Source organism: Rothia aerolata (genome assembly GCF_014635585.1).
Lineage (GTDB): Bacteria > Actinomycetota > Actinomycetes > Actinomycetales > Micrococcaceae > Rothia > Rothia aerolata.
In genome coordinates this window covers 764,825-822,495 of the sequence record NZ_BMDC01000001.1, presented here as the reverse complement: position 1 = coordinate 822,495, position 57,671 = coordinate 764,825, and the positions used below count along the sequence as shown (strand labels likewise).

The 57,671-nt window shown below is 59.5% G+C and carries 47 protein-coding genes and 2 tRNA genes (2 of these 49 running past the window's edge); 34 read left to right on the top strand and 15 right to left on the bottom strand.

Going from position 1 to position 57,671, the window contains the following annotated elements; all coding sequences use genetic code 11:
- Window positions 1-770 carry the 5' portion of a phosphotransferase gene (locus IEV00_RS03670; protein ID WP_188358943.1) on the bottom strand. The gene continues 262 nt to the left of window position 1, outside the view, so the window shows 770 of its 1,032 coding nt (coding positions 1-770); it begins with the start codon at window positions 768-770; its stop codon lies off the left edge, out of view.
- Window positions 771-818: 48 nt separating this feature from the next.
- Between IEV00_RS03670 and nudC the strand changes: the two genes are divergently transcribed.
- The 3 genes from nudC (at window position 819) to IEV00_RS03655 (ending at window position 4,484) form a co-directional block, all read left to right on the top strand.
- Window positions 819-2,033, top strand: coding sequence for an NAD(+) diphosphatase (nudC, locus tag IEV00_RS03665; RefSeq protein WP_188358942.1), 1,215 nt, complete (start codon window positions 819-821; stop codon window positions 2,031-2,033).
- A gap of 67 nt (window positions 2,034-2,100) precedes the next feature.
- Window positions 2,101-3,921: an ATP-dependent helicase gene (locus tag IEV00_RS03660; protein ID WP_229723047.1), complete on the top strand. Its 1,821-nt coding sequence runs from the start codon at window positions 2,101-2,103 to the stop codon at window positions 3,919-3,921.
- The gene (locus IEV00_RS03655; RefSeq protein ID WP_188358941.1) at window positions 3,918-4,484 is read left to right on the top strand and encodes a YgjP-like metallopeptidase domain-containing protein; all 567 of its coding nucleotides are present in this window, start codon (window positions 3,918-3,920) and stop codon (window positions 4,482-4,484) included. The genes IEV00_RS03660 and IEV00_RS03655 overlap by 4 nt, the downstream gene beginning before the upstream one ends.
- 3 nt (window positions 4,485-4,487) lie before the next feature.
- On the opposite strand, the gene IEV00_RS03650 is transcribed toward IEV00_RS03655, so the two are convergent.
- A complete protein-coding gene (locus IEV00_RS03650) occupies window positions 4,488-5,933 on the bottom strand; it encodes a zinc-dependent metalloprotease (protein ID WP_188358940.1) in 1,446 nt (481 codons plus the stop codon).
- Between the two features lie 164 nt (window positions 5,934-6,097).
- Here IEV00_RS03650 and IEV00_RS03645 point away from each other — a divergent pair, with 164 nt between their 5' ends.
- The 3 genes from IEV00_RS03645 to IEV00_RS03635 all read left to right on the top strand — a co-directional run bounded on the left by IEV00_RS03645 (window position 6,098) and on the right by IEV00_RS03635 (window position 10,679).
- Window positions 6,098-7,225, top strand: a complete 1,128-nt coding sequence (locus IEV00_RS03645; protein WP_188358939.1) for a YlbL family protein — start codon at window positions 6,098-6,100, stop codon at window positions 7,223-7,225.
- Between the two features lie 172 nt (window positions 7,226-7,397).
- The gene (locus IEV00_RS03640; protein WP_373868216.1) at window positions 7,398-10,418 is read left to right on the top strand and encodes a UPF0182 family membrane protein; all 3,021 of its coding nucleotides are present in this window, start codon (window positions 7,398-7,400) and stop codon (window positions 10,416-10,418) included.
- A 184-nt stretch (window positions 10,419-10,602) separates the two neighbouring features.
- Window positions 10,603-10,679 (top strand) — tRNA-Met (locus IEV00_RS03635).
- 150 nt (window positions 10,680-10,829) lie between these two features.
- Here the strand turns inward: IEV00_RS03635 and fmdA are convergent.
- From fmdA to IEV00_RS03620, 3 genes are all read right to left on the bottom strand, one after another.
- Window positions 10,830-12,086, bottom strand: coding sequence for a formamidase (fmdA, locus tag IEV00_RS03630; protein WP_188358938.1), 1,257 nt, complete (start codon window positions 12,084-12,086; stop codon window positions 10,830-10,832).
- 37 nt (window positions 12,087-12,123) lie between these two features.
- Entirely contained in the window at window positions 12,124-12,402 is a 279-nt protein-coding gene (locus IEV00_RS03625; protein ID WP_188358937.1) for an FmdB family zinc ribbon protein, read from the bottom strand.
- Between the two features lie 214 nt (window positions 12,403-12,616).
- A complete protein-coding gene (locus IEV00_RS03620) occupies window positions 12,617-13,864 on the bottom strand; it encodes an NRAMP family divalent metal transporter (protein WP_229723046.1) in 1,248 nt (415 codons plus the stop codon).
- A 272-nt stretch (window positions 13,865-14,136) separates the two neighbouring features.
- Here IEV00_RS03620 and IEV00_RS03615 point away from each other — a divergent pair, with 272 nt between their 5' ends.
- The 4 genes from IEV00_RS03615 (at window position 14,137) to IEV00_RS03600 (ending at window position 19,028) form a co-directional block, all read left to right on the top strand.
- Window positions 14,137-14,904 carry a LamB/YcsF family protein gene (locus IEV00_RS03615; RefSeq protein ID WP_229723045.1) on the top strand — a complete coding sequence of 256 codons (768 nt, stop codon included), beginning with the start codon at window positions 14,137-14,139 and terminating at the stop codon, window positions 14,902-14,904.
- 3 nt (window positions 14,905-14,907) lie between these two features.
- The gene (locus tag IEV00_RS03610; protein WP_188358935.1) at window positions 14,908-16,563 is read left to right on the top strand and encodes a 5-oxoprolinase subunit B/C family protein; all 1,656 of its coding nucleotides are present in this window, start codon (window positions 14,908-14,910) and stop codon (window positions 16,561-16,563) included.
- Window positions 16,556-18,313: an acetyl/propionyl/methylcrotonyl-CoA carboxylase subunit alpha gene (locus IEV00_RS03605; protein ID WP_188358934.1), complete on the top strand. Its 1,758-nt coding sequence runs from the start codon at window positions 16,556-16,558 to the stop codon at window positions 18,311-18,313. The genes IEV00_RS03610 and IEV00_RS03605 overlap by 8 nt, the downstream gene beginning before the upstream one ends.
- Before the next feature lie 82 nt (window positions 18,314-18,395).
- Window positions 18,396-19,028 (top strand): GntR family transcriptional regulator, encoded by a 633-nt coding sequence (locus tag IEV00_RS03600; RefSeq protein ID WP_188358933.1) that lies wholly within the window; start codon window positions 18,396-18,398, stop codon window positions 19,026-19,028.
- A gap of 11 nt (window positions 19,029-19,039) precedes the next feature.
- Here IEV00_RS03600 and IEV00_RS03595 read toward each other — a convergent pair whose 3' ends face one another.
- The 4 genes from IEV00_RS03595 to IEV00_RS03580 are packed head-to-tail and all read right to left on the bottom strand — an operon-like array spanning window position 19,040 to window position 23,311.
- Window positions 19,040-20,179 carry a bifunctional 2-methylcitrate synthase/citrate synthase gene (locus IEV00_RS03595; RefSeq protein WP_188358932.1) on the bottom strand — a complete coding sequence of 380 codons (1,140 nt, stop codon included), beginning with the start codon at window positions 20,177-20,179 and terminating at the stop codon, window positions 19,040-19,042.
- A gap of 27 nt (window positions 20,180-20,206) precedes the next feature.
- Entirely contained in the window at window positions 20,207-21,118 is a 912-nt protein-coding gene (prpB, locus tag IEV00_RS03590; RefSeq protein WP_188358931.1) for a methylisocitrate lyase, read from the bottom strand.
- The gene (locus IEV00_RS03585) at window positions 21,118-22,635 is read right to left on the bottom strand and encodes an MmgE/PrpD family protein (RefSeq protein ID WP_188358930.1); all 1,518 of its coding nucleotides are present in this window, start codon (window positions 22,633-22,635) and stop codon (window positions 21,118-21,120) included. Before IEV00_RS03585 ends, prpB begins: the two co-directional genes overlap by 1 nt.
- 4 nt (window positions 22,636-22,639) lie before the next feature.
- Window positions 22,640-23,311, bottom strand: coding sequence for a GntR family transcriptional regulator (locus IEV00_RS03580; protein ID WP_188358929.1), 672 nt, complete (start codon window positions 23,309-23,311; stop codon window positions 22,640-22,642).
- Window positions 23,312-23,502: 191 nt separating this feature from the next.
- On the opposite strand from IEV00_RS03580, the gene IEV00_RS03575 reads away from it, so the two are divergent.
- The 12 genes from IEV00_RS03575 to IEV00_RS03520 all read left to right on the top strand — a co-directional run bounded on the left by IEV00_RS03575 (window position 23,503) and on the right by IEV00_RS03520 (window position 35,059).
- Entirely contained in the window at window positions 23,503-25,449 is a 1,947-nt protein-coding gene (locus tag IEV00_RS03575; protein ID WP_188358928.1) for a propionyl-CoA synthetase, read from the top strand.
- Between the two features lie 150 nt (window positions 25,450-25,599).
- Entirely contained in the window at window positions 25,600-26,463 is an 864-nt protein-coding gene (locus IEV00_RS03570) for a ParA family protein (protein WP_188358927.1), read from the top strand.
- A gap of 80 nt (window positions 26,464-26,543) precedes the next feature.
- Window positions 26,544-26,807 carry a type II toxin-antitoxin system Phd/YefM family antitoxin gene (locus IEV00_RS03565; RefSeq protein WP_188358926.1) on the top strand — a complete coding sequence of 88 codons (264 nt, stop codon included), beginning with the start codon at window positions 26,544-26,546 and terminating at the stop codon, window positions 26,805-26,807.
- The gene (locus IEV00_RS03560; protein ID WP_188358925.1) at window positions 26,804-27,061 is read left to right on the top strand and encodes a type II toxin-antitoxin system RelE family toxin; all 258 of its coding nucleotides are present in this window, start codon (window positions 26,804-26,806) and stop codon (window positions 27,059-27,061) included. The genes IEV00_RS03565 and IEV00_RS03560 overlap by 4 nt, the downstream gene beginning before the upstream one ends.
- A gap of 157 nt (window positions 27,062-27,218) precedes the next feature.
- Window positions 27,219-28,100 (top strand): segregation and condensation protein A, encoded by an 882-nt coding sequence (locus tag IEV00_RS03555; protein WP_188358924.1) that lies wholly within the window; start codon window positions 27,219-27,221, stop codon window positions 28,098-28,100.
- A complete protein-coding gene (gene scpB, locus IEV00_RS03550) occupies window positions 28,093-28,896 on the top strand; it encodes an SMC-Scp complex subunit ScpB (RefSeq protein ID WP_188358923.1) in 804 nt (267 codons plus the stop codon). Before IEV00_RS03555 ends, scpB begins: the two co-directional genes overlap by 8 nt.
- 39 nt (window positions 28,897-28,935) lie before the next feature.
- Window positions 28,936-29,943, top strand: a complete 1,008-nt coding sequence (locus tag IEV00_RS03545; RefSeq protein ID WP_188358922.1) for a pseudouridine synthase — start codon at window positions 28,936-28,938, stop codon at window positions 29,941-29,943.
- Between the two features lie 9 nt (window positions 29,944-29,952).
- Entirely contained in the window at window positions 29,953-31,122 is a 1,170-nt protein-coding gene (locus tag IEV00_RS03540) for a prephenate dehydrogenase (RefSeq protein ID WP_229723043.1), read from the top strand.
- A 151-nt stretch (window positions 31,123-31,273) separates the two neighbouring features.
- A complete protein-coding gene (cmk, locus tag IEV00_RS03535; RefSeq protein WP_188358921.1) occupies window positions 31,274-31,945 on the top strand; it encodes a (d)CMP kinase in 672 nt (223 codons plus the stop codon).
- Between the two features lie 36 nt (window positions 31,946-31,981).
- Window positions 31,982-33,562, top strand: a complete 1,581-nt coding sequence (der, locus tag IEV00_RS03530; RefSeq protein ID WP_188358920.1) for a ribosome biogenesis GTPase Der — start codon at window positions 31,982-31,984, stop codon at window positions 33,560-33,562.
- An 82-nt stretch (window positions 33,563-33,644) separates the two neighbouring features.
- Complete coding sequence (locus IEV00_RS03525) at window positions 33,645-34,880, top strand: CynX/NimT family MFS transporter (protein ID WP_308936397.1); 1,236 nt, start codon at window positions 33,645-33,647, stop codon at window positions 34,878-34,880.
- A 105-nt stretch (window positions 34,881-34,985) separates the two neighbouring features.
- Window positions 34,986-35,059: transfer RNA gene (locus IEV00_RS03520), tRNA-Pro, on the top strand.
- Window positions 35,060-35,235: 176 nt separating this feature from the next.
- Here the strand turns inward: IEV00_RS03520 and IEV00_RS03515 are convergent.
- From IEV00_RS03515 to IEV00_RS03505, 3 genes are all read right to left on the bottom strand, one after another.
- Window positions 35,236-36,216: an MsnO8 family LLM class oxidoreductase gene (locus IEV00_RS03515; RefSeq protein ID WP_188358918.1), complete on the bottom strand. Its 981-nt coding sequence runs from the start codon at window positions 36,214-36,216 to the stop codon at window positions 35,236-35,238.
- Between the two features lie 147 nt (window positions 36,217-36,363).
- On the bottom strand, window positions 36,364-38,142 hold the full coding sequence (locus tag IEV00_RS03510; RefSeq protein ID WP_188358917.1) for an AMP-binding protein: 1,779 nt from the start codon (window positions 38,140-38,142) through the stop codon (window positions 36,364-36,366).
- A 45-nt stretch (window positions 38,143-38,187) separates the two neighbouring features.
- The gene (locus tag IEV00_RS03505) at window positions 38,188-39,516 is read right to left on the bottom strand and encodes an MFS transporter (protein WP_188358916.1); all 1,329 of its coding nucleotides are present in this window, start codon (window positions 39,514-39,516) and stop codon (window positions 38,188-38,190) included.
- A 157-nt stretch (window positions 39,517-39,673) separates the two neighbouring features.
- Between IEV00_RS03505 and udk the strand changes: the two genes are divergently transcribed.
- Entirely contained in the window at window positions 39,674-40,288 is a 615-nt protein-coding gene (udk, locus tag IEV00_RS03500) for a uridine kinase (protein WP_188358915.1), read from the top strand.
- A gap of 89 nt (window positions 40,289-40,377) precedes the next feature.
- On the opposite strand, the gene IEV00_RS03495 is transcribed toward udk, so the two are convergent.
- On the bottom strand, window positions 40,378-41,097 hold the full coding sequence (locus tag IEV00_RS03495; protein ID WP_188358914.1) for a PspA/IM30 family protein: 720 nt from the start codon (window positions 41,095-41,097) through the stop codon (window positions 40,378-40,380).
- A 66-nt stretch (window positions 41,098-41,163) separates the two neighbouring features.
- Entirely contained in the window at window positions 41,164-43,152 is a 1,989-nt protein-coding gene (locus tag IEV00_RS03490) for a TPM domain-containing protein (protein WP_188358913.1), read from the bottom strand.
- 270 nt (window positions 43,153-43,422) lie between these two features.
- Here IEV00_RS03490 and IEV00_RS03485 point away from each other — a divergent pair, with 270 nt between their 5' ends.
- Entirely contained in the window at window positions 43,423-44,793 is a 1,371-nt protein-coding gene (locus IEV00_RS03485) for a S1C family serine protease (RefSeq protein ID WP_188358912.1), read from the top strand.
- Here IEV00_RS03485 and IEV00_RS03480 read toward each other — a convergent pair.
- Window positions 44,790-45,257, bottom strand: a complete 468-nt coding sequence (locus tag IEV00_RS03480; protein ID WP_188358911.1) for a tRNA (cytidine(34)-2'-O)-methyltransferase — start codon at window positions 45,255-45,257, stop codon at window positions 44,790-44,792. The two genes, IEV00_RS03485 and IEV00_RS03480, sit on opposite strands and share 4 nt — an antisense overlap.
- A gap of 146 nt (window positions 45,258-45,403) precedes the next feature.
- Between IEV00_RS03480 and IEV00_RS03475 the strand changes: the two genes are divergently transcribed.
- The 10 genes from IEV00_RS03475 to secA form a co-directional block, all read left to right on the top strand.
- On the top strand, window positions 45,404-46,645 hold the full coding sequence (locus tag IEV00_RS03475) for a cysteine desulfurase family protein (protein WP_188358910.1): 1,242 nt from the start codon (window positions 45,404-45,406) through the stop codon (window positions 46,643-46,645).
- A 21-nt stretch (window positions 46,646-46,666) separates the two neighbouring features.
- The gene (gene mnmA / locus IEV00_RS03470) at window positions 46,667-47,857 is read left to right on the top strand and encodes a tRNA 2-thiouridine(34) synthase MnmA (RefSeq protein ID WP_188358909.1); all 1,191 of its coding nucleotides are present in this window, start codon (window positions 46,667-46,669) and stop codon (window positions 47,855-47,857) included.
- A gap of 317 nt (window positions 47,858-48,174) precedes the next feature.
- Window positions 48,175-48,546 carry a chorismate mutase gene (locus IEV00_RS03465; RefSeq protein WP_188358908.1) on the top strand — a complete coding sequence of 124 codons (372 nt, stop codon included), beginning with the start codon at window positions 48,175-48,177 and terminating at the stop codon, window positions 48,544-48,546.
- Between the two features lie 3 nt (window positions 48,547-48,549).
- A complete protein-coding gene (locus tag IEV00_RS03460) occupies window positions 48,550-49,704 on the top strand; it encodes a uroporphyrinogen decarboxylase/cobalamine-independent methonine synthase family protein (RefSeq protein WP_188358907.1) in 1,155 nt (384 codons plus the stop codon).
- Window positions 49,705-49,788: 84 nt separating this feature from the next.
- Window positions 49,789-50,478, top strand: coding sequence for an MtrAB system response regulator MtrA (mtrA, locus tag IEV00_RS03455; RefSeq protein WP_188358906.1), 690 nt, complete (start codon window positions 49,789-49,791; stop codon window positions 50,476-50,478).
- Between the two features lie 10 nt (window positions 50,479-50,488).
- On the top strand, window positions 50,489-52,288 hold the full coding sequence (gene mtrB / locus IEV00_RS03450; protein WP_229723042.1) for an MtrAB system histidine kinase MtrB: 1,800 nt from the start codon (window positions 50,489-50,491) through the stop codon (window positions 52,286-52,288).
- A 2-nt stretch (window positions 52,289-52,290) separates the two neighbouring features.
- Entirely contained in the window at window positions 52,291-53,997 is a 1,707-nt protein-coding gene (locus IEV00_RS03445) for an LpqB family beta-propeller domain-containing protein (RefSeq protein WP_188358905.1), read from the top strand.
- Window positions 53,998-54,038: 41 nt separating this feature from the next.
- Complete coding sequence (locus tag IEV00_RS03440; protein WP_188358904.1) at window positions 54,039-54,833, top strand: ComF family protein; 795 nt, start codon at window positions 54,039-54,041, stop codon at window positions 54,831-54,833.
- A gap of 141 nt (window positions 54,834-54,974) precedes the next feature.
- Window positions 54,975-55,610, top strand: a complete 636-nt coding sequence (gene hpf, locus IEV00_RS03435) for a ribosome hibernation-promoting factor, HPF/YfiA family (protein ID WP_188358903.1) — start codon at window positions 54,975-54,977, stop codon at window positions 55,608-55,610.
- 214 nt (window positions 55,611-55,824) lie between these two features.
- Window positions 55,825-57,671: the 5' portion of a preprotein translocase subunit SecA gene (gene secA, locus IEV00_RS03430; RefSeq protein ID WP_188358902.1), read on the top strand. It continues 847 nt past the right edge of the window; the window shows 1,847 of its 2,694 coding nt (coding positions 1-1,847); the start codon lies at window positions 55,825-55,827; its stop codon lies beyond the right edge, outside the window.

The window sequence follows — 57,671 nt, the reverse complement described above, 5'->3', positions numbered from 1 at the left end:
TGCCGGGTGTAGACCTCGATCACTTCGTCGCGGAAAGCGTCGTCAGAGCAGGCCAGCAACCAGGAGAAATCCAGGGCGGGGTCGCCCACGCAGACCTCAGACCAGCCGGTAATCTCGGTGATTTTCTTCTTGTCCAGCACTAGGTTGTCTTCGTTGAGGTCGCCGTGGATCACTCGGGGGCGGAAGTTCCAGAGGGAGTCGTCGTCCATCTGGGCGCGCCAGCGCTTCAGCAGCCCCTGCGGTAGCTTGCCGGTTTCGGCAGCGCGCTCGAGCTCGGCCCGGCGGCGGGAACGAATCTGATCGGCGGTGTAGACCGGCAGGTCGGCGTCCTCAATAATCGTCTCGGGCATCACGTGGATGGTCGCGATCATCCTGCCCAGGGAGGTCGCCAGATTCTCGGACTCTGCCGGAGCGTGGGCAGAAATTTCTGCCAGCTCGTCAATCTCGTAGTGCACACCGGGGATGTGGGTGTAGATAAAAGTCTGCATACCGTTCAGCGGCACCGACCCCACAATGGTCGGAACCAGAAAGGGCAGGCGGGCGCGGAGCCCGGCAGAGAAGGATTGAAGGATGACGTGTTCGGCTTCAAGGCGTACGCTAGCTTCAGGGTGCTTGGGTGAGCGCACGCGCCAGCGCTTATCTGCCGAGTCGATGATAATCGCTGAGTCGAAGTCAGCGGCGTCATCAGCAGAGGGGAGCGCAGCCACGGGGTAGAGCCCGGGGACGCCAGCGGAGACAATGGCGGCAAGTTGAAGCGGTGTAACAGTCACCCTTCCAGGGTACAAGAGATGAGGAGCAAAGAGGGAATGAAGCGGGAGATGCAGAATAATTTGGGCGAAAACTCTCAGGCTCGGGCAACAGGGAACCCGGCTGTGACCTCAGCTTTTGCTGATTTTTCACCGCTGGGGCATATACCACTGGCGGCATCTAAGCTGCGCCGCTGGAACGAACTGCGTGCTCGAGAGGGCTTTCTGCAGGAGCTGGTTTCTGCCCTGGAGCAGGAGCACGATGCGGCAGCTAACCAGTCTCAATCTCAGACTGAGCTTTACCCCTGGTCGCAGCGGCCGATTCTTCTGGCCCTAGAGCGGGGAAAGGTGCTGGTGGGCTCCCACCAGATGCCCCTGAATCTAGCGGATTTTCGGGGGCTGAAGGTTCAGGTGCTTCGTGAGTTTGTTCAAAAGCCGATACTCACCGCCCACCTTCTCTTCGCCGGTGAGTACCGCCAGCCGGAGACGGGCCAGACCGCGCCCGTGCTCGTGCTGACCGGTGGCTGGGAGGACTTTATTGATTTTGGTTCTGCTCCGCTGAACCTGCTGGGCCCCGACGGCGAGCAACAGAGCATCACCGATGTACTGGCGATCCAGGCAGGAGGTAGCTGGCTGGCGGTACGCAGCTTTGCCGAGTTCGGTTTTGAGGACGGCGCCGAGACGGCGGTTGCCCGCGAGTGGGGAGAACTGCTGGCGGCTGCAACTGCGCTTGACTTCTGGCACGCCCGCCATGCTTTCGACCCCGCCACGGGCGAGGCCACCGAGGTGATTCACGCCGGCTGGGCGCGGAAAACCAGGCAGGGTGGGGACCTCTTTCCCCGTACTGACCCGGCGGTGATTACAGCGGTGACTGCCACCGTCGAGGGGCAGGAGAAGATTCTGCTGGGCCAGGCCCGGGCCTGGGCGGCTAACCGGTTCTCTACCTTCGCCGGTTTTGTGGAGGTGGGCGAATCTCTGGAAAATGCCGTTGCGCGGGAAATTGCCGAAGAGTGCGGGGGTGAGGTGGTTTCCATGACCTACATGGGCTCCCAGCCCTGGCCCTTTCCCCGCTCTCTCATGCTGGGGTTTCGAGCTCAGATTTCTAACCCCGGCTCGGTGCAAGCAGACGGAGACGAGATTGAGAGAGTCCGCTGGTTTAGCCGCCGCGAGCTCTTTGAGGCACACAGCAGCGAAAGCGTCGTCCTGCCCGGGCGATCCTCCATCAGCCGAAAACTTATAGAAGACTTCTATGGCGGTTCTCTCGACGAGGAACCTACCGAGGCCTAGGTGCAGAGACCTACAATAGAATCCGCCCACCTTTGAGATAAATTTTTGAGATAAACCGAGGAGTTCCATGCCCTCCCAGCCCATGACCGGACAGGGCGCCGCCCAGGCGCCCAGCCCCGAGCAAATTCTGGAAGGGCTGGACCCTGAGCAACGCCGGGTTGCCACCGAGCTTTCCGGGCCCATGTGCGTTCTAGCGGGCGCGGGTACCGGCAAGACCCGGGCAATTACCCACCGTATCGCCTACGGAATCGCCACCGGCCGCTATGTTGCCAACCGGGTGCTGGCCCTGACCTTTACCACCCGCGCTGCCGATGAGATGAGGGTGCGCCTGCGTAAGCTGGGAGCGCCCGGGGTGCAGACCCGCACCTTCCACTCGGCTGCCCTGCGCCAGCTCAAGTACTTCTGGCCGCAGGCGGTGGGCGGAACTCCACCGCAGATTGTGCCGCACAAAGCCCAGCTGATTACCGAGGCTGCTAACCGACTGCGCATCACCACTGACCGGGCCGCCGTGCGCGATTTAGCGGCAGAAATCGAGTGGGCCAAGGTCAATATGCTCACCCCCGATACCCTGATGAAACGCCTGGCCGACCGCCAGCTACCGGCCGACATCACCCCGCTGAACATGACCCGCCTCTTTAGAACCTACGAGGAGCTCAAAGACGAGCGCAACATCATTGACTTTGAGGATGTGCTGCTGCTGACCGTGGGCGTGCTGGAAGACGATCCCGAGGTTGCCGCTGCGGTGCGCAAGCAGTACCGGCATTTTGTGGTGGATGAGTACCAGGACGTCTCGCCCCTGCAACAGCGCCTGCTCGATGCCTGGCTGGGGGGCCGCGATGACCTCTGCGTGGTGGGCGATGCCTCGCAGACCATCTACTCTTTTACCGGGGCAACCAGCCGCCACCTGCTGGATTTTCCCAGCCGCTATGAGAACGCCACGGTGGTAAAGCTGATTAGGGACTACCGCTCCACCCACCAGGTGGTCTCTCTGGCCAACCGTCTGCTGGCTGACCGCCGCCCCGCCCAAGATTCCACCCCCGGTTCTTGGGCGCCGCCGCTGCGGCTGGAATCCCAGCGCGGTTCGGGGGTCGAGGCGGAGTGGTTTGAGTACGCCGACGACGAGCAGGAGGCCGCCGGAATCGCCGAGGATATCCAAGACCTCATCAGCAAAGACGGCCTAGCACCCTCAGAAATTGCCGTGCTCTTTAGAACTAACGGCCAGTCTGCCGCTCTGGAGCAGGCGCTGACCGATGAGGGCATACCCTACCAGCTGCGCGGAGCCGAACAGTTCTTCAACCGCCCCGAGGTGCGCAACGGCATCCTGCAGCTACGCGGGGCAGCCAACGCGGCGGGGGAGGAGTCCGTGCCCCAGCTGACCCGCGACGTCCTCAAATCCCTGGGCTACACGGAGCAGGGGCCCTCGTCCTCGGGAGCGGTGCGGCAAAAGTGGGAGTCGCTGGCAGCACTCGTTTCTATGGCGGATCGCCTACACGCCGAGCGGGAGAAAGCCCGGGAGCAGGCGCGCGAGACGGGCGTGGAAGCTCCCCCTGCCCTGACCATGCACGAGTGCGTGGCAGATCTAGCCCAGCGCGTGGCCAACCAGGATGCCCCGGTGATGAACGGGGTCACGCTGGCCTCGCTGCACTCGGCGAAGGGCCTTGAGTGGGACGCCGTTTTTCTCGCCGGCCTCAACGAGGGACTCATGCCCATCTCCTTCGCCAAAACCGGCGATGAAATCGATGAGGAAAGGCGCCTGCTCTATGTGGGAATCACCCGAGCCCGCAAGCATTTGACCTTCAGCTGGTCGCGTTCGCGCACCCCCGGTGGCCGCGCCAACCGTAAGCGCTCGCGTTTTCTTGACGCCCTTGCGCCCAAGGACCGTCGATGAGCCCGTCCCGGCGCGAGGAAATTCTGCCCGCCACCGCCACCCGCCCCGAGGTTGTGGTGGTGCGGTCTGCCCGGCGCACCAAGACGGTCAGCGCTCGTATGGAGGACGGCGGCCGGGTGCGTCTGCTGGTTCCGGAGGCTACCTCGCGGGCTGAGATAGCGGAGTATTTAGAGAAGCTGCTTCCGTCCATCATGCGGCAGCAGGAGCGCAAACGAACGCAGAAAAAGAAGTTTGCCAGCGATGACTTTCTGCTGGCCCGTGCCCGTGACGTTCAGAAAAACTTTCTGCCGGAGCTGGCCCGCCTGCCAGATTCGATTCGCTGGGTGACCAACCAGAAGAGCCGCTGGGGGTCTGCAACCCCGAGCCAGGGCAGGGTCAGAATCTCCCACGTGCTCCAGGGAGCCCCCGACTATGTGCTGGAGTTTGTGCTCCACCACGAGCTCTGCCATTTTCTCGAAGCCAACCACAACCGGCGTTTTAAAGCCCTAGAAAGCAGGTATCCCCGCAAGGCTGAGGCCGAAGCCTTCCTTGCGGGGGTTACCTTCGCTCACCGCGGGAGCTAGACCCTAGCGGTCGTCGTCCTTCGTGTCGTCCTCAGAAGAATCCTCGGAATCGCCCGAGTCATCAGAGGCAGGCTCGTCGTAGCCGCCGGAGAGCAGCTTCTCCAGCGCGGCGTCAAACTCGTCATCGCTGGCGTCAAAGATTTCCACCCGCTGGGCGTAGGAATCCAGGTTGGTGAGTTCCTCTGCGGTGGGCAGGGTTTCCGGTGCCTTCCAGAGTTCGTCCCGGGCGTCGGTACCGTGCTCCTCGCCGTAGGAGCGCCAGAAAGCCGCCGCCTCGCGGTTGAGCTTGGGGTGTAGCTCAAGGCCCACCAGAGAAGCAAAGACGTGCTCGGCGGGGCCACCGGACGCATGACGGCGGTTCATGGTCTCAGCCAGCTGAGCCGAAGCGGGCAGGTTCTTGGTTGCCTGCTCTGCGACCACGGTCACCCAGCCCTCTACCAGGGCCAGCAGAGTCTCAAGACGCTGCAGGGCAAGCTGCTGGTCTTCGGTGTTTTGCGGGGTGAAGATGTCGGCGGCAAAGGCCTCCTGCATCGCCTCGGGATTCATGGGGTCAAGGCCTTCTGCGGCAGACTGCATCCGCTCTATATCAATGTGGATACCGCGGGCATAGCGCTTGATGAGGTCAATGATGTCGTCGCGGAGCCAGGGGGTGGACTTATAGAGCCGCACCAGGGCCGCCTCGCGCACCGCCAGGTAAAGCATGACTTCCTGAGTAGGAATTTCCAGGCCCTCACCGAAAGCGGCAACACCGGCAGGCAGAAGGGCAGAACGACCCTCCGCCAGGGGCAGGCCAATATCGGTGGAAGACACCGCCTCGTTAGCCAGCTGAGCTACCGCCTGGCCCGCCATCATGCCAAACATCATGCCGCCAATACCGGAGAGAATATTGCCGCCACCGCCCAGCATGGACTTAATCTCTTCGGGCATCTGGGCCTCCATGGAATTGTTCATGGCCTCAGACATTGAAACAGCAATGGGACCGGCAATTTCCTGAAAGACCGCAAAGGAGTTCTCAATGAACTCTGCCTTAGACCAGGCCTCGGTCTGATAGCCGGGGCGCTCAAAAGAAGTCACCGGGTCAAGCCAGAGGTCTGCCAGCTGGGTGGCATCTGCCACCGCTGACTTCTGATTCTGGGTCACTGATGGGTCAGAGCCACCCGCCGCCAGCGCCTGGCGGGCGTGCTGGCGGGCAAGGTTCCAGTTCACCGGTTCATCGGAATTCTGCGCGTTCATCATCGACGACACCGAAGCAAAAATTCCAGAAATCATATTGGGGTCGATGTTCAGACCCATGCGCCGCAAATCTTCGGGGTCAATGCCCATCGCCTGCGGGCCAAAGCCCCCGGCGGCGTTACCAGAGGTGAAACCGTTTTCTGATAGCTTCTTGAAGAGCTCTTCAAACGGGTCATTCTCACCATTGTTACCGTTGGGTTTATTACTGTCTGCCACGGTGAATCTCCTTTACTTTCCAACTACTTACCTTTAGCTAGAAGCTACGTTACCGAAGTCAGCTAAACTCTGCCAGGGCCACACCCCTCCCCAGGCAGTCCCTCGGCGAATTCCAAGGTTCTTTGCCCCGAAAACTCCCGGTTTTATGGGGTAATCTGGTAAGCATGCCCCAGAAGAAATATGCCGGTTCACGCCCCCAGTCTGACCAAACAAAGCCCTCCCAGCAGCCCTCGCGGAGAAAGTGGCACCTGCGTCGTCCTGGCTTTCAGACTCTAGCCGGCGGATCGACGGCGCTTTTAGCGCTGGCAGCCATGCTCGTGCCGGTGGACTTCGTGACCGAAGAACCGGGCCCCACCTTCAACACGATTGGTGAGGTAGATGGCCGCCAACTCATTGAGATTGACGGCCGCCCCTCCTTTGAGACCAGTGGCGAGCTCGACATGACCACCGTTTCTACCGCAGGTGGCCCCAACACCAAAATCTCTGCCCTGCAAACCCTGGCAACCTGGCTGGCGCCCCACACCGTCGTGGTGCCCACCGCGGTGATGTACGACCCCTCGGTCACCAACGAGCAGGTGAGCTCGCAAAACGCCGCCGATATGTCTAATTCACAGGAGACCGCCGAGGCCGCTGCGCTGGACCAGCTGGGTATTGATTTTTCTGAGGAACTGCGGGTTTCAGCTATTTCCGATGACGCCGCCGGGGCAGATCTCTTTGAGGAAGGGGATACCCTGCGCGCCCTGGGTGGCACCGAGCTGAAAAGCTACGACCAAATTGCCGAGATACTTGATAACAACAAAGACAAGCCCATTGAGGTAACCGTGCAACGTCAGGGAGCCGAGAAAACGTTTGAGGTGACTCCCCGCTGGAACGAGGAGGCTGGTCACTACGTTCTGGGTCTCTATATCAACCGAAACTATGATTTTCCCTTTGACGTGAAATACGGGGTGGAAGAAGTCGGCGGCCCCAGTGCCGGCATGATGTTTGCCCTGGGTATTATTGACGAAGTCACCGAGGGCGATATGACCGGTGGCAAGCACTTTGCCGGCACCGGCACTATATCCTCCGATGGAACGGTTGGCCCCATTGGCGGCATCGCGCAGAAGATGGTGGGTGCCCGTGACTCCGGCGCTGAGATTTTTCTGGCTCCGGCCGATAACTGTTCAGAGGTGGTGGGCAATGTTCCCGAGGGGCTTTCGGCGGTTAAGGTCTCGACCCTCGATGAGGCATATAAAGCGGTGACTGAAATCGGGGACGGCGCTGACCCGGCGAGTTTCCCCACCTGTAGCTAGAGCGCGAGAAAGCTAGAAGCGTAAAGCGAAAAAGATGCTATTGCGCGGGGGAATAAACGGCGGTTTTTTGGCACAATAGATAGAAATATTTGCTCTGGTTCACAAGACCTAACGAGTAAGAGCAAGTGCCCAGGCGAACCGCGGTTCGCGCCAGACCAACCCCGAGGAATACGTGAGTATCGGAGACACCACCAAACCCCGTTCCCAACCGCCCAAGCGCAAAAATACGCTGACCATTACCATCGTGATCGTTGCAGCCCTGGTGGTTGCCTTCGTGTTTGCCACCCAGGTCTACACCAACGTGCTCTGGTACAACCAGCTGGGCTATCTCAATGTTTTCATCACCGAAAATATCTACCGAATCGCTCTCTTTCTGGTAGCTGGCCTGATTTCAGCCGCTGCTGTCTGGGTCAGCATGTACTTTGCCTATAAGCACGGTGAGGAACCGGCACCCCCGCGCCCGAGAGCAAATCCTTTCCCGGGTGCTGGCCAAGGCCAGGCGGGCAACCCTCAGGATCCTTTCGCCGAGTTCCAGAACATGTTCAATCAGAATATGGAACGCTACCGCTCCACGGTAGACCGTGCTCGCAAAACCCTCATGTTCATCGTGCCCGCCCTGGTGGGTATCTTTGTGGGCATGGGCATCACCTCCCAGTGGGAGACCGTTGCCCTCTTCTTCAACGGGGTTGACTTCGGCTCGCAGGATCCCGAGTTTGGTAAAGATCTGGGATTCTTCATGTTCTCCCTGCCTTTCTGGACCATGCTGATGACCCTGCTGAACACCATCGTGGTGATTTCCGGCCTTGCTGCCGTTGTTATGCACTACTTCTACGGCGGCATTAAGGTTCACGATAAGGGCATTAACACCACCCGCGCCTTCCGCCGCCACGCCGCCGTCATGCTGGCTATCTTCCTGCTGCTGCGCGGCGTGACTTTCTGGCTCAACCGCTACACCGCAACCCAAGACCAGTCTGGCTCGTGGGCGGGCGCTATGTACACCGACGTCAACGCCATTATTCCCATGCAGGGAATCCTGGCGATTGTCTCCGTGCTGGTGGCCGCGCTCTTCGTGGTGGCAGCCGTTACCAATAAGTGGCGTCTTCCCATGATCGGTACCGCGGTGATGGTGATTGCCGCTGTTGTTGCCGGTGGCATCTACCCCTGGATCGTTCAGCGCTTCCAGGTGGTTCCCAACGAGCAGGCGAGCGAAGCCGAGTACATCCAGCGCAATATCGACTCGACCCTGGCCGCCTACGGGCTCAACAACCTTGAAACCGAAAACTACGACGCCACCACCGCGACGTCGTCCGGCGCATTGGCAGGGGAGTCGGAGACTATCTCCAACATCCGTCTGCTCGACCCCAACGTGGTCTCGGCTGCCTTCTCCCAGCTCCAGCAGTTCCGCCCCTACTACCAGTTCGGGCAGACCCTGGCGGTAGACCGCTACGACATTGACGGCACCACCCAAGACACCGTGATTTCTGCGCGCGAGCTCAATCCGGCGCAGAACGCTGACTCCTCCTGGTTCAACCAGCACGTGGTCTACACGCACGGTTACGGTGTGATTGCCGCCTACGGTAACCAGGTGGAGGCAGACGGTAAGCCCAAGTTCATGCAGTCGGGCATTACCGCAACCGGTGAAATTTCCGAAGACTACGAGCCCCGTATCTACTTCGGCCAGTCCTCCCCGGACTACTCGATTGTGGGTGGCTCTGAGGGCGACGAGGCGCTGGAACTTGACCGCCCCGCTACCGCCGGCGACGAGAACTCAGACGCCAAGTACACCTTCACCGGTGACGGCGGCCCCAACGTGGGCAACGCTTTCTCCCGCCTTGCCTACGCCATTAAGTTCCAATCCTCAGACCTGCTACTCTCTGACGCAATCCGGCCTGAATCTCAGATTCTCTACGATCGCGACCCCACCCAGCGCGTGGAAAAGGCTGCCCCCTACCTGACCGTAGACGGCAACCCCTACCCGGCGATTGTTGATAACCAGGTGGTCTGGATTGTTGATGCCTACACCACCAGCGACCGCTACCCCTACTCGCAGGCCTCGGAGCTGGAATCTGCCACCGTGGATTCTGAGGTATCTGCCGGTGCCACTTCTGCCCTTCCTAATGAGGACGTCAACTACATTCGCAACTCGGTCAAGGCGACCGTGAATGCCTATGACGGTTCGGTGACCCTCTACGCCTGGGATGACCAGGATCCTCTGTTGCAGGCATGGCAGGGAGTATTCCCCAACACGGTGAAGTCCCATTCCGAGATGAGCGCCGAGCTGATTGACCACGTGCGCTACCCCCAGGACATGTTCAAGGTGCAGCGCGAGATTCTCAACCGCTACCACGTGACTGATGCGGGAAGTTTCTACGCCGGTGACGACGTGTGGGCAACCCCCAACGATCCCACCACCGACACCAACACCCCGTTGCCTCCCTACTACACCTCACTGAAGATGCCGGGCCAGGATGAAGCATCCTTCTCTCTGACCACCAGCTGGATCCCTCAGCAGTCTGATGAGAACACCCGTAACGTGATGTACGGTTTCATGGCTGCTAACGGCGATGCTGGCACCGGTAAGGACGGCGAGATTTCGCCAGACTACGGCAAGCTGACCATGCTGGAGCTACCGCGTTCTTCTGTGGTTCCCGGTCCCGGCCAGGCGCAGAACAACTTCAACTCTGATACCGATGTATCAACCGAGCTGAACCTGCTGCGCCAGGGTGCCTCGAACGTGATCAACGGTAACCTGCTGACTCTGCCGGTGGGTGACGGTATTCTCTACGTTCAGCCGGTCTACGTTCAGTCCTCCGGTGACGCCGCCTACCCGACCCTGCGCCGCGTGCTGGTTGGCTTCGGTGAGAAGGTGGGCTTTGCCCCGACCCTGGACGAGGCGCTCAACGAGCTCTTCGACGGTTCCTCGGGTGCTGATACCGCAGTCGATGCGGGTGTGGACGCCGCCGCTGCTGACTCCGGTGCTGACCAGGGATCGTCTGGTTCATCGGATTCTGCTTCGCTTAAAGAAGCCCTCAACGAGGCAAACCGTGCAATGCAGGATGCCGACCAGGCGATGAAGGACGGTGACTGGGCTAAGTACGGCGAGGCTCAGGACCGCCTGCAGAAGGCTCTGGACGACGCCCTGGCGGCTGACGGCGTAGACACCGGTAGCGCTGGGGGAGGTGCTCAAGAGTAAAGCTCTGGCTTTTCTTCTTGAGTAGCTCAAAAGAAGTGTCGTTCGGTCATCCTTTAAAGGCACGATCCGGTGCCGGTTGACTGAACGACACTTCTTTTTGACTCCACCCAGGTGTGTTCTCACTTACAAAAGCCTCATTTGGTTTGCATGAGTCTCGGTGGGTGTGTATAGTTGAATGAGTCGCCGCGGGGTGGAGCAGTTCGGTAGCTCGCCGGGCTCATAACCCGGAGGTCGCAAGTTCAAATCTTGCCCCCGCAACCAAGACGAAAAGCGTCTCACGAAAGTGAGGCGCTTTTCTTTTTCTCTCATAAATAAAGTTGCAATTTTGGTTCTTAAAACCGCCGAATAAGAACCAAAACTGCAACTTTTGGGTTAGCCCGGGCAAACCCGCCGAGAGGCCATTTTTCTCAACTATGAAGGATTGAGCGACTTCGGCGCTCCCATTCCGGGGTCAATCTTGGTGGGACCGTCCGCACCGGGGCGAACATCAAAATCAAAGATTTCTGTGGGCAGGTAGACGGTCGCGCAGGAGTTTGGCACGTCAACGACTCCCGAGAAGCGACCCTCAATAGGTGCAGCGCCCAAGAGCAGATAGGCCTGTTCGGGGGAATAGCCGAATTGGGTCAGATAATCGATAGCGTGGAGGATAGCTCGCTGGTAGGCAAGCTGAGAATCAAGGTACTTCTGTTCGCCCTCCAAGGTTACTGATGTGCCCGAGAAAGCTAGCCACTCGGAATATACTGGGCCACCTCGACCGGGCATAAAAATGGCGTTTTCTTTTACGCCGTACTTTTCCATGCCGTCTTTGATGATATCTACATGCAGATCAATATAACCGCCCATCTCGATAGCACCGCAGAAGGTTATTTCACCGTCGCCCTGAGAAAAGTGAAGATCACCCACCGAAAGGTTTGCTCCGGGAACATATACCGGATAGAAAACGCGAGAACCCTTGGTCAGATTCTTAATGTCTTGGTTACCGCCATTTTCACGCGGGGGAGCGGTGCGGGCAGCTTCGTTAGCAACTCGGTTGAATTCTTCTCCTGAAAGAGAACCTAAAATTGCTCCCTCGGGCTCTGGCGGCAAAGCTAGCGGAGGCTGACGATGTGGGTCAGTCGCAATTAAGTCTCCCTCACGCTTGTTCCATTTCTGCAAGAGCTTGGCCGAGGGCGCAGTTCCCATCAAGCCTGGGTGATGAATCCCGGTAAATTTAACGTGGGGAATGTGCCGCGAAGTGCACTCGCTACCCTGGAAGTCCCAAATCGCTTTATAAGCGTCAGGAAACTGCTCTGTAAGAAAGCCGCCCCCGTTGTGTTGGGCAAAAATTCCCGTATAGCCCCAGCCCTGACCAGCCAGCGGGCCTTCCTCTTGAGGAATCGGGCCGATATCAACGATATCGACGATGAGTAGATCTCCAGGTTCGGCTCCCTCTACCGCGAAAGGGCCAGCCAGGGCATGCACCTTGTGTAGCGGTGCGTCCCTAATATCATCCGCTGAATCATCGTTCTTAATGGCACCGTCAAACCACTCGCGGCAGTCTGCTCGGAAAGTAGTGCCGGGCTTTACCGTGGCTACGGGAGGAATCTCGGGGTGCCAACGGTTATGGCCGATTTTTTCTTGTTCGGTAAAGGGCTTATTGGAATCAAGCGGAAAGAGTACTTCAGGCATCTTTGGTCTCCAATATCTGGTGTGTTTAGTGTGGGGCTCAGGGGCGGGGCAACTTCATGTGAAGCGGATTTCGCGTGTAGTTGGTTTGTGCAGGCGAAGGCTGGGAGCTAATTACCTGTGGTTCGTAGGCACTTGATTGAGTTGAATCAATCATCTTCATTCGTTCTGAACCGATGTGGGAGAGCCCTACAGCTGAGATTAATTTCTTCGCTTTGCTCGCGCAGTGCGTGCAATCAACTTCTTTCGGAACACTGGACATCGAAAAATTTTGCTCAAAAACACCGCAAGCTGGGCATCTGTACTCGTAGATTGGCATAACCCTCCTCTGTGATTTAGATTACTTTTACTTTAGTGAAAGGCGGCCAAAAAAATAAATAGATTCTGCGATCATTTACGTGCTGGAAACTGAGCTTTTACTTCTAGCGCCAGTAAAACGCCGAGAGGCCATTTTTAGACCGAAAAGTTGAGAAAAACGGTCTAAAAATGGCCTCTCGGAACAGGTGCGAGTGAGAGAAAGGAACTAGCGGAGCCTAGCCATTCCACAGGGCGGCAATGCCGCTGAGGGAGTTCACTCCCAGGTAGATGGTCAGCAGCCAGCACAGCCAGCCAATTACCAGAAGCCAGGCCGGGTACTTGTACCCCTGCAGGAGAGAAGCCCGCTTGAAAGTTGCCACAATCAAGAGCACCGCAAAGCCTACCGGCAGAATGAGGCCGTTGACGGCGCCGGCAACAATCAGCAGGGTGGCAGGAGCCTTGCCTGCAAAGGCGAAGACCAGGGTTGAGATAGCAATAAATCCCACGGTCAGCGCGTTCTTCACGCCCACCGAGGTCTTGGCCGTGGTCAAGAAGGAGACCGAGGTGTAGGCGGCACCAATCACCGATGAAATGGCGGCACCCCAGAGAATCAGACCGAAAATGCGGGTTCCGATGTCGCCGGCTGCAATGCCGAAGGCCTGGCCGGCGATGGAAGATTCGGTATCCAGGGCAACCCCGGTAACCACCACTCCCAGAATTGCCAGGAAGAGCAAAAAGCGCATGACGCCGGTGACGATAATGCCGGTGACCGAAGAGGCAGCAATGTCTTTGACATATTCGGGGCCGGAAATACCCGCGTCAATCATGCGGTGGGCCCCGGCATAGGTGATGTAGCCGCCCACGGTGCCACCCACCAGGGTGGTGATAATGGTGAAGTCAATCTGCTCGGGAATCACCATATTCTTCACGGCATCGCCCACCGGCGGGTTGGAGACGATTGCAACGTAGGCGGTTGCGACAATCATGACGACGCCCAGCACCACCACGATTTTGTCTAGTGCAGCCCCTGCTTTTTTGGAGAGGAAGACCAGAATTGCCAGCACCGCGGTAATAATTCCGCCGGTGGTGGCATCGAGCCCCAGCATGGAGTTCAGACCCAGGCCGCCGCCCGCCACGTTGCCCACGTTGAAGACGAAGCCGCCCAGAGCAACCAGGACTGAGAGTAAAATTCCCAGCCCGGGGAGTACCCGGTTGCTCAGTTCCTGGGCTTTCATGCCGGAGACGCCGATAACCCGCCAGACGTTGAGCTGCACGGCGATGTCAATCAGGATTGAGACCAAGATGGCAAAGGCGAAAGAAACGCCCAGGGTGTAGGTGAATTGACCTGTTTGGGTGATGAAGCCCGGCCCAATGGCAGAGGTTGCCATGAGGAAGAGCGCGCCGAGTAAGACCGAGCGCTGGCCCTGCTTTTTCTTCTCAGTGTGGGCTGAGACTGAAGCGGGCGTGGGGTTGTGTTCTGCCACGAGAGCTCCTTGAACTGTGAGGTGTGCGGACTGGGTCGAGCCGGTTTCCCGGGTCAAATTTCGAAACAGCGGCACGGGGTGATTGTGCATTTTGGTTATCTAGGTCATAGAATTACATCACAGATTACATTTTGTTCAACAATTTTTCCTGTAGGGCTCGAAAAAATTCTTCACGGCGGAGGAAAAGCTACGCCCCGAGAATCCACCGTTGAGTAACTACCGGTAAGAGCAAGAAAAATAAGCCCCTGCGCCAGCTAAAGAAAGGACTCCACATGGCAGTGACCGTTGACCTCAACTCAGATTCGGGTGAGGCGTTTGGCTCCTGGGCAATGGGAGACGACGAGACCATGATGACCCTCGTTTCCTCTGCCAATATTGCCTGCGGCTTTCATGCCGGCGATCCGCTGACCATGCGCAAGACCTGCACCGCCGCCGCTCGTAACGGGGTAGCTGTGGGTGCCCACGTTGCGTATCCCGATCTGGTGGGTTTTGGCCGCCGTTTCATGGAGATTGCTCCCGCTGAGCTCACCAACGCGGTGATTTATCAGATGGGTGCCCTGGAGGCAGTTGCCAGAACCGCCGGTAGCAGGGTCAGCTATGTGAAGCCTCACGGCGGTCTCTATAACGCGATTGTTCACCACGAGAAGCAGGCACAGGCGGTTGCTCAGGCGATGAAGGATTTTGGGGGGGACCTGTCCATTCTCTGCCTGCCCAATTCTGAGATTGAGAAGGCCGCTCAGAGGCTGGATATCCCCGTGGTGCACGAGGCTTTTGCTGACCGCGGCTATACCCCGCAGGGAACCCTGGTGCCGCGCACCGAGCCGGGCGCCGTCGTCCACGATGCGCAGGCCGTTGCCGAGCGGGTGCTGCGCATGGCGCTGGAGGGCACGGTTGTAGCTGTAGACGGCTCAATCGTTAAACTCGACGCCCAGAGCGTCTGCGTGCACGGCGATACCCCGGGCGCTGTGGAGATTACCCGCGCTGTCAGAGAGAAACTGACCGGCTACGGCGTGGACATTGCTCCCTTTACCGCGAGCTAGTCAATGTCACAGATTGAACTTAAGCCTTTTGGCCTCGTCTCCGTTATGGTGGACTGCTCCGACTTGCAGACCGCCCTGGCGGTGCACGCCCACTTGAAGGCCCACCCGCCGCGGGGAGCGCAGGAGTTTGTTCCCGCTGCCCAAACGGTGCTGGTACGTTTCGACTCTGTCTCGTGTGCTCGGGAGTTTCGCGCAGGGTTTAGGTGGGACGGCGCGGGGGAGGCCGGTGCCCAGGCGGGCAAGGAGCAGGTGATTGAGGTGTTCTATGACGGTGATGATCTCGCCGAAGTCGCGCAGCTGACCGACCTGAGCACCGAGGCCGTGGTGAGGGCCCATACCGAGCAGGTCTGGACCGTTGCTTTCGCCGGTTTCGCCCCCGGTTTTTTCTACCTGCACGCCGAAGATAATGCGCTGAAGGTGCCGCGCCGTTCATCCCCGCGCACCGCGGTACCGGCCGGTGCGGTGGGCTTGGCGGGAGATTTTTCGGGGGTTTATCCGAGGACGTCGCCGGGCGGCTGGCAGCTGATTGGCAGGACGGCGGCGCCGCTGTGGGATCTCAAGCAAGACCCTCCGGCGCTGCTGGAACCCGGCCAGAGGGTGAAATTTAAAGCCGTGCGCGAGAGCATCGAGGTTCGCTCCGATCTTCAGAAAGAGGAGGAAGTCCTCCCGGTTTCTGATCACCGGGCCGCTCTGACGGTCACCAACCCCGGTGCCCAGCTTTTGATTCAGGATTCCGGCAGGTTCGGGCTCACTCACTGGGGTGTTTCTCCCTCGGGGTTTGCCGATGAAACCTCTGCCCGCGATGCTAATTTTGCCGTGGGCAACCGTGAAACGGCGCCGGTGCTGGAATCTCTGATGGGCGGTTTTACCCTCCAGGCTCAGCAGGATTCCGTGCTGGCCCTCACCGGCGCTGAGGCCTTTGCGACCATTGCCGAACCGGGCAAGATTGATATGCAGGTTCCCGCAGGTAAGCCCTTTGCCCTGCTAGCCGGGCAGAAGCTCCACGTGGGTCTTGCCGAGCGAGGCCTGCGCGTCTACTGCGCCCTGCGCGGAGGCGTGAGGGCATCGGTCAGTGCCGAGTCGGTTTCTTACGATACCCTCTCGGGTATCGGTAGCCCGCCCCTGGCCGCCGGCGCTAGCCTAGCTCCGGCGCAGGAGCAGGTGGGCGCCGTCCAGCCCATTGAGCGGCTTGCGCCCCTGCCCAACCAGCAGGAGCCCACCGAAATCCGCGTGATTGCCGGGCCCCGCGACGACTGGTTTACCCCGGAGTCGCTGGCCCGTTTCACCGAGACCACCTGGCAGGTGACCGCCGAATCTAACCGAATCGGAGCCCGGCTCAAGCCGGCGGAGAATCCGCAGGACGCCGCCGGGGTGGCCCCGGAAGAAAACGGCGACTCTCACCCCGCTCAGGTTCTTGAAAGAAAACGCACCGGCGAGCTTGCCTCAGAGGGAATGGTGACCGGGGCTATCCAGGTGCCGCCCAACGGTGAACCCGTGGTCTTTCTGGCAGACAGGCCGGTGACCGGCGGCTACCCGGTGATTGCCACGGTGCACCCCCAAGATCTGCGGCTGGTGGCCCAGGCAGCTCCCGGAAGCCACCTACGTTTTACCTATTTCCCCCTTCCCACCACTGACGACCAAGGAGAGTCCCGTGCGTAAAGTACTCATCGCCAACCGCGGTGAAATCGCTGTGAGAATTATTGGAGCCTGCGCGCAGGAGGGCATTGGAAGCATTGCGGTCTACGCTGATTCAGATGCCCAGGCCCTTCACACCGTACTCGCCGATGAAGCCTACGCGCTTGAGGGTACTACTCCTGCCGAAACCTACCTCAACATCGAGAAAATTATGAAGATCGCGGCTCGGGCAGAAGCCACCGATATTCACCCCGGTTACGGCTTTCTGGCAGAGAATGCCGAGTTCGCCCAGGCCGTGATTGACGCCGGCCTCACCTGGATTGGTCCCTCGCCCGAGACCATCGACGCCCTGGGGGATAAGGTCAAGGCCCGCAAGATAGCTCAGGCTGTGCAGGCTCCGCTGGCACCGGGCAGCGACGGCCCGGTGGACGGCCCCGACGGCGCCCGCGCTTTTGCCGAGGAGCACGGTCTGCCCATCGTCATCAAGGCAGCCCACGGCGGTGGTGGCCGCGGCATGCGCGTGGTGCGAGATCTCTCTGAGGTCGAGTCAGCCTTTGAAGCGGCGGTCCGCGAAGCGGTGGGTGCCTTTGGAAACGGCGAATGTTTTGTGGAGCGGTTTCTAGAGAAGCCCCGCCACGTGGAAACCCAGGTGGCGGCAGATTCCCACGGCGGCGTCGTCGTGCTGGGCACCCGCGACTGCTCGCTCCAGCGGCGGCACCAGAAGCTCATCGAAGAAGCGCCCGCCCCCTTCCTCAGCGATGGGCAGGTTGCCCTGCTAGAAAAGGCCTCGCGGGATATTTTCCGTGAGGCTCGGTACCTGGGCGTGGGAACCTGTGAGTTCCTCATTGCCGCAGACGGCACCGTTTCCTTCCTTGAGGTCAATACCCGTATTCAGGTGGAGCACCCGGTCACCGAGGAAAGCGCCGGGGTAGACCTGGTGCGCATGCAGCTGGATATTGCCGCTGGTAAGCCCCTGGCCTTCACCGAGATGCCCCGGCCGAAGATGCACGCTATCGAGTTCCGTATCAACGCCGAAGACCCGGCCCGGGGTTTCCTGCCCTCAGCCGGTACCATCGAGGCTATCAACGTGCCCACCGGCCACGGTATCCGCTGGGATTCGGGCGTGCGAGACGGCACCGTGATCGACGGTAGCTTCGATTCCATGCTCGCTAAATTGATTGTCACCGGCACCACTCGCCAGCGCGCTATCAACCGTGCCCGCTTTGCCCTCAAACAGCTGGAAATTCAGGGTATCGCCACCGTGATTCCTTTTAGCCGCATGATGATGGAGCACCCCGCTTTCACCGCCGAGGATGGCGAGCTGGGCATCTACACCACCTGGATTGATAACGAGCTGGGGGAGCAGCTAGAGATCGACCCGGCCTATCAGCAGGGCCTGCTGCCGGTGGGCGCTCGAAGCTTTCCGGGCACGGGTATGACCCGCTTTACCCTGGAAATTGACGGCTCGCCCAAGCAGGTGGGCATGCCCGATGCGGTCTTTGCCTCGATGGGCTCGGGGCAGGGGCTTGCCGAGGATTCTCAGGACGACGCCGCTGCGGCGGTGACCGCCCCCATGGCGGGTTCTGTGATTCGGTTGCTGGTTGCTGAAGGTGATGCGGTTTCTGCCGGGGACCAGGTGGCTTTGCTGGAAGCCATGAAAACGGAGGTGCCCGTTTACTCCGATGCCGCGGGTACGGTGGCTGAGCTTCCGCTGTCTACCGGAGATCGCGTAGCTGCCGGTGATGTGCTGGTTCGCTTTGCCGAAAAATCTTGAGGCTGACCCCTAAAATAGGTGTGTGAATCCAGAAACCACAACCCTAGACCTTGTTCCCAGCCTCAAAGAGATAGCTGGGTCTTTGCCAGCACCTTCACACGCCCACGCTACAGCCTGGGCGGTGAAGGTGCTGAAAAAAGCCATGAATGACGGCGCTCTGGTGCCCGGCTGTAAGCTCTCCGAGCAGAAAATCTCTGCCGAGCTGGGAATCTCCCGCAATACCCTGCGCCAGGCCTTTACCGTACTGTCTGCCCAGAACCTGGTGGAGCAGATTCCTAACCGCGGCGTATTTGTGGCAAGCCCCGATAAGGAGCAAATTTCTGAGCTGATGGTGATGCGCCTGGCTCTAGAATCCACGGCCATTGAGCTTTCAGGCCCCGGCGAGAAGCCCGCGATCCGCGCCGTCATTGAGAAAGCCCGGCAGGCTCGAGCCGCCGGGTCTGTCTCGGCTATGGCGTCAGCGAACCAGGACTTCCACCGTCTGCTGGTGGCCCAGGCTGGTAGCCTTCGGCTCGATACCCTGATGAGCTCTGCGCTGGCAGAGATGCGCCTGCTCTTCTTCAGCTTTGTGACCGTGGTGGATTTTCACGCCCAGTTTGTTGACCTCAACGCGGAGCTCTTAGAACTCATAGAGGCTGGCGAGAAAGTAGCCGCTCAGAAAGCCCTGCGTAGCTATCTTGCCAAGTCAAGCGACTACTTTATGGCCAACCTCTAAGGGGAGTTCCCTTATACTGAGCGCTCATCTACCCCGTTGTAGGCAGACAGCGGGCGAATCAGCGAGTTATTTGCCAGCTGCTCCATCACGTGGGCTGTCCAGCCGGTGAGGCGGGAGCAGACAAAGATGGGGGTGAAGGTGGGGGTGTCAAAGCCCATCAGGTGGTAGGTGGGGCCGGCGGGGTAGTCCAGGTTGGGCTTGATTCCCTTGGCTTCGTCCATGGATTCTGCCAGACCCTTGTAGAGGCCAATCATGTCTTCGCGGTCGAAGTAGCGCACCATGTCGAAGAAAGCATCCTGCATGGTGGGCACGCGCGAGTCACCGTTCTTATAGACCCGGTGGCCGAAGCCCATCACTTTCTTCTTGGCCGCCAGAGCGTCGTCCATCCATGCCTTAGCGCGGGCCTTGGCGTCTGCCTCTGACTCACCCTCGATTACACCGATTTCGTCAAAGGTGTGCTGTACCGCCTCGTTAGCGCCGCCGTGCAGGGGGCCTTTCAGCGCCCCGATTGCGCCGGTGATGGCCGAATGCAGGTCGGAGAGGGAGGAGGTAATGACGCGCGCGGTGAAGGTGGAGGCGTTAAAGGAGTGCTCGGCGTAGAGCACCATTGAGACCTTGAAGGCTTCTTTAACCTCGGGGCTGGGCACCTCGCCAAAGGCCATATAGAGGAAGTTGTCGCAGTAGTCGAGATCCTCCCGCGGGGCAATGATTTCTTCACCGCGACGCCGCCGCTGGTCGTAGCAAACGACCGCCGGCATGGTGGCAAAAAGTGACCATGCCTTTTCCATATTGGCTGACTCGGAGGAGTCCTCTGAGAGCGGATCGGCCGCACCCAAGAAAGAGACCGCGGTGCGGCAGACATCCATGGGGTGGCAGTCCGTGGGCAGGGCATCAATCACCGCTTTGAGCTTCTCATCTAAGGCACGGTGGGAGCGCTCAAAGCGCTCAAACTCGCTCAGCCGCTGGGAGTCGGGCAGCTCGCCGTCCCACAACAGCAGAGCAACCTCCTCGAAGGTTCCCACCTTGGCGGAGAGATCCTGTACCGGATAGCCGCGGTAGAGCAGGGAGTTGGTCTCGGCGTTGACCTTGGAGATAGCGGTGTAGTCAGCTACTACTCCGGCGAGCCCTTTTTTAATATCTGCTTCGGTCATGGTGATTCTCCTTTGAATCAAAAAGTGTTAGGACTTAAAACGGTCGGGTACTTCAAAATTGAAGATTCCGGTGTCGAAGGTGTTATAGGCCTCGTAATCAACCAGGTCGTAGAGACGGGCGCGGGTGAACATCTGATCAACGTAGGATTCCTGGGTACCCTCTGCCTCGATGGTGTCCAAGACCCGCTCCATAGCGCCCAGGGAAGAACGCAACAGGGTTACCGGGTAGATAATCAGGTTGATACCGATCTTCTCAAAATCCGATTTGGTATAGAGCGCCGATTTGCCGAACTCGGTCATGTTGGCCAGTACTGGAACCTCCAGCGCATCGCGCACTGCCTGAAACTCTGAGAGATCCTTCATCGCTTCGGGGAAGATCGCATCGGCACCGGCGTCCACCAGCACCTTCATACGCTCAATAGCCGCCTCAAGGGTGTCGATACCGCGCAGGTCGGTGCGGGCCATAATCAGAAAATTCTCATCGCGCCGGGCCTGGGCTGCCGCGCGAATGCGCTTCACCGCGGTGTCTTCGTCCACGATATTCTTACCGTCTAAGTGGCCGCAGCGCTTGGGGTTAAACTGGTCTTCAATGTGGCAGCCAGCCAGACCAGCCTCTTCTAGCTCCTGGATAGTACGGGCAACGTTCATGGGCTCGCCAAAGCCGGTGTCGGCGTCCACAATGGCGGGTAAGTCAGTCAGTCGTGCAATCTGGCCGGCGCGCTGGGCAACCTCGGTCAGTGAAGTCAGGCCAATATCGGGGTAGCCCAGTTCGTTAGCCAGCACGGCGCCGGAGATGTAAATTCCGTCAAAGCCCTTCTCCTCAATCAGGCGGGCTGAGAGGGGAGTGAAGGCGCCGGGGAACTGTAGGGTCTTACCCGAGGCAAGAATCTCCCGAAGGTGCTTGCGCTTTTCGGCGGCGGTTTTTTGTGAAAACAGCATTAGAAGATACCTCCCTGAGCTTTCTCCAGCTCGATTGCCGCGGTGACGTTGAGTAGGTCAAGGTCACCGGCCTCAAGCGAGGAGAGGTTTTCGGTTGCTTCGATAAAGCGATTGAGTTCTTTCTCGTCGATTGTGCCCTCGGCCAGCTTGCGCAGCTTGCCGATGTAGTCTTCGCGGGCGAAAGGACGAGCGCCGAGCGGGTGAGCGTCTGCTACGGCTATTTCTTCGGTGAAGACCGTGCCGTCGGCCAGGGTAATCTCCGCCCGGCCACCAAAGGCCTTCTCCTGGGGATCCAGGGAGTGGTAGCGGCGGGTCCACTCGGGGTCTTCTTCGGTGGTGACCTTGTGCCACAGCGCTACGGTCTCAGCCCGCTGGGCGCGGTCGGGGGCGTAGGAGGCAACGTGGTCCCACTCGCCGTCCTGGAGCATCACGGTGAAGATGTAGGGAATGGAGTGATCCAGGGTTTCGCGGGTAGCCGTAGGGTCGTACTTCTGCGGATCGTTGGCGCCCGAGCCAATCACATAGTGGGTGTGGTGGGAGGTATGCAGAACAATCTTCTCGATGTTCTCGGGGTTGGCGAACTCGGGGTGCTCGCGGTGGAGCTTGCGGGCCAGGTCAATCCATGCCTGGGCCTGGTACTCTGCTGAGTGCTCCTTGGTGTAGGTATCAAGAATGGCGCGCTTAGCCTCGCCGGGAGCGGGGAGGGGAACCTCATAGCGGGCATCGGGGCCGTCCAGCAGCCAGGCAATCACGCCGTCCTCACCCTCGTAAATGGGCACCGGGGAGGTCTGGCCCCGCATGGCCCGGTCTACCGCCTCAACCGCCATTTTTCCGGCGAAAGCGGGGGCGTGGGCCTTCCAGGTGGAGATTTCGCCCTTGCGGGACTGGCGGGTGGCGGTGGTGGTGTGCAGGGCCTGGCCAACCGCCTGGAAGATGGTCTCGGTATCGAGCTTCAGCAGGGTGCCGATACCCGCTGCCGCCGAGGGGCCCAGGTGGGCAACGTGGTCAATCTTGTGCTTGTGCAGGCAGATTGCCTTGGCCAGATCCACCTGAATCTCGTAGCCGGTCGCAATACCGCGCACCAGGTCTTTGCCGGTGGCGCCCATGTGCTGGGCCACCGCCAAAATCGGAGGAATATTATCTCCGGGGTGGGAGTACTCCGCTGCCAGAAAAGTATCGTGGTAGTCCAGCTCGCGCACCGCCACACCGTTGGCCCAGGCCGCCCATTCGGGAGAAACCTTAGTGGCGGCGTCCACCCCGAAAACAGTGGAACCCGAGCCGCCGGGGCCGGGGCGGGCAGCCAGCGCCTGGCCTCGGGCAGAAACAATAGGGCCGCGGTTCAGCGAAGCAATGGCAACCGAGGCGTTATCAAGGATGCGGTTGATGACCATTTCCTCAACCTCGGGGCTCACCTCTACGGGGTCGGCGGCAACCTGGGCGATTTTAAAGGCGAGCTGGTCTTCGCGGGGAAGGTTCTCTTCGGACTTGTATACGCGGACCTTGTGCATTACGGTCATCTTCTTACCTCTCTGACGTGGTGGTGAAAAGTTCGTGGTGCTGGCTCTGGGCGGCTTCGATAGCAACCAGTGCGTTGTACAGGTGAACCTTGGTGGCTGCCACGGCAATCTCGGGCTCGCCCGAGGCTATCGCCTGACAAATCTGCTGGTGCTCGCGTGCTGCCTGAATCAGCCGGGCCGGATTGGTCTTCGACAGGGTTCTAATTCTGGTGAGCTGGGAACGGATATTCTGTTGTGCCTGAAGCAGATAGCGGTTATCGGCGGCTTCATCAATCCGTTGATCGAGCTCTTGAACCAGCGCGTAGTAGAGCTGGAGATTCTGCTTCTCTGCTTCGAGCTCTTTTACCGCCGCCTGAAACCTCTGCGCTAAAGCCTCAAAAACCAGGGGGTCACCCCTCTGTGCGGCAAGCTGGGCCGCCGTGCAATCTAGGCTGACCCTCAGCTCAAACAGCCGGTAGACGTTCTCCAAAGACACCGGCGAGACCATCGCCCCGCGCCCGGGGTTGGGCTCCACCAGACCTTCGGAGACCAGACGGCTAATAGCTTCGCGAACGGGGGTTCTTGAAACCCCCAGCCGCTGGGCCTGTTCAACCTCGGCAAGAACCGAGCCGGGGGTGAGATGAGCCGCCATGATGTCTGCCTTGAGGGTTTCATAGGCTTTGTCGCTGGCTCTCATCTCTACCTCTCTTGCTTCCCACGATCTGTGTTGCACACCACTGTAGAGGGTAAAAGCCTCAATGTATACAAAAATCAAAAATTTTCTTGAAAAAAGACGGCTTTAAGAAATTTTTTGGATTTTATGTATACAAAGTATTGATTATTGTGATTCTCACCACTAGATTTGCTTTCAATCTCGCTCATTCACTCATGAAACAGGCAAGGAGAGAAGAGATGACCGAGCACAATACCTACGCCTCTACCTACCAGCGCAGTGTTGAGGATCCCGAAGGGTTCTGGTTGGAGGCCGCTGAAGCCATCGACTGGATTAGCAAGCCTACCCGGGCACTCGATGATTCGAACAAGCCCATCTATCGCTGGTTCCCCGACGCCACGCTGAACACCTGTTATAACGCCGTTGACCGCCACGTTGAAGCCGGTCGGGGAGACCAGCCCGCTATCATCTTCGACTCGGCCATGCAGAAAACCCACCGGGAAATCACCTACTCCCAGCTCAAAGACGAGGTGGCACTTTTTGCCGGCGCGCTCGCTCATGCCGGTGTTGAAAAGGGCGACCGTGTGCTGATCTATATGCCCATGGTGCCCCAGGCCTATGTTGCTATGCTAGCAACCGCCCGCCTGGGCGCCGTCCATTCGGTCGTCTTTGGCGGTTTTGCGCCCAGTGAGCTGGCCACCCGCATCGATGACTGCCAGCCCAAGGTGATTGTGACCACCAGCGGCGGTCTCGAGCCCAAGCGCAAGATTGAGTACATTCCCGCCGTCGAGAAAGCCATCGAGCTGTGCACGTCGGCACCGGCCACGGTAATCGTTCACGAGCGTGAGGGTTTTGAGACTTCTCTTCAGGACGCCGCTGGGCGAGCAGCTGCCGCCGGGCAGGAAATTGCCTGGTTGGATTGGGCCGAGGCCTGCTCGGCGGCAGAACCGGCTGACCCTGTAGAGGTGGCAGCCACCGATCCCCTCTATATCCTCTACACCTCGGGTACCACCGGTACTCCTAAGGGCGTGGTGCGTGATAACGGTGGCCACGCTGTGGCTATGATCTGGTCCATGAAAAATATCTACGACATCTCAGCGGGGGAGACCATGTGGACAGCCTCTGACGTGGGCTGGGTGGTTGGCCACTCCTACATTGTCTACGGCCCCCTGCTGGCGGGCGCCACCTCGGTGATGTACGAGGGCAAGCCCATTGGCACCCCCGATGCCGGGGCTTTCTGGCGGGTTATTCAGGATTCTTCGGCCAAGGTGCTCTTTACCGCCCCCACCGCGCTACGGGCTATCCGTAAGGCAGACCCGGAGGCAGACCTGCTGGCTAACTACGATATTTCCTCGCTGAAAACCCTCTTTGTGGCGGGGGAGCGCCTCGACCCCGAAACCTACCACTGGGCATCTAAGCAGCTGGGTGTGCCCGTGGTGGATAACTGGTGGCAGACCGAAACCGGCTGGGCCATCTGTGCCAACATGCGCGGGCTCGACCCCATGAACATCAAGCCCGGTTCCCCCTCTGTACCCGTGCCCGGCTACAACCTGGAGACCCTCGACCCCTTCGGCGAGAAGGTTGCCCCCGGGGAGGAAGGCAACCTGGCCATTAAGCTCCCCCTGCCTCCTGGCTGTCTGCCGACCCTCTGGGGCAATGACGAACGTTTTGTGAGCTCCTACCTCACCGCCTTTGACGGCTACTATGCCACAGGCGATTCTGGCTACATCGACGAAGACGGCTACGTCTTTGTGATGGGCCGAACCGACGACGTCATTAATGTCTCGGGCCACCGTCTCTCTACCGGGGCAATGGAGCAGGTGCTTGCAGCCCACCCTGCCGTGGCAGAGTGCGCGGTGATCGGTATTTCTGACCCGCTTAAGGGGCAAAAGCCCGCAGGTTACGTGGTGCTCAAATCCGGTGCGGACATTACGCAGGAGCAACTTGCCAGCGAGCTGGTTGCCTCGGTGCGAGACAAGATTGGTGCGGTGGCTGACTTCAAGGATGTTCAGATTGTTGACGCCCTGCCCAAGACTCGCTCCGGCAAGATTCTGCGCAAGACCATGCGCCAGATTGCCGCCGGCGACGACTTTAAGGTTCCCTCAACCATTGAGGATGCCTCGGTGCTGGACAATCTGATGAAGGTGTTGCGGGCTGGCTAGTTCTGTTTTGCCGAGTGGTGGATTTTAGGCTCTTTTTCACGAAAATTAAGCCTAAAATCCACCACTCGCGTAGTGACGCGGCCAATTTGCCCCGGCACTGTACTCTAGTAGACAGAGTTAATTTTTTCCGCTAGTGAATAGGTGAAGTGAGTGACTCAGTCTCCTAACGAACAGCAGCTTGGCCCCACAGGTCGCCCGCTGGTGACCTACCCCGACCCTGCGCCGCTACAGACCCACGGCCCCGCCCGCATTATCTCCATGGTGAACCAGAAGGGTGGCGTGGGTAAAACCACCTCCACCATTAACCTGGGCGCTGCCCTGGCAGAGTGCGGCCGCAAGGTGCTACTGGTAGATTTTGACCCCCAGGGTGCTCTCTCGGCAGGCTTTGGTGCCAACCCCCATGAGCTTGACCTCACCGTTTATAACGTGATGATGGACCGCAAGGTCGATATTCACGAGGTCATTCAGCCCACCGAAACCGAAAACATCGACCTGCTACCCGCTAACATTGATCTTTCGGCCGCCGAGGTGCAGCTGGTCAATGAGGTAGCCCGTGAGCAGGTGCTCGCCTCTGCCCTGCGCAAGGTTGAGCACGAGTACGACGTCATTTTGATTGACTGCCAGCCCTCCCTGGGTCTGCTGACCGTCAACGCGCTGACCGCCAGCCACGGCGTCATTATTCCGCTCATCTGCGAGTTCTTTGCCCTGCGAGCGGTGGCCCTGCTGGTGGACTCCATTGAGAAGGTACAAGACCGCCTAAACCCCAAGCTGCAGATTGACGGCGTGCTAGCCACCATGTTTGACTCCCGCACCCTGCACTCTAAGGAAGTACTGGCGCGTATTATCGATGCCTTCGGCGATAAGGTCTTCGATACGGTGATCAAGCGCACCGTGAAGTTCCCCGACGCCACCGTCTCAGCAGAGCCCATTCTCTCCTACGCCTCTAACCACCCCGGTGCCGAGGCCTACCGCCAGCTGGCGCGCGAGCTCATTAGTCGTGGGGGAGCGCCCTAAGACGTAGGAAACTTTTCCGCCCCTGGGCTACAGGAAATGGTGTCTTGTTGAATTGTGTACACAATGTCTACAATGTAGACATGGCTACTCTTACAAATACCGTTTCTACTCGTGAGCTCAGGGGCGATCTTTCTGATGTGCTAAGTCGTGCAAAATATGGTAATGAACGTATCGGAATTACTAGAAATGGAAAGCTCACCGCAGTTCTGGTGAGCGTCGAAGATTTAGAAGCTTTAGAGGCGTATGAGCTTCAACAAGATTCTTTGGCGTATGAAGAAGCTCAGGCCGAGGACGACGGCGAACGTACTATTCTTCAGGATTTTAAAGCTGAGCTTGGTTTATGAGCTATACGGTAGTACTGACTAATCCTGCGAAAAAGCAAATACGAAAATTGCCGCGGTCTGTGCAGGAACAAATTATTTTTATGCTTGAGGGATTATCAGAAGACCCCCGACCTTATCATTCGACCAAACTGGTAGGGCATCAAACCGCCTGGCGCATTAAGGTGGGGCAATACAGGGTTATCTACGATATTTTTGATGCAGAGCTGGTGGTTAGCGTAGTGAGAGCTGCTCATCGACGTGAGGTATACCGATAATCTAGATGGAGCCCCTCCATATATTTTCCACGTGGGCGATATAACCGCGCCCGACCCTTGAAGTGGCGCGGGCAATGCGGCAAAATTTAAAGGAGCCGGCAAGGAGCCGGTCTGAATCGCCGTAGAGACCTACGCACGAACGAAAAGGTACGCTGCCGTGAGGGCACCGACACACACCCATGATTTAGATTCCGCGCACATCGACGATGCGCCTGCTGACCAAGCCGCTGATTCTGCCGGCTTTACTCTGACCCTGACTAATTTTGAGGGTCCCTTTGATCTTTTACTTTCCCTCATCGCCCGCCGCAAGCTGGACATCACCGAGGTAGCGCTTGCCGAGGTCACCGATGAGTTCATGAGCTACATTTCAGCTCTCTATGACCGGGGCACCTCTGAGGCCCTGAACCAGGCCAGCGATTTTCTGGTTACCGCAGCAACCCTGCTTGATCTCAAAGCGGCGCGACTTTTGCCCCGGGGCACGGTTGAGACTGAAGAAGACCTTGCCCTGCTCGAAGCCCGCGACCTGCTTTTTGCCCGCCTGTTACAGTATCGGGCCTACCGCGAGGTTTCTGCGGTGCTTCAGACCCGTTTCCAACGCGAGGCCCAGCGTTTTCCCCGCAAGGTTGCGCTGGAACCGCAGTTCAAGAAGGTTTTGCCCGAGCTGGTATTTGATATCGGGGCGCAGGAGTTCGCGCAGATTGCAGCGGTTGCCCTGAGCAAGTCTCATTTTGAGGACGACGCCGCGGAGGGCGAGCGCCTGAGCCTGGGGCACCTGCGGGAGCCGCTGACCTCGATTGAGGCGGAAGAGAGGTTTCTGCTTTCCTGTCTCAACGATCAGCGGGAGCATACCTTTGCTGAGTTGGTGAAGGGTGCGGGGGAGTTTGAAATTGCCGTGGTTCGCTTTTTAGCGGTGCTGGAACTGGTGCGCCGCAAGAGCGTGCAGGCTGTTCAGGCAGATCCCCTGGGAGAAATTACCCTTACACTGGCGGAAGAACCAGCACCCGAAGTGCAGACCGACCAGGAGGTGGAGCATGAGTGACATTACCGGAGAAAATCCCGATTTTACCGATGATGACCTGGCGATTCTGCTCTCGGGCTCCTGGGGAGCTGAGGAAGCTGAAGACACTGTTGAAGCAGAAGAGCCTACGGCGCCGGAGAACCCCTGGTCGGAGCCCGCAGAGGCTGAACAGTACGCCCAAACCCAGCAGAATAAGGGGCATCGGCAGGTTGCTGCTGAGACCGTTATTTCCAGGGTTGAGCTGCAACCCGGCGGTGTGAAGGCGGCAGTAGAGGCGATTCTGGCGGTGGCGGACCAGCCGGTAAGTGCCCGCGAGCTCTCGGCGGCTCTGATTGTTTCCGAGCCTACCGTCGAGGCCGCCCTGGACGAGCTCTACCGCGACTACAACGGGTATGACGACGGTGAGACGGTGCACGAGCCCCGGGGCTTTGAGTTGCGCCGAATCGCCGGGGGCTGGCGCCTCTACGCCAGGTCTGACTTTAGTCCCTGGGTGGGTAGGTTCGTGGTGGGATCCACCGCGAAGAAACTACCCAAGGCGGTGATGGAAACGCTGAGCGTGATTGCCTATCAGCAGCCGGTGACCCGAAGCTACGTGGCCAGCGTGCGCGGCGTCAACGCCGATGCGGCCTTTCGCACCCTGCAACAGCGGGGGCTGATTGACCAGACGGTGCCCGACCCCGAAACGGGAGCGGCCCAGTACATCACCACAGATTTTTTCCTAGAAAAGATGGGGCTGGATTCTTTGGACGATCTTCCGCCCCTGGCACCTTTCTTGCCGGATGTGGGCGATATAGAGCTCAGCGGCGAGAATCCCTAAACGAGAAGAAGAAATAGAAGACGAGTAAAGGAGTCAAACATGGCACAGGGACGTTCAGGTAACCACGGCCGCGGTGGCGCCGGTAAAGCGGGAAAGCCCGGTGCGGGCAAGGCATCTAACAAGGGTGCCCGCCCCGGCCAGCCAGGCGGCCCCCGCAAGGCAGGCACCGGCAAGGGCCCCCGTTTCCGTTCGGGCCAGCCTTTCGCCAATGAGTTCGGCGAGCGGCGTCCTCACCGCGGAAAGAACCCCAACTACGCCGGGCCGCACCGTCCGCGCCGTCCCCAGGCTGACCCCGTAGACCACTACGATTTTTACGATCATGACGGCGTGCGCCTGCAGAAGCTCATGGCGGGCGCAGGTGTAGCCTCGCGCCGGGTGTGCGAGCAGATGATTGAAGAGGGTCGCGTGACCGTCAATGACCAGGTTGTGACCGAGCTGGGTGTGCGCGTGAACCCCGAGAAGGTGGTGGTGCGCGTAGACGGTATCTCGATTCAGACCGATGAGAAGTACATCTACATGGCCTTTAACAAGCCTGCCGGCGTGGTCTCGACTATGGAAGATCCTGAGGGCCGCCCCTGCATTAAGGACTTCCTGCGTGATTCCTTCAACCATCGCGTTTTCCATGTGGGCCGCCTGGATGTGGAGACCGAGGGCCTGCTGCTTTTGACCAATGACGGCGAGCTGGCTAACCGGCTGACCCACCCCTCCTATGAGGTTCCCAAGACCTACCTGGTGCAGGTGCGCGGCCCGGTGGCCTCCGGCGTGGGCGAGGAGCTGAAGCGGGGCATCCGTCTTGAAGACGGCACTGCCCGCCTGGATTCCTTCAAGCTGGTGGACTCCACCCCCGGTCACGTGCTGATTGAGGTGTCGATCCATTCCGGTCGCAACCGCATTGTGCGCCGTCTCTTTGATGCCGTGGGCTACCCGGTGGAGAAGCTGGTGCGCGTGGAGATGGGCCCCATTCGCATTGGCTCTCAGAAGCAGGGCACGATTCGCAACCTGTCTAAGGTTGAGATTGGTGAGCTGCTGGCCTCCGTTGATATGTAAGGGCTGAGAATGGATAACTACCTTTCCATGCAACCCCGCCCAGAGGAGAACACCTCGGCGGTTGAGGGGCCGGTGCTCATCATCGGCGCGGGCCTGCTGGGTGCCTCGGTGGGGCTTGCCCTGAGGGCCCAGGGTGTGCCGGTCTATCTCTCCGACGTCTCACCCACGGTTGAGGCGGTGGCGCAGGATATTGGCGCGGGGCTTTCCCTGCGCGCTTTAGCCGCTGCTGCCGGTTCTTCGACCGTGGACGCCGCCGCCCTGCTGCCTGCCGAGCCGCAGCTGGTGGTCGCGGCCCCTCCGCCGGACGTTACCGCCGAGGTGGTGATTGACCAGCTCCGTGCCTGGCCCACCGCAACGGTGATTGATATTGCCTCGGTCAAGGCACCGATTCTGTCTCAGGTGCTGGCCTCTGGTGCCGATGCCTCCCGCTATGTGGGTACCCACCCCATGGCGGGTCGCGAAAAGTCGGGGCCGGTGGCCGCCAGCGGCGAGCTGTTTACCTCCCGCCCCTTTGTGATTTGTGAGCATGAGCTTGCCCGCAAAGACTCGGTCAAGCTCGCTCAGACCCTGGGCGTGGAGCTGGGGTCCACCATCACCTATTTGACAGTGGAAGAGCACGACAGAACCGTGGCGCTGATTTCCCATGTGCCCCAGGTAATGAGCTCCCTGCTGGCCTCCCGCCTGCAGGAGACCCCGCTCTATGCCCTGGGACTGGCGGGGCAGGGCCTGCGCGATACCGTGCGGATTGCCGGAAGCGACCCCTCCCTGTGGGTACAGATTCTTGCGGCCAACGCCCAGCCGGTGGTACAGACCCTCTACGGGGTGCGCGAAGATTTGGAACGGTTGATCGCAACCCTGGAAGACCCCACCGCAGCCGGTGCCCGCCTAGACATCGCCCAGCTCATGAGCGAGGGCAATGCCGGCGTGGCAAGAATCCCCGGTAAACACGGCGGTGCCCCGGCGGCTTTTGCCCACATGACCGTGCTGGTAGACGACACCCCGGGCCAGATTGCCCGCCTGCTCACCGAAATCGGAGAGCTGGGAGTCAACCTCGAAGACCTCCGCATGGAACACTCACCGGGGCAGCCGGTGGGTATGGTGGAAATAGCTGTCAACCCCAACGAACACGACAAACTCAAGGCTGATCTGACCAGCGCAGGCTGGAAGGTCGTTCGATAGAGAGGCTGAGAACAAACGCAATGTAGGCGCTGAGGCGCGCCGCCCGCCCAACCTCCCTTAAACGCCAGCCCCGATGCCAGTTGGTCGGGGCGGCGCACCTCACCGCTAGTGTGTTTGTCTTAGCCAGGAATACAGAAGAAAGGCTTTTCTCATGACTGAGAAAATTGTGATTGCTATTGACGGACCTTCCGGTTCCGGCAAGTCATCGGTCTCTAAGGCCGTTGCCCGCCACTTTGGCTTGGAATACCTCGATACCGGTGCCATGTACCGCGCTCTGACCTGGCACGTGGTGCGCTCCGGTGCCAGCCTCGAAGACCCCGCCGCCATCATTGCTGCCGCCGAGGATTTCCCGCTTCAGCAGGGCACCAACCCCGATGCAGAATCGATTCTTGTGGGTGGAACCGACGTGGCAGAGGAAATCCGCAGCCCCGAGATTTCCTCAGCGGTCTCAGCGGTAGCCGCCGTGCCGCGCGTCCGCGAAATCCTCATCCAGCTCCAGCGCGACTTTATCGCGGGGGCGTCGGCGGGAATCGTCGCTGAGGGCCGCGACATCACCACCGTGGTGGCCCCTGACGCCGATGCCCGCCTGCTGCTAACCGCCTCCGAAGAGGTGCGCATGGCCCGCCGCGGTCTACAGCTGGGTGGAACCCAGAATGCCGAGCAACTGAAGGCCCAGGTGGCTGAGCGAGACGCTAAGGATTCGCGGGTCAACAACTTTACCGAGGCGGCAGACGGCGTGGTAACCATCGACTCCACCGACCTGGACTACGAGGCTACCGTGGCGGCAACTATCGCTGCCGTGCAAAAGCAGCTCAACCGATAGACTAGAGACAACACCTGAGACACGAAGGAGCGTGACATGGCTGAAAATTTTGGTTCCGAGCACGACGAATACGAAGAGAAGTTTCTCGGCGGCGGCGATGACGACGTTTCGGAACGCCTCGCTGAAATCGACGACGAGACCGCTGACCAGCGCGCCGAGGCCCTGCTAGCAGGTCTTGAAGACTACGACCTCGACGAAGAAGACCAGGAGCTGCTGGGCGCCTGGGGCTTTGACATTGACCTTGAAGAAAACGAAGAGGCAGACCCGGTGGTTGCCATTGTGGGCCGCCCCAACGTGGGTAAGTCCACCATCATCAACCGAATCCTGGGCCGTCGCGAGGCCGTGGTGGAAGATAAGCCCGGCGTAACACGCGACCGTGTCTCCTACAAGGCCGAGTGGAGTGGCAAGGACTTTACCCTGGTAGATACCGGCGGCTGGGAAGCCGATGCCAAGGGCATTGACGCCCAGGTGGCGGCCCAGGCAGAAATCGCGGTGGCCCACGCTGACGTTGTGCTGCTGGTGGTCGATGCCATGGTGGGTATCTCCAATACCGATGAGGCCATTGTTCGAATGCTCCGCCGGGTGAAGAAGCCGATTCTGCTCATTGCCAACAAGGTCGATGCCGAGCACCAGGAAGCCGAGATTCACGCTCTCTGGGCCTTGGGTATGGGCGAGCCCTTCCCGGTCTCCGGCCTGCACGGTCGCGGTCTGGCAGACGTGCTGGATAAACTGCTTGAGGTCATGCCCGAGCACTCCCAGTATGCTGAGCCCGAGGCCCTGGGCGGCCCCCGCCGTGTAGCCCTGGTGGGCCGACCCAACGTGGGTAAGTCCTCCCTGCTCAACAAGCTGGCGGGCGAGGAGCGCGCGGTGGTCAATGACCTCGCCGGTACCACGCGCGACCCCGTGGACGAAATCGTGGAGCTGGGGGAGAAGCCCTGGCGTTTCGTGGATACCGCCGGTATCCGCCGTCGTGTGCACATGGCGAAGGGCGCTGACTTCTACGCTTCCCTGCGCACCCAGACCGCTATTGAGCGTTCTGAGGTCTGCGTGGTGCTACTGGATGTCTCCGAGCCCATCTCTGAGCAGGACGTTCGTATTATCCAGCAGGTTGTTGACTCTGGCCGGGCCCTGGTTCTTGCCTTCAACAAGTGGGACACCCTGGATGAAGAGCGCCGCGAGCAGCTTGAACGCGAGATTGACCGCGACCTGGCGCACGTAGCCTGGGCGCCGCGCGTCAATATCTCTGCCCGTACCGGCTGGCATAAAGACAAGCTGGTTCCTGCGCTGGAAACCGCCCTGGACTCCTGGGACGCCCGTATTCCTACCGGCCGTCTCAACGCTTTCCTGGGCGAGATCGTGGCGGCCCACCCGCACCCGCTGCGCGGTGGCAAGCAGCCCCGAATTCTCTTCGGTACTCAGGTGCAGTCACGTCCGCCCAAGTTCGTGCTCTTCACCACCGGCTTCCTGGATCCCGGTTACCGCCGTTTCATCGTTCGCCGTCTGCGCGAGACTTTCGAGTTCACCGGAACCCCGATTGAGATTGCGATGCGCGTGCGTGAGCGCCGCACCCTGGCGGAGCGCCAGTCTGCCAAGGACGGCGGCCGTAAGCGCCGCTAGGGCAGGCGGCTTCACGCCGCTGGGTTAGGGCTGCCTGAGCCATTTCGGGCAGTGGAACATATGTCGTGTTCCGCTGACCGAAATGGTTTTTTGGTTATGTGAACAAGTAAGGGTTACCTTAGTTCACATGGTCTTGAATGTTCAGCGCCGGTTTCACCCGGCTGGTTTAATTCTTATTACTCTTCTGCTTCTTGCGGCTAACCTCCGTGTTGCCCTGACCGCCGTAGGGCCACTCGTTAGTAATATTCAGACAACCCTGGGGTTGTCTTCTTCGGCCGTTTCACTACTGACATCTATTCCTCTATTGGCTTTCGCAGCGGTTTCTCCGGTAGCGCCCAAACTTGTTCAGAAACTGGGTCTGGAGAAAACGCTCTTAATCGCGGTGGTTGGGCTCGCTGTGGGCATTCTGGTTCGTAGCCTGCCGCTGCCGGGGATAATCTGGGTAGGAACTGCCTGTATCGGTGTTTCGATTGCCGTGCTCAACGTTTCGCTGCCGGTAATGGTCAAACGAGATTTTCCCGCCCGAATTGGGTCGATGACCGGTATTTACTCGGCGGTGCAGGGTGGCTTTGCGGCGATGGCAGCCGGTATAGCCCTGCCCCTGGCTTCTGCCAGTGATACCGGCTGGCGTTTTTCGCTGGGTGTGTGGGCCGTGCTTGCCGTGGTCACCGCCCTACTGTTGGTTCCCCAGGCGCGTACCTCAACGGTGGGTGGTGGTAGTGGAAACCTACCTCAGCGTAGAAAGGCTATTAACCCCTGGCGCTCATCGCTGTCTTGGCAGATTGCAGCCTTTATGGGAGTGCAGTCGCTGTTCTTTTACACCCTTCTCGCCTGGCTATCACCTATTGAGCAGAGCTTTGGCATTAGCGCTGAAACAGCGGGTTTCCACCAGTTCCTCTTCAACCTGGGTAGCCTCTTCGGCTCGCTGCTCTGCACCGCCCTGCTACCCAAGACGCACTCGATTAGACCCCTGATGCTCTTTATGCTTGCCCTGTGGATTGTGAGCCTGCTGGGGCTACTCTTCTTCCCCGAGTTAGCTGTTATTCCGGCTTTCACCGGGGGCCTGAGCTGCGGAACTTTCTTTGTGCTGGCCCTGTCTCTGTTTGGTTTGCGCACCCGCCACCACGTAAATGCCGGTGCTCTCTCTGGTATGGGTCAGTCGGTGGGCTACATTATTGCTGCGGCGGGCCCGCTCGCTATCGGTGCCCTGCACGATGCCACCGATTCGTGGTCTTTGGCTCTGTGGTTACTGGTAGTACTGGGTCTGATTGAGGTGGTGCTGGGCGTGATGGTGAGCCGTGACCGGTACATTGACTAAAATTGTGATGCAGTTCGCTCAAAAAAGTGGTCTCTCGATTTGCGAACCGCCGCTGGGGTGCGTATAGTTATACGAGTGCTTGAGGGAATCCCCTCGAGAAACAATCGGGTTGTGGCGCAGCTTGGTAGCGCACTTGACTGGGGGTCAAGGGGTCGCAGGTTCAAATCCTGTCAACCCGACACATCGAATCCCGTCTGCTAGGCAGGCGGGATTTTTTCATGCCCTGAAGCCCAGGGCAGTTTCGTACAGGGTTGTCTCGGGTGTACAAGGGTATCTCTGTACATCAGAGACAACCCTGTACAAAATGTTGGGGTAGTGAGGTAATCCTGTACAAAATTGCTGGGAAGGCAGCTAGCTAACGACTCAGCCCCTGAGCTATCTCCGCCAGCAGCTCCTCCGAACGAGCCCTGCCCGCCTGATCCGGAATATCGCCGGTCACCAGGAATTCCTGCACCCCCAATTTTTCAGACGCAGCCATCAGAGATTCCCTGACCTGGGCCGGGGTACCCACAATGCAGTGGGCTTGAAAATCGGCAATTCTTTTCTTCTGCTGGCTCGTAAGACTTTCAAGGTCAAGCTCTGCCGCAGGAGCTAGGGCAGAGAAGACACCGGTGGAGCGGGAGAGGGCCTTAGCGTAGCTTTCCGGTAACAGGAGGTCTGAGGCAGCCCGTTCACTTTCCGCCACCGCAATGTTGAGAGATGAGACAACCTCAGGCTCAGCCGCAAAAGCCGAGGGCACAAAATTTCCCCGATACACTTGAGCTGCTTTGAGCTGTACCTCTACCGGGCCACCCAAGATTACTTTCAGCCCCAGCTTGGCTGCGAGGAAAGCCGAGCGGTAACCGGCCAAAACATAGAGGGGTGTCTGCGCCCGATTCTCGGGGCGGGCGGTAATACCGGCAGAGCCGGAAAGGTAGCTTAGGAGCTCCCGAAAATCATCTTCGAGCCGAGCCTTGGCTTCGGAGGGAGTGCCCTGGCGCAAGGCCTGCCGTACCGGGGCAGTAAAGCCAACCGATGAGCCCAGACCAATGTCAATCCTTCCGGGATAGAGTGCTTCGAGCAGACCAACCTGTTCGGCGATAATCAGCGGAGGGTGGTCTGGAACCATAACCCCCGCCGTCCCCACGCGAAGTGTAGAGGTGGAGGAGGCAACGTGAGCGGCCAGGATCGCTGGCTGAGAACCGGGGATTCCTGCAACGGCGTGGTGTTCTGCCACCATAAATCGGTGAAAGCCCAGAGATTCAACATGCTGGGCATGGGCAGAAACCTGCCGCAGGGTTTCTGCCTCGCTCTCCTGGCTGGCGGCAGCTGCTCGATCGAGAACAGAAATAAGCACGGGCTAGCTCCTCAGATGACTAAATGTGTACAGGGTTATCTCCTCTGTACAAGGCTAACTCTGTACACAAGAGATAACCTTGTACAAACCGATATCAGCCCGGGAGACAACCCTGTACAAACCGGCAACAAGCCAGAGCTACCCAGCCTAGACCTTCTTCAGGTCCGGGAAGTCCGAGTACTGAAACTCGTGGCCAAAGCCGCCGCTCGTCGTCCTGGCAGCCAAAGCCGACTCAGTGAGTTCGCCGGCCGCACCGTGAAAGTCAATTTCTCGCTGCCGCAACTCCACCCGGCGGATTTTGCCCGAGACAGTCTTGGGAAGGTCCAAAAATTCCAGGCGGCGAATACGGCCGTAGGGCGGAATAACCCGCTTGCAGTAGCGCAGAATGGACTCGGCGGTTTCAGCGTTGGCTTCAAAGCCCTCGCGCAGCACGATGTAGGCCTTGGGTACCGCTAGGCGAATCGGATCGGGCGAGGGCACCACCGCAATCTCCGAAATAGCGGCATGGCCCATGGCCAAAGACTCAAGCTCAAAGGGGGAGAGCTTGTAGTCTGACGACTTGAAGAGATCGTCGGAGCGGCCTACGTAGGTGTAGAGCCCCTTGGCATCGCGGTGCATGACGTCGCCGGTGTGGTAGAGCCCGTTCTTGAAGGTTTTGGCGGTCTTGTGGGGATCATTGAGGTAGCCCGGGGTCAAACCAACGGGGCGGGGCTCTAGGCGGATGCAGACCTCGCCGGTACCTTCGCCCTCGATAATCTCACCGGTCTGCTCGTCAATAATTTCGTGCTCAAATCCGGGAACCGAACGACCCACCGAACCTGCCTTGACCGGCTGGCCGGGGGTGTTGGCAATCTGCACGGTGGTCTCGGTCTGGCCAAAGCCGTCGCGAACGTCCACGCCCCAGGCTTCTTTGACCGCCTCGATGACGGTGGGGTTCAGGGGCTCGCCGGCTGCCACCACCTTGCGGGGAGGGTTTTTGAGGGTGTGTAAATCAGCCTGAATGAGCATGCGCCAAACTGTGGGCGGGGCGCAGAAGCTCGCTACCTTTTCGTCCTCCATCGCCTTCATGAGAGCCAGGGCGTCAAAGCGGGAGTAGTTGTAGATAAAGACGGTTGCCTCGGCAATCCAGGGGGCGAAGAAGTTCGACCAGGCGTGCTTGCCCCAGCCGGGGGAGGCAACGTTGAGGTGAACGTCGCCGGGTTCCAGGCCAATCCAGTACATGGTGGAGAGGTGACCCACCGGGTAGGAGACCTGGGTATGTTCCACCATCTTGGACTGGCTGGTGGTTCCCGAGGTGAAGTAAATCATCAGGGGCTCGTCAGCCTTGAAGGGGCCGTCAGCTTCAAATTCTTGGGGGAAATCGGCGCTCTCGGCAAACAAAAATTCGGGGTGGGGCTGTTCAAAGCGGGAGGCTTCGGGCTGGCCGGTAACAATCACCCCAAAGTCGCCGGAGACATGGTCAAACTTTCGTGCGTTGGCGGGGTTGGTGATTACCCAACCCGAAGCAGTGCGGTCAATTCTTTCCTGCAAGCCGGCGGGGGAGAGCATGGTGGTGGTCGGTAGCAAGACCACGCCCAGCTTCATACCCGCCAGCATGGCTGCCCAGAGCTCTGTCTGGTTATCCAGCATCACCAGCATGCGGTCTCCGCGTTGGGCACCCAGCGACCGCAACCAATTCGCCACCCGGTTTGACCAGGCAGAGAGCTCCCCGTAGGTGAGCCGGGTTGAAGAACCGTCTTGCTCAACAATCACCAGGGCATCCTGGTTCTTGCGTTCCGGTAGGGCGGCAACAGCATCGAACCAGTCCAGGGCAAAGTTGAATTCGCTCAGCTGGGGCCAGGTGAACTGCTCATTGGCGGCGGCATAGTCTTCGCGCAGGTCAAGTAGCTGGTCGCGGGCCGAACGGAAAATCTCGGTGGGATTCATGTGTTTATCTCCGATGGTGAATCTTCTTTTATCTCACTATAGAACCTAGGCCGCGAGTGAGACACCCCGTTTCTCCGGCAGGGCGAAAGAAGCGGCGGCTGCCAGGCAGAAAACCAGGGCAAAAAGAATAAAGAGAAGGTAGATACCACCTGCAGCCACCAGCGGAGGCACCGCCAGCGGGGCAAGAATCGAGGCGATTCTGCCAAAGCCCATAGCGGCACCTGCGCCGGATGCCCGCACGGCAGTGGGGTAGAGCTCCGGGGTCAGCGCGTAGAGGGCACCCCAGGCACCCAGGTTGAAGAAAGAGAGCAGACAACCGGCGGTAATAATGAGTGGTTCGGAGTCTGCCAGACCATAGAAAACAGCAGAGGCAGCCGAGCCGAACAGAAAGACCGCCAGCGTGCGGCGCCGTCCCCACACCTCAACCAGCCAGGCAGAGGCGGCGTAGCCGGGTAGCTGCGCGCAGGTCATCACCAGGGTGAAGGTGAAAGACTGCACCAGCGAGAAACCCGATGAAAGCAGCAGGGAGGGAATCCAGATAAAGGCGCCGTAGTAGGCGAAGTTGATGCAGAACCAGATGGTCCACAGCGCGAGGGTGCGGCGCCGGTAGGCCGGCGAGAAGAGACTTTGTCTGCCTTCTTCCAAGGACGCCGCCGCTGGCCTCGTCTGCTGCTGCGGCTTGGCCGCGCCCCGGCTGGCGAAGAGGGCGGGCGAGGCTTCAAACTCTTTGACAATCCGTTCTGCCTCCTGCTGTTTTCCCTTGCCCTGCAGAAAGCGGACCGACTCGGGCAGGCCCCAGCGAATCACCGCCGCGTAGAGGGCGGGAACCAGGCCCAGAGCCAAGGCCCAGCGCCAGCCCTGTTCGCCGCCTGCCACCACGGTAGCGCCAATAATTGCAGCCAGTAGCCAGCCCACAGCCCAGAAAGCCTCCAGGATGACCACGGTTCGGCCTCTGATTCGTGCCGGTGAAAATTCAGAGACCAGGGTTGAGGCAACCGGCAGCTCGGCTCCCAGACCCAGGCCCACAATAAAACGGAAGACAAGCAGCATAGCCAGCGAGGTGGAGAGGGCAGAAGCACCCGTTGCCAAGCCGTAGACGAGCAGGGTTAGCGCGAAAACCTGGCGGCGACCCAGTCGGTCAGCCAGGAGCCCACCCAGGGTGGCTCCCAGCGCCATGCCCACAAAACCGATGGAACCCAGCCAGGAAATCTCGGTAGCGCTCAGACCCCAGTGTGCGGCGAGAGCCGCCATGATGAAGGAAATCAGGCCCACGTCCATAGCGTCCAGGGCCCAGCCCAGGCCAGATCCCGCTAAGAGCCGGGAATGCTTGCGGGTGAAAGGAAGAGAGTCTAAACGTTGGTTGAGAGTAGCCATATTAATCCTGCAAATGTGGGGGAAACAACGCTTCAAGGGTAGTCCTAGAACCCCGGAAACTCGCGCTTGGCGCGGATATTACGTTTTCTTCTCTTCGTTACTTCATGGCAGAATAAAAGACAGCCCAACTGATCTGAGCTAGTGCCTAGGAGACCTTTTGAAGCCGCTCGTCATCGGAATTGCCGGAGGAACCGGCTCCGGTAAAACTACCCTGACCCGCGCTCTGATTGAATCCTTTAAAACTCAGGTTGCCGTGGTCTACCACGATAACTATTACAAGCAGCACGATGAGCTCAGCTACGAAGAACGGTGCCGGCTGAACTACGATGCTCCCGAGGCTTTCGATAATGACCTGCTCATTAAGCAGCTTGATGCCCTGGTGCAGGGGCAGAAGATTGAGTGCCCGGTCTATGACTACACCATCCATAACCGCTCTGAAGAGACCATTCTGATTGAGCCCCGGCCCATCATTATTGTTGAGGGCATTCTCATCTTTGCCGAAGAAGAAATCTGTAGCCGCTGCGACATTAAACTTTTTGTCGATACCGACGCCGACGTGCGGATTTTGCGCCGCATGCGCCGGGACGTTTTGGAGCGCGGCCGCACCATTGAATCGGTGCAGACCCAGTACCTTGAGACGGTCAAGCCCATGCACGAGCTCTATGTTGAGCCCTCCAAACGGCAGGCAGACATGATTATTCCCGAGGGCGGTACTAACCTGGTTGCCCTGGAGATGCTGATTCACCGCATCAACAGCCAGCTGTCTGCTTAGGAAACGAGGTGAGGACGGCGCTGGCCGCCCCTGCACGAAGGGGCGGCCAGCGCTCTCTTATAAAGGCGTGTAGATTAGCCTGCTTGAACCTACTGGGCCTTCTTTGCCTTCAAAGCCGCCAGGCGCGCGTCCAGTTCAGACTGCTTGGTGAGTTCTTCCAGGTTGTCGAACTGCGCATCAATCGACGAGGCAGCGAGCTCCTGCTGGCCCCGAACCCGAGCTTCCTCCCTGCGAACCTTCTCTTCAAAACGGGAGATCTCGCTGGTCGGATCCATCACGTCAAATGATTTGAGGGCGTCATTGACCTGGGTCTGGGCCGCGGCATTCTTCTGGCGGGCAACCAGCTCATCACGCTTGATGGAGAGCTCGCGCAGTTTCTCGCGCATCTTGGTCAGGCCGTCTTTGAGCTGTTCCACCACCTGGGTCTGGGAGTCAATCTGGGGCTTAACAGCGGCGGCCTCTTTCTCGGCCTGCATCTGGCGGTCGAGGGCAATCTTGGCGAGGTTATCGAACTTATCTGCGTTGGCGTTATCGCCGGCTGCCCTAAACTCGTCCGCCTTGTTCGAGGCAGCCAGGGCCTTATTACCCCATTCTTCGGCCTCTCGCTGGTCTTCCGCGTAGTCCTCTTCCAGCAGGCGCAGGTTGCCGATGGTCTGGGCTACAGCCTGCTCAGCTTCGTGAATGTTGTTGGTGTAGTCCCGCACCATCTGATCGAGCATTTTCTGCGGGTCTTCTGCGGCGTCAAGCAAAGAGTTGATGTTTGCTTTAGCCAGCTGGGAGATCCGAGAGAAGATGGTCTGTTTTGCCATGATATTTTCCTGATTCTGTAGGTGTTGTTTGGTCGATTGATAGGAACAGGTTTGAAGCAAAGAAAACTAGAAGGTTCCGCCGGAGCTAAATCCACCGCCGCCTCCGCCGAAGCCACCACCGAAGCTACCGCCTCCGCCAAAGTGGCCACCGCCACCGAAGCCCCCGCCAAAACCGGAGTTGTTACCGCCGAGCAGGGTGCCCAGTAAGATACCGCCGAGCAGGGCGGAGTTATCGGAACGGCCCCTGCGGCCGTAGCCGCCAAAGTGGTCTTGGTTGAAGCGGTCTACGTCGTCGCGGGCGATTCGTTTTGCCTCGTCTGCCAGCCGGGTGGCGTCATTGGCGTGGGCAAGCGCTGCCACGGGGTCCCTCTGCTGCAAGTTCTGCGCTTCGGTCAGGTGGCGCTCTGCCTCGCGCAGCTTGGTGCGGGCCTCTGCCCGAACACCGCCGCGGCGGGCCCAGACGTATTCGCTGGCCGATGAGACCTGCGCCTGGGCAGAGACCAGAGCATGGGCTAAGGTGGCACGAGCTGAGCGCTCCTGCTCGTGCACCTCCCGCATGTTGCCCAGAGCCGAGTCCAGCTCGGAACGCACCTCGGTCAGCTGCTTTGACAGCGCCAGCGGATCGTTTTTGGGCTGCCTGCTTTCGGCTTCAATGCGGTCAAGCACCGCAGAGACTCCGGCAGCAGCGCCGGCGAGTTCTCCGCTGGCCTGGTGCTTGGCGAGTTCCTGAGCCTGGGCCACGTCGCGGCGGGCAAGCAGCAGGGCAGATTCTAAGGATTCTCCGGCACGCCTGAGCTCGTCTTCGGTCTTGAGCACTGATTCCAACAGCCCCTTAGCCTGGCCTACGGCCTCTTCACCGGCGCGGATTTCAAGAATTGCCTCTGACCGGTTGGTATCGAGCTGGGCTGAGGCAGTCTCTACCGCCTCGCGCACAAATTCGCGGTGGCCCTGGGCCTGATCGAGGTTGTCTTCCACCGACTCAAAGGCACCGGGAGCATAGGTGGCCTGCATCCGGCCCAGGGACTGCCGGGCCGAAGCAAAGAGGGAATCCAGGTCGGCATCGCGGGTTTTGAGGGTTTCTAGGACGGCCGGGGCGTTCTGTTCCAGCTGGCGCAGGCGGTTGAAATTCTCCTCCTGGTTTTTCAGGGCCTGCTGGGCATCGCGGCAGCGACCGATAATTTCGGTGAGCCAGGAACGCTGGTCTGCCTCGGTATCGGGAATATCGTCGTCTAGCTGCTTCTGTAACTGGAAGGAGCGCTGCATATGTTGCTTCGCTTCATCAATAGCCGCTGCGAAGGGAGCAACCTCGGCTTCGCCGTACTGTAGCCGTGCGAACTCGACCTCCTGCTCGGAGTGGGCGATAGCGTCGTCCGTGGAGACCAAAAGCGCGTCGGCCTCGGTGCGCAGTTGCTCGATGGACGGCGCCGGGGCGGCAGGAGCCGGCCTGCCAGCACCGCGCGGGGCATCGGTAGCGGGGGAGCCACCCTTTTTCCGGTTGCGGCCCAGCAACCAGGCACCGCCACCGGCCACCAGAGCAATACCGCCCAGGGTACCCACACCGGTGAGAACACCGGAGATACCGCCGCCGGAAAGCTCAGAGTCAATGCCCTCTGCGGCGGCAAGGGAAGCTGCCTCATAGTCAGAGTTTTGCAGCTCGGGCAGAATTCTGTTGGTGTAGATTTTATCGCCCTGCTGCTGGTTGAGTTCCCCTCCGCCGGAGATAAAACGGGCCGCCCGTTCGTCGGTGGCAATGGCCAAAACAACATCGTTAGTGCCCATATTGTTCATGGACATCAGCTCCCGGGCCCAGGCCTCAGAGTTAGAAGGATTCTCGAAAGAATCGATGGTGACCACGTAGAGGTTAATGTTGTGCTCCTGCTTGAGCCGGTCGATAGCCGACTGAAGCTCACCGCGGTTGAGAACACCGGTGGTGTCTTCAATGCGGGTCGAGGCGGGAAGATCCATGGGAGCCTCTGCCAGGGCGGGAGAGACCGTTGCCAGTCCCAATACAGCCCAGGCTGAAAGAGCAATTCCTACTGACCTAGCTTTTCCCACGGTATCTACTTTCTCTGGCAGTTCTGGCTGCTTGCCCGGGGCGGACTAAGCGTTGAACATCAGTCTAAAGTGAAAACGGTCACGGGAAAATAGACCAACACACCGCGTTCACTTCTAGCGCATAGGCCAGTCGGTGAACTCAGCTTCCAGCAAACTTACAGATGAAGCCCAACAACAACCCAGATGAATGTTAGATAGTTGCACTAGAAAAAGAATTTGGGGCGGGCAGATGTGTTGCTCGCACAAGCCGTGAAAGGTCAATGACAACCGATGTCGCAAAATCCTTGGGAACAGCAGAACCAGCAGAATTTTCCGGCCCAGGGGGAGCACCCCGCCAACCAGAACTACCCGCAGGGGGACTACCTCTACAGCCAGCAGAACCAGGGCGCCTTTTATGGTCAGCCCCAGCCTGAACAACCCGCCCCCAAGCGCAAAGGCACGGGCGCGCTTGTGCTGACCACTGCCGTCATCGCTGCCCTGGTGGGTGGCGGTGTGGGCGCCGGTGTCACCGCCCTGGCAGACCAGAACCCGGCGCCCTCCTCTACCGTTTCGGGCACCACCATCGTCAACAACACCGATTCGGTCAACGAAATTACCGCTGCCGCTGAAAAGGCAACCCCCTCCGTGGCGACCATCGGTGTCAACGGATCGGCTGCTTCGGGCTCCGGCTCGGGTATTATTTTGGATTCTGACGGTCACATTCTCACCAACACCCACGTGGTGACCATGGACGGTCAGACCAACAACGCCTCCATTGAGGTGCAGATGTCAGACGGCACGGTGCGCAAGGCCGACGTGGTGGGTACCGATCCCACCAGCGATCTGGCGGTCATCAAGATGGATACCGCCGGCCTCAATATCACCCCGGCAACCCTGGGCGATTCCAGCAAGCTCAACGTGGGCGATGTTTCGGTGGCAATTGGTGCTCCGCTGGGCCTACAGAACACCGTGACCGACGGTATTATTTCCTCGCTCTCTCGCACCATCGAGGTGGCAAGCTCTGAAGTTCCCAATGACTCTGAGCAGTCCGATAATTCTCTGGGCAGCCAGGATTCTCCCTTTGAATTCCAGATGCCAGACCAGCAGGGGCAGTCCCCCTCGGGCACTCGCAACACCGTCTCTCTCAACGTGATTCAGACCGATGCGGCGGTGAACCCCGGTAACTCCGGCGGCGCCCTGGTCAACTCCAAGGGTGAGGTGATTGGCGTGAACGTGGCTATCGCTTCGGCAGATAGCTCGGGCGCTTCGTCAGAGGCGGGCAACATCGGGCTTGGCTTTGCGATTCCCATCAACTATGCCCAGCGGATTGCCCAGGATTTGATTGATAATGGCGAGGCATCCCACGGCCTGCTGGGTGCGACCGTCTCAACCTCCCCGGCCAATGACGATCAGAGCCAGACTTTTGGGGACGGCGCTTTGATTCAGGAAATCTCGAACGGCGGCGCCGCTGACGAGGCGGGAATCCGCCGGGGCGACGTCATTACCGAGTTCAACGGCAAGAAAATCGCTGAGGCAGGTCAGCTGACCGCCGCCGTCCGCGAAACCGAACCCGGTACCGAGGTGACCGTAAAGCTCAACCGCAACGGCTCGATGGAGGAAAAGCAGGTGACCATCGGCGACTCCGCTAACTCCTCAAACTAAATTTTTCCGCCCTCAAACCCGTGCTGGCGCCAGGCCTCGAATACCGCAATAGAGGCGGAGTTGGCCAGGTTGAGGGAGCGGCGGCCCTCCACCATGGGAATCTTAACGCGCTCGAAAATTTCGGGCGCGTTTTGAACGTCCCGGGGTAGCCCCACCGACTCGGGGCCGAACATGAGAACATCGCCGGGCTCGTAGGCAATATCGGCAAAGTTGCGAGAAGCCGTGGTGGTAAAAGCAAAAACGCGGGCGGGTAGCAGGGCCTCCCAGGCGTCTTCGAGGGTCTCGTACACGGTCATCACCGCCAAATCGTGGTAGTCCAGCCCGGCCCGCTTGAGGTTCTTATCTTCAAAGTTGAAGCCCAGGGGTTTCACCAGGTGGAGTTCGGCACCGGTAATGGCCGCCAGACGGATTGCATTTCCGGTATTGCCCGGAATCTCGGGGGTATAGAAAAGAATCTTGAACACCTCCTCAGTCTAAGACACCGGCGCCGGGCAGACCGCCTGCCCGGGAAGAATCGGGGCTTGCGTGCCCTATCTCATGGAGCGAGGAATAAAAGCGGGCGTAAAATGGTTTAGTTTGAGTCTTACCCACAAAGAGTGAAAGGTAAACCATGGGGTCTACTCGTGTGTATATGGATCACGCCGCCACCACCGATGTTTTGCAGCCGGTGGTTGAAGCCGTGACCGAGCAGATGCTGCTGGGCGGAAACCCCTCATCCCTTCACTCTGCCGGCCGCCGCGCCCGCGCCACCGTTGAGGCAGCCCGGGAAAAAATTGCCGCCGCTGCCGGCTGCGACCCGGCCGAGGTTATTTTTACCTCCGGCGGCACCGAGGCAGATAACCTGGCGGTCAAGGGAACTTTCTGGAAGCGTCACTCAGCTGATGCGACCAAAAACCGCATTCTGGTTTCTTCCATTGAGCACCACGCGGTCGGCGATACCGCCGAGTGGCTGGAAACCCACGAGGGTGCCGTCATCGACTGGATTCCGGTTGACGAAGACGGCTTGGTCAAGCCCGAAACCGTTCGCGAGCTCATCGAGAAGAACCCCGACGACGTCGCCCTACTGACCGTCATGTGGGCCAATAATGAGGTCGGCGCGATCCAGCCCATCGCCGAACTCGCCGAAATCGCCGCCGAATACGGTATTCCCATGCACACCGATGCGGTACAGGCCTTCGGCGCTGTGCCGGTGAACTTCCGAAACTCCGGTGTTGCCACCATGGCTATTTCCGGCCACAAGATTGGCGGGCCTATGGGCATCGGCGCGCTGATTGCCACCCGCTCTGCCGCTTTGGACCCGGTGCTCCACGGCGGCGGGCAGGAACGCTCCGTTCGCTCGGGAACTATTGACGCGGCGTCCATCGCGGGATTCGGCGTGGCAGCTGCCTGGGCCAGCGAACACCTGGCAGAGGAATCCCGCCGTATTGGCCAGTTGCGCAACCGGATCATCAACCGGGTGCGCGAGGAAATCCCCGGTGCGGTACTGCGCGGCCCCGAACCCGAGACAGACCTGGAGCTGATCGAAAAGGGCCCCAGCCGCCGCCTGCCCAACAACGCCCACTTCACCTTCACCGGCTGCGAGGGAGACTCCCTGCTCTTTCTGCTGGATATGGCGGGGGTAGAATCCTCCACCGGCTCCGCCTGCAACGCCGGTGTGCCTCGCCCCTCCCACGTGCTGTTGGCTATGGGGCTGAGCGAGGAGACCGCCCGCGGAGCCCAGCGCTTTACCCTGGGGCACTCGAGTACGGTGGACGACGTCGACCGGCTACTTGACGCCCTTCCCACAGCTTTCAATCAGGCCAACCAGGCGGGCCTGGCAGCCCACACCCCCAACGCAGAACTCTGGCACTAAGAACTTTCGAGGACTATATTAATGAAGATTTTGGCAGCGATGAGCGGCGGCGTAGACTCCGCCGTGGCAGCGGCACGCGCGGTGGAAGCCGGCCACGACGTGGTGGGTGTGCACCTGGCACTTTCCCGAATGCCCGGCACCCTGCGCACCGGCTCCCGCGGTTGCTGCACCATTGAAGACTCCATGGACGCCCGCCGGGTCTGCGACCAGCTGGGCATTCCCTTCTACGTGTGGGACTTCTCCGAGCGCTTCAAAGAAGACGTGGTCGATGACTTCGTCTCCGAATACGAGCACGGCCGCACCCCCAACCCCTGCATGCGCTGCAACGAGAAAATCAAGTTCGCCGCCCTGCTGGAAAAGGCAGTGGCTCTGGGCTTCGACGCCGTGGTGACCGGCCACTACGCCAAGGTCATCTCCGACGAGGCCGGCAACCGGGAGCTGCACCGCGCCGCCACCTGGGCTAAAGACCAGTCCTACGTTCTAGGTGTGCTCACCCACGAGCAGCTCAAGCACGCCTGGTTCCCGCTGGCAGACACCCCCTCCAAGGATCTGGTGCGCGCCGAGGCTGCCGAGCGCGGTTTCTCCGTGGCAAAGAAGCCCGACTCCTACGACATCTGCTTCATTCCCGAGGGCGACACCCGCGCCTGGCTCGAAGAACACATCGAGATGCAACCCGGCGACATCAAAGACACCGAGGGCAACGTGCTGGGCCAGCACCCCGGCTCCCATGCCTACACCGTAGGTCAGCGCAAGGGCCTGGCCATCGGCCGCCCCGCCCCCGACGGCAAGCCCCGCTTCGTGCTGGAAATCCGACCCAAAACCAACGAGGTGATCGTCGGCTCCCGCGACCTGCTAGACATCGACGAAATCCGCGGTATCCGCACCACCTGGGCGGGCCTGCCGGTAGCAGAAGTCGCCGACTTCCTGGCCCAACAGCCCCGGCTGGGCGCCCGCTCTGCCGAATTCGACATCACCGCGCAGGTACGCGCCCACGCCGACCCGGTAGCCTCTACCGCCCACATGGAATGGGTCGAGGATGACGAAGCCGAGGACGGCGCCGGACTGCGGCTAGAAGTCGTGGTAGGCATCAAGGAAGAACTCCGCGGAGTCTCACCCGGGCAGACCCTGGTGATGTACCAGGGCACCCGCGTGCTGGGCCAGGCAACCATCAACAGGGCCTACTCGCTGAAGCGGGCGGATATCGCGGCGTGATGCTTGCGCTTGGTTCGCGTTGAGGGCGTTCCCCTCAACCTCCCTTAAACGCTCGCTTCGCGATTCCGCTCACTCTTGTGTGCTCGCAAGCTCGCACCCGTTTCGCTTCATCCCGATGCCAGTTGAGGGGAACGCCCTCAACGCTCTCTGGCGTCTCGGCTTCGGCGCCGGTTGAGGGAAAACGTCCCTCTGCGCTTTGCCCCTACTCTCCACACCAGTTCAAACCTCTTCATCTTAATTGCTCCCTACCGTGTCTTTCCGCAAGATAAACCCGGTAACAATGTGAAGCCACGCAAAAATCTTTTAGACTATCAAGCATGAGTGATACACAGGACGTTCAGGCCAACAAGGATTTTGACCGCCGCGCCACCTCCCTTGAGGGCACCGACCCGGCGGTTCTCGAAGAGCTTTTCAGCATCCGCCGCACCATTGATAATATGGACGCCGCGCTGGTCAACATTCTGGCCGAGCGTTTTCGCGCCACCCAGCGGGTCGGCTACCTCAAGGCAGAGCACTCCCTGCCCGCCGGCGACCCCGGCCGCGAAGCCGCTCAGATTAAGCGCCTGCGCTCTCTAGCAGAAGCCGCCCAGCTTGACCCCGAGTTCGCCGAGAAATTTTTGAACTTTATTATTTCCGAAGTAATAAGGCACCACGAACAAATCGCCCAAGCCCAGGAGGCTGAAAAGTAAACCATGGTTTCTCCCGACCGCCCCGGCACCCCCGGCTTTTCTCAGAGCCGTTTGGCACACCTTCGGGCGCGGTTTGGGGAAAGAAACCGCGACGACCAACTCCTGCAGGCAGACCAGCCGCAGGCTCTTACCTTTGACCCCAAACATTTTGTGCGGGCAAGCGCCCTGGGCCCCTGGCCCGGCACCCATATGGTTGACTCAATCAACCGGGTACGCGGCGAACTGGGGGCGCCCCACCTGCCCTTTCTTCCTGAGCTGGTTCACCGAGGCTACGCCGCAAGCCAACTGGCACGCACCATCGTGGCGCTGGAGGGGCTGACCGCCGACGGCGCCTCCTTTGGCTGGAGACTCACCGAGGGCAACTCCCGCGAAGCTCAGCTGGCGCATACCCTCTTTGCCTCAGACATCAACGCTCTGGCCGATGTGGTGGGGCAGGAAACCTTGCCCACCGGGGCGCTCAAGCTCCAGTTCACCGGCCCTATCTCGCTGGCCGCCCAGCTCTATCTCACCAACGGGGAGCGGGCCCAGCATGATTTTGGCGCCCGTCGCGACCTGAGAGATTCCTTCCTCGCCGGGGTTACTTCCTGGATTGACCTGGTCAAAGAAGCAGCTCCCCACCACACGATTACCGTCCAGCTTGATGAACCGGAGCTCACTCGGGCGCTGGCCGGCACCATTCCTACCGCCAGCGGTTATAGAACCCTGCGCTCCCTGCCGCTGGCCGAGGTCGAAGAGTCTATGGCTAGCACGGTGGAAGCCCTGCAACGGCAGGTAGACTCCGTTGCTCTGGCAGGCACCGACCTGCCCTTCTCCGTGCCCGAGCAGGCCCGCGCCGTCCTTAAACCCTTTGACGAAGTAGCCCTTCCCGTTCGGGATTTAGCCGACCGCGACTGGGAGGCCATCGCTGAGCAGATTGAGGCTGACCGTGCGGTATGGTTGGGTATCGTTAACCCGCTTCAGAAAAGCTCGGTGGGCCAGCTGGCCCAGAACATCTGGCAGCGCTGGCGCAGGGTGGGCCTGCCCGCCCAGCGGCTGAACCGGGTGACCGTTACCGAGACCGGCCAGCTTGAGTCGCTCAATCCCGGTGAAGCCACCGCGGTGCTCCACGACATTTGCGAGGTGGCACGCGCTTTAGCTGAGACCGCTTCTGATGACTAGACCCGTACAGGTCTGTACTATTGATTCAGGGTTAGTAGACATCCCGAGATTTTGAGACCGAAAGCTAAAGGAGCAGGGACTTTCATGAGCGCAACTATTCTTGTGGTAGATGACGACGATGCTTTGGCAGAAATGGTAGGCATCGTGCTGGCACAGGAGGGTTTTGACACCGTTTTCTGCGAGGCGGGCGATAAAGCCTTTGATGCGTTTGTTGCTAACCAACCCGACCTTGTTCTTCTTGACTGGATGCTTCCCGGCAAAAACGGGGTTGAGGTGTGCGCGCAGATTCGCAACGAATCAGATGTTCCGATTATCATGCTGACCGCCAAGAGCGACACCGACGACGTAGTGCGCGGTCTTGAAGCCGGCGCCGATGACTACATTGCCAAGCCCTTCAAACCCGCTGAGCTGTTGGCCCGCGTGCGGGCCCGTTTGCGCCCCCGCGAAGACCACTCCAACGAGCCCCTGCGCGTGGGCGGCCTTGAAGTGGATCTCGCCGGCCACACCGTCTCGCGGGACGGCGCTCTGATTCCGCTGACCCCGCTTGAATTTGAACTGCTGGCCAATCTGGCACGCCAACCCGGCCAGGTGATGACCCGCGAGACCCTGCTCGATAACGTGTGGGGTTACGAGCGAGACGTCGATTCCCGCCTGGTGAACGTGCATATTCAGCGTCTGAGGTCAAAGATTGAGCAGGACCCCGAGAACCCCCAGATTGTCTTGACCGTGCGCGGAGTGGGCTACAAGGCAGTCTCCGATAAGCCCAAGCGTTAAGAGGTAGTGGTTGAGCAGGGAACAGGAGACAAAAGAGGGTTCTTCGGCTGAGGCGGGGCTCTTGTCGGACGACGCCGCGGCGGAGAAACCGCTGGGAGCGGGTCGGGTAGGCAGCCCTCAGAAGGAGAGCGCCGAGGTTGATATCTCGAAAGCTCCCGAGCTGAGCTGGCGGCACCCGATTCGTCGTGCCCGTTACCTCTGGCGCACCTCCCTGCAGTTCGGCGCCGTGGCTAGCGCGGGCTTGTTGCTGGCCATTGCCTTCGTATTTGTGGGCTACTTTCTCTCCCACCAGATTGCTAACTCCCTCTTCCAGGGCAGGCTGGACCAGGCTCTGGAAGAATCCTCCAACGGTTTCACCAACGTGCAGACCCTGCTGGATAGCTCGGACTCTACGGGCCGGGCAGAGATTCAGCAGGATGTGCTACGCATTGTCACGGTGCTTGAGGCCAGCGGTAGCGACAGCGAGAAACAGTGGATTCTGATTCCGGGCAGCTCCGCTGATGAGGGTTTTATTTCTGAGCAGAGTCAAAATGATCAGCTCAGTTCAGACGACGTGCCCCAGGCCCTGCAAGACTCGGTCAACTCTTCCGAGGGAATTTTTTGGCAGTCCTCAACCCTTGAGCAGAACGGTGTTGAGGAGCCGGCTCTTTTCGTGGGCTCGAGTATCTCCATTCCGCAGAATCCCAACTACGGTCTGTATTTGGTCTACAACCTCAGTTCCTCCCAGCAGACCCTGAACTACATCAATGTGGTGGTGGGCCTTGCCTTTGGAATCCTGCTTTTGGTGGTTCTCTCTATCGTGTGGGTGGTAACCCGCATGGTGATCCGCCCGCTTTCTTCCACCGCCATTACCGCTGAGAAACTGGCTGGGGGAGATCTGGGCCAGCGTGTGATTGTGCGTGGCCACAACGAGACTTCCCGCCTGGGCCGTTCCTTCAACAAGATGGCAGACAGCCTGCAAGATCAGATTTATCGGTTGGAAACGCTCTCTACCATGCAGCAGAGGTTTGTCTCCGACGTCTCGCACGAGCTGCGCACCCCGCTGACGACGGTTCGCATGGCGGCAGAGATGCTCTATGACGGTCGCGATGAAATGGCGCCCTCCTATAAACGGCCCACCGAGTTGCTCTACAACCAGGTTGACCGCTTTGACTCCCTACTCTCTGACCTGCTGGAGATTTCTCGCTTCGATGCGGGCTCGGCCAAGCTCGATGCCACCTCGGTGGACTTCATGGCGGTGGTCAACGATGTTCTGCTGGCGGTGGAGCCGCACCTCATCCGCACCTCGACAGAACTGCGCATGCATGCGCCGTCCTCACCCATTACCGTTGAGATGGACCACCGCCGTATCGAGAGGGTGCTGCGCAACCTCTTCTTCAACGCGGTGGAGCACAGCGAGTCTCAGCCCATTGACGTTTACATTGCCACCAGCGAAACAGCCGTGGGTATTGCCGTGCGCGACCACGGTATCGGTCTCAGTCGCGAACAGATTAAACAGGTCTTTAACCGGTTCTGGCGAGGGGACCCTTCGCGCAAACGCACGCTGGGTGGCACCGGTTTGGGGCTGTCGATTGCGGCGGAGGACGTCGCTCTGCACCGGGGCACGCTGGAGGCCTGGGGTGAGCTGGGCGAAGGGGCCTGCTTCCGCATGACCCTGCCCCTGAAACAGGATATTCCCATGGGTGCCTCACCGGTGCTTCTGACCGGAGACTCGGTAGATGGCCCCACCCCCATTAGCGCCAAGATTCCCAGGGTCTCGCTGGACGACGATATAGACCGCATCGATTCAGAGCCGGAGGAGGAGAACTAGCGGTGGACCGTTCCCATATTCTCAGCCGAAGGAGCCTGCTGACCGCCGGGCTTTCTTCAGCTTCCCTGCTGGCCCTGAACGCCTGTGCCTCTATTCCCTCCAACGGAGCGGTTAACCACTACGCTGATTCCCGCGCTGACTCGGCTACCCAGAATAGCGAGATTACCCCTGAGGGCCCCCAGCCAGGTGCCAGCCCCGAAGAGATTATTCGCGGTTTCTTCCATGCGGGAATCGGCCCCGATAACGACTACGAGGTGGCCCGGCGTTTTCTCACCGATGACCTCTCGGAATCGTGGCGGCCCGATGCCCGCACCCTCATTCATACCAACTCTCTGTCTGTGACCGCTGAGCCTGACGAAGAGGGGCGCTTTCGGGCCACGGTTCCGGCCACCACCGAGATTGATGAGGTTGGACTGGCCACTTCCTTCGCTGAAGAATCCACGGAATATCTCCTCTTTAACCTGACGCAGGTTCAGGGGGAGTGGCGGATTAGCCAGGCACCCGACGGGCTGGTGCTGGAACAGAGCGAGTTCGAACAGAGCTTTGACTCCTTTACCCTCTATTTTTACGACCCCACCTTCACCTACGCGGTGCCCGATGTCCGCTGGTTTGCCGACCGGTCTTCCGTGGCCACCTCGATTGTGCGGGTGCTGTTGCAGGGGCCTGCCCCCTACTTGCTCGACGCCGTCCGTTCAGCTCTACCGGAAAACACCAGCCTGACCAGGAACTCGGTTCCTATTAACGGCACTTCCGCCGAGGTGAGTTTGCAAGGCTCTAATATCTCCCCGGACATGTCTCAGCTGGATATTGAGCGAATTAATAGCCAGCTGACCCAGACCCTGGAGCTGGTGAGCGGCATCGAATCCGTGACCCTGCTTTTTGATGATCAGCCGGTGACCACCAACGCCCTGGATAACTATATTGAACCGCGGGTTAACCCGGTGGTCAGCCAAAATGTGGTGGGCGTTGACGGTTCGACCCTGCGAATTCGCAGTGAGGTGCTCAACCGCGAAAGCCAGCAGACCGTCTACTCCACGTCTGAGGGTGATATGGTACACACCGCTATGGGGTATAACCGCCAGGTTTTCTCCTACCTCAGCAGTGATCTCAGCTCGGTCTATCTGATTAAGAACAGCGAGAGCCGGGTGGTGCTTCAGGGCAGTGAGTTCTGCACACCCAGCTTTGACCAGTTCCAGTGGATGTGGGTGGCTGAGGCAGATGCTACCCTGCACCTGGTCTCGCTGGCGGGTAATGATTTCGCAACAGATGAGGTACAGGCTGATTGGTTGGACGGCGCCCGGGTGAGTGCCCTGCGCATCGCCAGGGATGGCTCGCGGGCGGCAATCGTTGCGGAGTCAGAAGGCTCCAGCTTCCTCTGGATTTCCGGGGTCAGACGAAATGCAGATAATAAGCCCGAGGAACTCATTCAGCCGGTGCGTATTGCCACCAACTTTGAGATATCAGATGCCCGCTGGACCTCAGACCAGAGCCTGGTGGTGGCCAACTATCAGACCGGCGAGTCGGAGCTGGTCTACCTCTCGGGTGAGCAGAGCGAAATCAGCCAGCTCGATTCCTTGACCCAGGTTGCCGCCTGCATCGGTGGCGACCAGGTGATTGCCCAAACTGCTAACCAGGGTATCTACATGCTGGTGGATCGAACCTGGTCACGGATTGAGACCGCCACCCACGACTTTAGCTACTCCGGCTAGCCGTGGCCGAGAAATTTTCCGCCAGCAGGTTGAGGCAGGGTATGGGGCAGGCACTGGCCGATGTCTCAGACCTGTTTCTGCCTGCCACCTGCGCCTGCTGCGGAACCTACGGCAAAAACCTGCACGGCAGAAAAGACCTTTGTCCCAGGTGTGATTACCTGCTACGCCACTCCCTGCTCAACCTTCACCGGCCCCAGCTGCGGTCCGCCCAACCTACCTGCGTGGCCAGCGGGCTCTACGAGCACGAGGTGGCCGCCGCCGTCCTCGCCTTTAAAAACGGCGGACGAACCGACCTCACCCCCTACCTAGCAACCGGCCTCACCCGGGCGATTTCGGCTCTGCTGGAAGAGCAAGACTTGGCACTTCTCCGGGGAAAGACGCTGGTGCTGGTACCCATGCCCTCTGAAGCCTCAAGCCTGCGGAAGAGGGGTTACTCTCCAGCAGAAGAGTTGGCTCGCTATAGCCTGCGCCAGCTCCGCGCTAACCTGCCGCCCCAGCTGGCAGGAGTTGGCTCTGAAATTAAGGTGGTCCCGGCCCTGAAAAAGAAAAGTGGCTCGGTGCTGAGTGGGTTCTTGGGTAGGGAGGGCCCCGGCCAGAAGACCCTGGGTGTAGAAGACAGGTTTCGACGGATGAGCCACTCGCTTGCCCCGGCCCAACCGCCGGGTGGTCTCCTGGGCTTCCGCTACGATCTTAGCGACGCCGCCTGCATTTTGGTGGACGACGTGGTGACCACCGGCGCTACGCTCAGCGCAGCCTACCGCTTGCTTCAACCGCTGACCACGGTGCTCGGGGCCAGTACGGTGGCCGCCGTTCCCCGCCGTTTCGAGGGATCTTAAGGCTTGTGAACTAATGGTGACCAGACCCGTAACAGAAAGTGACACAGGCCATAAAATCTACTAGTCTTGAACCAAGGAATTGAAAAGAAATTCCCTGCTCATCACCGTAGATGAGCGAACCCCCAACACTTGGAGGGCATTGTGAAAACCAACGTCATTGGCCGTAACGTCAAAGTCACCGACCGTCTTCGTGAATACGTCGAAGAAAAAGTTGTCAAGTTCGAACAGCTCGAACGGGTCAGCGATATCGAAGTCAAATTCACCAAAGATGGCCACTCCGGTCCCAACACAATCCGAGTAGAGATCACGGTTACCGGCCAAGGCCCGGTTCTTCGCGCAGAATCACACGGCGAAGACAAGTTCGCAGTTTTTGATGACACCTACGGAAAACTCCTAGAGCGCCTGCGGCGAGCCCGCGACCGCCGTAAGACCCCCAAGGCTGGCGGAAAGCGGCCCGCTTCCGTTTCTGAGGCAACCGGCTCGCTGCCTATTATTGACGACCAGGTAGCAACCATCGAGATTCACAGTGATGATGTTCCGGTAGAAGAGGCAGCTTTCTCCACCGAATACTCGCTGGCAGATGAGGTAACCTCGCCCATCGAGATCCGCCGTAAGAGCTTCACCGCCGAGCGTTTCACCCCCGAAGAGGCAGTAGACAACATGGAGCTCGTGGGCCACGATTTCTTCATCTACATTGATAAGGAAACAGGCTCTCCCTCCGCTGTTTACCGTCGCAAGGGTTGGTCCTACGGCGTTATTACCCTGACCGAAAGCTAAGAAAAGAGTCTTTTAATTCTCTGGCCCCTCGCCTTCTGGCGAGGGGCCATGTGCGTTTCTTAGCGGAAACAGGGGTAATGTGACTATTTGCCCAGAGAAGAATTTGCGCTGAAAACGGCTCATTTCCCGGGTGTAGCCTAGAATGGTAGAGTCTGTGCCGTTCAATAGCTGAACCGCACGCCAGTAATACTTTCGTCTCAAGGAGTCAGTTTCCGTGGCATCTTTCTTGGAAAAGATTCTTCGCGTCGGGGATAAGAAAATCCTCAAGCAGCTTCGTGCCTACACCGATGCGGTGAATTCGCTCGAAGAAACCTTTGAAAGCATGTCTGACGACGAGCTGCGCGCTGAGACTGCGAAGTTCCGTGAACGTGCTGAGAAGGGCGAAGATCTCAATTCGCTCCTGCCCGAGGCATTCGCGGTGGTGCGCGAGGCATCTAAACGAACCCTGGGCAAGCGTCACTATGATGTACAGCTGATGGGTGGCGCTGCCCTGCATCTGGGCAACATCGCCGAAATGAAGACCGGTGAAGGCAAGACCCTGGTGGCCACCGCGCCGTCCTACCTCAATGCGCTCACCGGCAAGGGCGTGCACGTGGTGACCGTCAACGACTACCTGGCTGAGTACCAGGCCAATCAGATGGGCCGAGTCTTCCGCTTCCTGGGCATGGAATCGGGTGTAATTCTCTCCAACCAGACTCCCAACCAGCGTCGCAAGCAGTACGCCGCCGATATTACCTACGGCACCAACAACGAATTCGGCTTCGACTACCTGCGCGATAACATGGCCTGGACCGTTGAAGAGCAGGTTCAGCGCGGCCATAACTTTGCCATTGTCGATGAGGTTGACTCCATCCTCATTGACGAGGCGCGTACTCCTCTGATTATTTCCGGCCCCGCAGCCGGTGAGGCCAACCGCTGGTACTCGGAATTTGCGCGCTTTGCCCGTACCCTCAAGGTCGATGTTGACTACGAGGTAGACGAGAAGAAGCGTACCGTGGGTATCTTGGAGCCCGGTATCGACAAGATTGAAGACCACCTGGGTATTCGCAACCTCTACGAGCCCGCCAACACCCCGCTGATTGGCTTCCTTAACAACTCCATCAAGGCCAAGGAGCTCTTCCACAACAACAAAGACTACGTGGTGATGAACGGCGAGGTCATGATTGTGGATGAGCACACCGGCCGTATTCTCTCCGGACGCCGCTACAACGAGGGAATCCACCAGGCAATTGAAGCCAAGGAAGAGGTGGAGATTAAGCCCGAGAATCAGACCATGGCCACGGTGACCTTGCAGAACTACTTCCGCATGTACGACAAGCTCTCGGGTATGACCGGTACCGCTGAGACCGAGGCGGCAGAGTTCATGAACACCTACGAGCTGGGCGTGGTGCCCATTCCCACCAACAAGGGAGTGGCCCGTATCGACCAGCCCGATAAGGTTTACAAGAACGAGATCGCCAAGTTCAACGCCGTGGTGCTCGATATCAAGGAGCACAACGAGAAGGGCCAGCCTGTCTTGGTGGGTACCACCAGCGTGGAGAAGAGCGAGTATCTCTCCAAGCTCCTCAAGCGCGAGGGTATTCGCCACGAGGTTCTCAACGCTAAGAACAACGAGCGTGAGGCCCACATTGTGGCCCAGGCGGGTCACAAGGGTGCAGTGACCGTGGCAACCAACATGGCAGGCCGCGGCACCGACATTATGCTCGGCGGCAACCCCGAGTTTGAAGCCGTTGAGCGCATGAAGAAGCTCGGTCTTGACCCCGAAAAGAACGCTGAGGCCTACGAGCAGAAGTGGCCTGAGGTTCTTGCTGAGTGCGAGGCCGCAGCCCAGGCAGAGCACGAAGAAGTGGTGGAACTGGGCGGTCTCTACGTGCTTGGCACCGAGCGTCACGAGTCCCGCCGCATTGATAACCAGCTACGGGGTCGTTCGGGCCGCCAGGGCGATCCCGGCGAATCTCGCTTCTACCTTTCCCTGGCTGATGACCTCATGCGCCTCTTCAACGGTCAGGCAGCTGCCCGTCTGATGGCGGGTGCCCCCGACGATGTCGCTCTGGACTCCAA

Bases quoted from the DNA above. Each gene is read 5' to 3' on its own strand.
- mtrA (WP_188358906.1), top strand. From the start codon at position 49,789: ATGAGCGCAACTATTCTTGTGGTAGATGACGACGATGCTTTGGCAGAA.
- IEV00_RS03545 (WP_188358922.1), top strand. From the start codon at position 28,936: ATGGCACAGGGACGTTCAGGTAACCACGGCCGCGGTGGCGCCGGTAAA.
- IEV00_RS03625 (WP_188358937.1), bottom strand. From the start codon at position 12,402: ATGCCAATCTACGAGTACAGATGCCCAGCTTGCGGTGTTTTTGAGCAA.
- IEV00_RS03580 (WP_188358929.1), bottom strand. From the start codon at position 23,311: ATGAGAGCCAGCGACAAAGCCTATGAAACCCTCAAGGCAGACATCATG.
- IEV00_RS03540 (WP_229723043.1), top strand. From the start codon at position 29,953: ATGGATAACTACCTTTCCATGCAACCCCGCCCAGAGGAGAACACCTCG.
- IEV00_RS03505 (WP_188358916.1), bottom strand. From the start codon at position 39,516: ATGGCTACTCTCAACCAACGTTTAGACTCTCTTCCTTTCACCCGCAAG.
- IEV00_RS03485 (WP_188358912.1), top strand. From the start codon at position 43,423: ATGTCGCAAAATCCTTGGGAACAGCAGAACCAGCAGAATTTTCCGGCC.
- IEV00_RS03655 (WP_188358941.1), top strand. From the start codon at position 3,918: ATGAGCCCGTCCCGGCGCGAGGAAATTCTGCCCGCCACCGCCACCCGC.
- prpB (WP_188358931.1), bottom strand. From the start codon at position 21,118: ATGCTGTTTTCACAAAAAACCGCCGCCGAAAAGCGCAAGCACCTTCGG.
- IEV00_RS03475 (WP_188358910.1), top strand. From the start codon at position 45,404: ATGGGGTCTACTCGTGTGTATATGGATCACGCCGCCACCACCGATGTT.
- IEV00_RS03615 (WP_229723045.1), top strand. From the start codon at position 14,137: ATGGCAGTGACCGTTGACCTCAACTCAGATTCGGGTGAGGCGTTTGGC.
- IEV00_RS03610 (WP_188358935.1), top strand. From the start codon at position 14,908: ATGTCACAGATTGAACTTAAGCCTTTTGGCCTCGTCTCCGTTATGGTG.
- IEV00_RS03595 (WP_188358932.1), bottom strand. From the start codon at position 20,179: ATGACCGAAGCAGATATTAAAAAAGGGCTCGCCGGAGTAGTAGCTGAC.
- IEV00_RS03440 (WP_188358904.1), top strand. From the start codon at position 54,039: ATGGGGCAGGCACTGGCCGATGTCTCAGACCTGTTTCTGCCTGCCACC.
- nudC (WP_188358942.1), top strand. From the start codon at position 819: ATGCAGAATAATTTGGGCGAAAACTCTCAGGCTCGGGCAACAGGGAAC.
- scpB (WP_188358923.1), top strand. From the start codon at position 28,093: ATGAGTGACATTACCGGAGAAAATCCCGATTTTACCGATGATGACCTG.
- IEV00_RS03645 (WP_188358939.1), top strand. From the start codon at position 6,098: ATGCCCCAGAAGAAATATGCCGGTTCACGCCCCCAGTCTGACCAAACA.
- IEV00_RS03660 (WP_229723047.1), top strand. From the start codon at position 2,101: ATGCCCTCCCAGCCCATGACCGGACAGGGCGCCGCCCAGGCGCCCAGC.
- IEV00_RS03495 (WP_188358914.1), bottom strand. From the start codon at position 41,097: ATGGCAAAACAGACCATCTTCTCTCGGATCTCCCAGCTGGCTAAAGCA.
- IEV00_RS03465 (WP_188358908.1), top strand. From the start codon at position 48,175: ATGAGTGATACACAGGACGTTCAGGCCAACAAGGATTTTGACCGCCGC.
- mnmA (WP_188358909.1), top strand. From the start codon at position 46,667: ATGAAGATTTTGGCAGCGATGAGCGGCGGCGTAGACTCCGCCGTGGCA.
- IEV00_RS03585 (WP_188358930.1), bottom strand. From the start codon at position 22,635: ATGACCGTAATGCACAAGGTCCGCGTATACAAGTCCGAAGAGAACCTT.
- cmk (WP_188358921.1), top strand. From the start codon at position 31,274: ATGACTGAGAAAATTGTGATTGCTATTGACGGACCTTCCGGTTCCGGC.
- IEV00_RS03510 (WP_188358917.1), bottom strand. From the start codon at position 38,142: ATGAATCCCACCGAGATTTTCCGTTCGGCCCGCGACCAGCTACTTGAC.
- fmdA (WP_188358938.1), bottom strand. From the start codon at position 12,086: ATGCCTGAAGTACTCTTTCCGCTTGATTCCAATAAGCCCTTTACCGAA.
- IEV00_RS03575 (WP_188358928.1), top strand. From the start codon at position 23,503: ATGAAACAGGCAAGGAGAGAAGAGATGACCGAGCACAATACCTACGCC.
- IEV00_RS03460 (WP_188358907.1), top strand. From the start codon at position 48,550: ATGGTTTCTCCCGACCGCCCCGGCACCCCCGGCTTTTCTCAGAGCCGT.
- der (WP_188358920.1), top strand. From the start codon at position 31,982: ATGGCTGAAAATTTTGGTTCCGAGCACGACGAATACGAAGAGAAGTTT.
- IEV00_RS03560 (WP_188358925.1), top strand. From the start codon at position 26,804: ATGAGCTATACGGTAGTACTGACTAATCCTGCGAAAAAGCAAATACGA.
- IEV00_RS03525 (WP_308936397.1), top strand. From the start codon at position 33,645: ATGGTTTTTTGGTTATGTGAACAAGTAAGGGTTACCTTAGTTCACATG.
- IEV00_RS03565 (WP_188358926.1), top strand. From the start codon at position 26,544: ATGGCTACTCTTACAAATACCGTTTCTACTCGTGAGCTCAGGGGCGAT.